The sequence below is a fragment of the Brevundimonas sp. genome (genome assembly GCF_013912005.1).
Taxonomy (GTDB): Bacteria; Pseudomonadota; Alphaproteobacteria; order Caulobacterales; family Caulobacteraceae; genus Brevundimonas.
The window spans coordinates 1-53,719 of record NZ_JACESB010000015.1 but is presented as its reverse complement, the minus strand read 5'-3'; the positions used below and the strand labels follow the sequence as shown (position 1 = coordinate 53,719).

At 73.6% G+C, this 53,719-nt stretch carries 58 protein-coding genes (1 of these 58 cut by a window edge); 27 read left to right on the top strand and 31 right to left on the bottom strand.

Features of this window, described 5'->3' with window-relative positions; all coding sequences use genetic code 11:
* The 6 genes in view from H2038_RS10805 to H2038_RS10780 are tightly spaced (at most 59 nt apart) and all read left to right on the top strand, a layout consistent with a single transcriptional unit that may run on beyond the window.
* Positions 1-415 carry the final stretch of an HlyD family secretion protein gene (locus H2038_RS10805; RefSeq protein ID WP_292112848.1) on the top strand. 689 nt of this gene lie to the left of the window's left edge, so 415 of the gene's 1,104 nt are visible here — the last part of the coding sequence; the start codon falls outside the window, past its left edge; its stop codon occupies positions 413-415.
* On the top strand, positions 412-1,989 hold the full coding sequence (locus tag H2038_RS10800) for a DHA2 family efflux MFS transporter permease subunit (protein ID WP_292112846.1): 1,578 nt from the start codon (positions 412-414) through the stop codon (positions 1,987-1,989). The genes H2038_RS10805 and H2038_RS10800 overlap by 4 nt, the downstream gene beginning before the upstream one ends.
* Complete coding sequence (locus H2038_RS10795) at positions 1,989-2,582, top strand: TetR/AcrR family transcriptional regulator (protein ID WP_292112844.1); 594 nt, start codon at positions 1,989-1,991, stop codon at positions 2,580-2,582. The genes H2038_RS10800 and H2038_RS10795 overlap by 1 nt, the downstream gene beginning before the upstream one ends.
* 59 nt (positions 2,583-2,641) lie before the next feature.
* Positions 2,642-3,391: a creatininase family protein gene (locus H2038_RS10790; protein WP_292112843.1), complete on the top strand. Its 750-nt coding sequence runs from the start codon at positions 2,642-2,644 to the stop codon at positions 3,389-3,391.
* 26 nt (positions 3,392-3,417) lie between these two features.
* Complete coding sequence (locus H2038_RS10785) at positions 3,418-3,879, top strand: hypothetical protein (protein ID WP_292112841.1); 462 nt, start codon at positions 3,418-3,420, stop codon at positions 3,877-3,879.
* Positions 3,880-3,886: 7 nt separating this feature from the next.
* Positions 3,887-4,456 (top strand): hypothetical protein, encoded by a 570-nt coding sequence (locus H2038_RS10780; protein WP_292112840.1) that lies wholly within the window; start codon positions 3,887-3,889, stop codon positions 4,454-4,456.
* Between the two features lie 7 nt (positions 4,457-4,463).
* Here the strand turns inward: H2038_RS10780 and H2038_RS10775 are convergent, their stop codons facing one another.
* The 3 genes from H2038_RS10775 to H2038_RS10765 form a co-directional block, all read right to left on the bottom strand.
* The gene (locus tag H2038_RS10775) at positions 4,464-5,909 is read right to left on the bottom strand and encodes an AMP nucleosidase (protein ID WP_292112838.1); all 1,446 of its coding nucleotides are present in this window, start codon (positions 5,907-5,909) and stop codon (positions 4,464-4,466) included.
* Between the two features lie 41 nt (positions 5,910-5,950).
* Positions 5,951-6,811 carry an alpha/beta hydrolase gene (locus H2038_RS10770; protein WP_292112836.1) on the bottom strand — a complete coding sequence of 287 codons (861 nt, stop codon included), beginning with the start codon at positions 6,809-6,811 and terminating at the stop codon, positions 5,951-5,953.
* 65 nt (positions 6,812-6,876) lie between these two features.
* A complete protein-coding gene (locus H2038_RS10765; protein ID WP_292112834.1) occupies positions 6,877-8,910 on the bottom strand; it encodes an AsmA family protein in 2,034 nt (677 codons plus the stop codon).
* 190 nt (positions 8,911-9,100) lie between these two features.
* Between H2038_RS10765 and H2038_RS10760 the strand changes: the two genes are divergently transcribed.
* Positions 9,101-9,418: a hypothetical protein gene (locus tag H2038_RS10760; protein ID WP_292112820.1), complete on the top strand. Its 318-nt coding sequence runs from the start codon at positions 9,101-9,103 to the stop codon at positions 9,416-9,418.
* Between the two features lie 69 nt (positions 9,419-9,487).
* Here H2038_RS10760 and H2038_RS10755 read toward each other — a convergent pair whose 3' ends face one another.
* Positions 9,488-11,596 (bottom strand): S9 family peptidase, encoded by a 2,109-nt coding sequence (locus tag H2038_RS10755; RefSeq protein ID WP_292112818.1) that lies wholly within the window; start codon positions 11,594-11,596, stop codon positions 9,488-9,490.
* A 125-nt stretch (positions 11,597-11,721) separates the two neighbouring features.
* Here H2038_RS10755 and H2038_RS10750 point away from each other — a divergent pair, with 125 nt between their 5' ends.
* The 8 genes from H2038_RS10750 to H2038_RS10715 all read left to right on the top strand — a co-directional run bounded on the left by H2038_RS10750 (position 11,722) and on the right by H2038_RS10715 (position 22,234).
* Positions 11,722-12,579, top strand: a complete 858-nt coding sequence (locus H2038_RS10750) for a 1-acyl-sn-glycerol-3-phosphate acyltransferase (protein ID WP_292112816.1) — start codon at positions 11,722-11,724, stop codon at positions 12,577-12,579.
* Positions 12,572-13,039: a tRNA (adenosine(37)-N6)-threonylcarbamoyltransferase complex ATPase subunit type 1 TsaE gene (gene tsaE / locus H2038_RS10745; protein WP_292112814.1), complete on the top strand. Its 468-nt coding sequence runs from the start codon at positions 12,572-12,574 to the stop codon at positions 13,037-13,039. Before H2038_RS10750 ends, tsaE begins: the two co-directional genes overlap by 8 nt.
* The gene (gene amgK / locus H2038_RS10740) at positions 13,032-14,120 is read left to right on the top strand and encodes an N-acetylmuramate/N-acetylglucosamine kinase AmgK (RefSeq protein WP_292112811.1); all 1,089 of its coding nucleotides are present in this window, start codon (positions 13,032-13,034) and stop codon (positions 14,118-14,120) included. The genes tsaE and amgK overlap by 8 nt, the downstream gene beginning before the upstream one ends.
* Positions 14,117-14,839, top strand: a complete 723-nt coding sequence (gene murU, locus H2038_RS10735) for an N-acetylmuramate alpha-1-phosphate uridylyltransferase MurU (RefSeq protein ID WP_292112810.1) — start codon at positions 14,117-14,119, stop codon at positions 14,837-14,839. The genes amgK and murU overlap by 4 nt, the downstream gene beginning before the upstream one ends.
* Positions 14,836-17,925, top strand: a complete 3,090-nt coding sequence (gene addB / locus H2038_RS10730; protein WP_292112808.1) for a double-strand break repair protein AddB — start codon at positions 14,836-14,838, stop codon at positions 17,923-17,925. The genes murU and addB overlap by 4 nt, the downstream gene beginning before the upstream one ends.
* Positions 17,922-21,404 carry a double-strand break repair helicase AddA gene (addA, locus tag H2038_RS10725; RefSeq protein ID WP_292112805.1) on the top strand — a complete coding sequence of 1,161 codons (3,483 nt, stop codon included), beginning with the start codon at positions 17,922-17,924 and terminating at the stop codon, positions 21,402-21,404. Before addB ends, addA begins: the two co-directional genes overlap by 4 nt.
* Positions 21,405-21,513: 109 nt before the next feature.
* Positions 21,514-21,870 (top strand): thioredoxin TrxA, encoded by a 357-nt coding sequence (gene trxA / locus H2038_RS10720; protein ID WP_292112802.1) that lies wholly within the window; start codon positions 21,514-21,516, stop codon positions 21,868-21,870.
* Positions 21,871-21,928: 58 nt separating this feature from the next.
* On the top strand, positions 21,929-22,234 hold the full coding sequence (locus tag H2038_RS10715; protein WP_292112800.1) for a hypothetical protein: 306 nt from the start codon (positions 21,929-21,931) through the stop codon (positions 22,232-22,234).
* 3 nt (positions 22,235-22,237) lie between these two features.
* Here the strand turns inward: H2038_RS10715 and H2038_RS10710 are convergent, their stop codons facing one another.
* From H2038_RS10710 to H2038_RS10655, 12 genes are all read right to left on the bottom strand, one after another.
* Positions 22,238-23,512 carry a folylpolyglutamate synthase/dihydrofolate synthase family protein gene (locus H2038_RS10710; protein WP_292112797.1) on the bottom strand — a complete coding sequence of 425 codons (1,275 nt, stop codon included), beginning with the start codon at positions 23,510-23,512 and terminating at the stop codon, positions 22,238-22,240.
* 9 nt (positions 23,513-23,521) lie between these two features.
* Positions 23,522-24,415 (bottom strand): acetyl-CoA carboxylase carboxyltransferase subunit beta, encoded by an 894-nt coding sequence (locus tag H2038_RS10705; RefSeq protein ID WP_292112795.1) that lies wholly within the window; start codon positions 24,413-24,415, stop codon positions 23,522-23,524.
* Between the two features lie 10 nt (positions 24,416-24,425).
* Positions 24,426-25,256: a tryptophan synthase subunit alpha gene (trpA, locus tag H2038_RS10700; RefSeq protein ID WP_292112793.1), complete on the bottom strand. Its 831-nt coding sequence runs from the start codon at positions 25,254-25,256 to the stop codon at positions 24,426-24,428.
* Positions 25,253-25,693 carry a hypothetical protein gene (locus H2038_RS10695; RefSeq protein ID WP_292112791.1) on the bottom strand — a complete coding sequence of 147 codons (441 nt, stop codon included), beginning with the start codon at positions 25,691-25,693 and terminating at the stop codon, positions 25,253-25,255. The genes trpA and H2038_RS10695 overlap by 4 nt, the downstream gene beginning before the upstream one ends.
* 5 nt (positions 25,694-25,698) lie before the next feature.
* Positions 25,699-26,913: a tryptophan synthase subunit beta gene (gene trpB / locus H2038_RS10690; RefSeq protein WP_292112788.1), complete on the bottom strand. Its 1,215-nt coding sequence runs from the start codon at positions 26,911-26,913 to the stop codon at positions 25,699-25,701.
* Positions 26,914-26,945: 32 nt separating this feature from the next.
* The gene (locus tag H2038_RS10685; protein WP_292112785.1) at positions 26,946-27,587 is read right to left on the bottom strand and encodes a phosphoribosylanthranilate isomerase; all 642 of its coding nucleotides are present in this window, start codon (positions 27,585-27,587) and stop codon (positions 26,946-26,948) included.
* Positions 27,584-28,321 carry a pseudouridine synthase gene (locus H2038_RS10680; protein WP_292112783.1) on the bottom strand — a complete coding sequence of 246 codons (738 nt, stop codon included), beginning with the start codon at positions 28,319-28,321 and terminating at the stop codon, positions 27,584-27,586. The genes H2038_RS10685 and H2038_RS10680 overlap by 4 nt, the downstream gene beginning before the upstream one ends.
* Complete coding sequence (locus H2038_RS10675; RefSeq protein WP_292112779.1) at positions 28,318-29,220, bottom strand: class I SAM-dependent methyltransferase; 903 nt, start codon at positions 29,218-29,220, stop codon at positions 28,318-28,320. Before H2038_RS10675 ends, H2038_RS10680 begins: the two co-directional genes overlap by 4 nt.
* 40 nt (positions 29,221-29,260) lie before the next feature.
* On the bottom strand, positions 29,261-29,959 hold the full coding sequence (locus H2038_RS10670) for a Crp/Fnr family transcriptional regulator (protein ID WP_292112776.1): 699 nt from the start codon (positions 29,957-29,959) through the stop codon (positions 29,261-29,263).
* 36 nt (positions 29,960-29,995) lie between these two features.
* Positions 29,996-30,694 carry a Crp/Fnr family transcriptional regulator gene (locus tag H2038_RS10665; RefSeq protein ID WP_292112773.1) on the bottom strand — a complete coding sequence of 233 codons (699 nt, stop codon included), beginning with the start codon at positions 30,692-30,694 and terminating at the stop codon, positions 29,996-29,998.
* Positions 30,695-30,742: 48 nt separating this feature from the next.
* A complete protein-coding gene (locus tag H2038_RS10660) occupies positions 30,743-31,033 on the bottom strand; it encodes a hypothetical protein (RefSeq protein ID WP_292112771.1) in 291 nt (96 codons plus the stop codon).
* 79 nt (positions 31,034-31,112) lie between these two features.
* The gene (locus H2038_RS10655) at positions 31,113-31,688 is read right to left on the bottom strand and encodes an SH3 domain-containing protein (RefSeq protein ID WP_292112768.1); all 576 of its coding nucleotides are present in this window, start codon (positions 31,686-31,688) and stop codon (positions 31,113-31,115) included.
* A gap of 30 nt (positions 31,689-31,718) precedes the next feature.
* Here H2038_RS10655 and H2038_RS10650 point away from each other — a divergent pair, with 30 nt between their 5' ends.
* Positions 31,719-32,705 carry a D-glycerate dehydrogenase gene (locus H2038_RS10650; RefSeq protein ID WP_292112766.1) on the top strand — a complete coding sequence of 329 codons (987 nt, stop codon included), beginning with the start codon at positions 31,719-31,721 and terminating at the stop codon, positions 32,703-32,705.
* A 4-nt stretch (positions 32,706-32,709) separates the two neighbouring features.
* Here the strand turns inward: H2038_RS10650 and moeB are convergent, their stop codons facing one another.
* Positions 32,710-33,447, bottom strand: coding sequence for a molybdopterin-synthase adenylyltransferase MoeB (gene moeB / locus H2038_RS10645; protein WP_292112763.1), 738 nt, complete (start codon positions 33,445-33,447; stop codon positions 32,710-32,712).
* Positions 33,448-33,486: 39 nt separating this feature from the next.
* On the bottom strand, positions 33,487-33,861 hold the full coding sequence (locus H2038_RS10640; RefSeq protein ID WP_292112760.1) for a BLUF domain-containing protein: 375 nt from the start codon (positions 33,859-33,861) through the stop codon (positions 33,487-33,489).
* A gap of 156 nt (positions 33,862-34,017) precedes the next feature.
* Here H2038_RS10640 and hslV point away from each other — a divergent pair, with 156 nt between their 5' ends.
* The 4 genes from hslV to mmcB all read left to right on the top strand — a co-directional run bounded on the left by hslV (position 34,018) and on the right by mmcB (position 37,350).
* Complete coding sequence (hslV, locus tag H2038_RS10635; RefSeq protein WP_292112757.1) at positions 34,018-34,575, top strand: ATP-dependent protease subunit HslV; 558 nt, start codon at positions 34,018-34,020, stop codon at positions 34,573-34,575.
* 80 nt (positions 34,576-34,655) lie between these two features.
* Entirely contained in the window at positions 34,656-35,528 is an 873-nt protein-coding gene (locus H2038_RS10630; protein ID WP_292112755.1) for a DUF4440 domain-containing protein, read from the top strand.
* 19 nt (positions 35,529-35,547) lie between these two features.
* Entirely contained in the window at positions 35,548-36,849 is a 1,302-nt protein-coding gene (hslU, locus tag H2038_RS10625) for an ATP-dependent protease ATPase subunit HslU (protein WP_292112752.1), read from the top strand.
* 57 nt (positions 36,850-36,906) lie between these two features.
* Positions 36,907-37,350: a DNA repair putative endonuclease MmcB gene (mmcB, locus tag H2038_RS10620; RefSeq protein WP_292112866.1), complete on the top strand. Its 444-nt coding sequence runs from the start codon at positions 36,907-36,909 to the stop codon at positions 37,348-37,350.
* Here mmcB and H2038_RS10615 read toward each other — a convergent pair.
* From H2038_RS10615 to rph, 5 genes are all read right to left on the bottom strand, one after another.
* On the bottom strand, positions 37,335-37,814 hold the full coding sequence (locus H2038_RS10615) for a hypothetical protein (RefSeq protein WP_292112749.1): 480 nt from the start codon (positions 37,812-37,814) through the stop codon (positions 37,335-37,337). The genes mmcB and H2038_RS10615 overlap by 16 nt on opposite strands.
* Positions 37,815-37,871: 57 nt before the next feature.
* A complete protein-coding gene (locus tag H2038_RS10610; RefSeq protein WP_366926496.1) occupies positions 37,872-38,294 on the bottom strand; it encodes a CHAP domain-containing protein in 423 nt (140 codons plus the stop codon).
* Between the two features lie 138 nt (positions 38,295-38,432).
* Positions 38,433-39,575, bottom strand: coding sequence for an acyltransferase (locus H2038_RS10605; RefSeq protein ID WP_292112746.1), 1,143 nt, complete (start codon positions 39,573-39,575; stop codon positions 38,433-38,435).
* Positions 39,576-39,613: 38 nt separating this feature from the next.
* Positions 39,614-39,970, bottom strand: coding sequence for a hypothetical protein (locus H2038_RS10600; protein ID WP_292112743.1), 357 nt, complete (start codon positions 39,968-39,970; stop codon positions 39,614-39,616).
* Positions 39,971-40,030: 60 nt separating this feature from the next.
* Positions 40,031-40,747: a ribonuclease PH gene (rph, locus tag H2038_RS10595; RefSeq protein WP_292112741.1), complete on the bottom strand. Its 717-nt coding sequence runs from the start codon at positions 40,745-40,747 to the stop codon at positions 40,031-40,033.
* A gap of 147 nt (positions 40,748-40,894) precedes the next feature.
* On the opposite strand from rph, the gene hrcA reads away from it, so the two are divergent.
* Entirely contained in the window at positions 40,895-41,983 is a 1,089-nt protein-coding gene (gene hrcA / locus H2038_RS10590; protein WP_292112740.1) for a heat-inducible transcriptional repressor HrcA, read from the top strand.
* On the top strand, positions 41,980-42,621 hold the full coding sequence (gene grpE / locus H2038_RS10585; RefSeq protein WP_292112737.1) for a nucleotide exchange factor GrpE: 642 nt from the start codon (positions 41,980-41,982) through the stop codon (positions 42,619-42,621). The genes hrcA and grpE overlap by 4 nt, the downstream gene beginning before the upstream one ends.
* Positions 42,622-42,625: 4 nt before the next feature.
* Here the strand turns inward: grpE and H2038_RS10580 are convergent, their stop codons facing one another.
* Together H2038_RS10580 and H2038_RS10575 are read right to left on the bottom strand one after the other, a co-directional pair.
* Positions 42,626-43,531: a dienelactone hydrolase family protein gene (locus H2038_RS10580; RefSeq protein ID WP_292112734.1), complete on the bottom strand. Its 906-nt coding sequence runs from the start codon at positions 43,529-43,531 to the stop codon at positions 42,626-42,628.
* Positions 43,532-43,588: 57 nt separating this feature from the next.
* Positions 43,589-44,224, bottom strand: coding sequence for an alpha-ketoglutarate-dependent dioxygenase AlkB (locus H2038_RS10575; protein ID WP_292112731.1), 636 nt, complete (start codon positions 44,222-44,224; stop codon positions 43,589-43,591).
* 58 nt (positions 44,225-44,282) lie between these two features.
* Here H2038_RS10575 and H2038_RS10570 point away from each other — a divergent pair, with 58 nt between their 5' ends.
* Positions 44,283-44,678, top strand: a complete 396-nt coding sequence (locus tag H2038_RS10570) for a Tat pathway signal protein (RefSeq protein WP_292112728.1) — start codon at positions 44,283-44,285, stop codon at positions 44,676-44,678.
* Positions 44,679-44,716: 38 nt separating this feature from the next.
* On the opposite strand, the gene H2038_RS10565 is transcribed toward H2038_RS10570, so the two are convergent.
* Positions 44,717-45,691, bottom strand: a complete 975-nt coding sequence (locus H2038_RS10565; protein ID WP_292112725.1) for an ABC transporter ATP-binding protein — start codon at positions 45,689-45,691, stop codon at positions 44,717-44,719.
* 101 nt (positions 45,692-45,792) lie between these two features.
* Between H2038_RS10565 and H2038_RS10560 the strand changes: the two genes are divergently transcribed.
* Entirely contained in the window at positions 45,793-46,032 is a 240-nt protein-coding gene (locus H2038_RS10560; RefSeq protein WP_292112722.1) for a zinc-finger domain-containing protein, read from the top strand.
* Positions 46,033-46,038: 6 nt separating this feature from the next.
* On the opposite strand, the gene H2038_RS10555 is transcribed toward H2038_RS10560, so the two are convergent.
* From H2038_RS10555 to H2038_RS10545, 3 genes are all read right to left on the bottom strand, one after another.
* Positions 46,039-47,910 (bottom strand): DUF885 family protein, encoded by a 1,872-nt coding sequence (locus tag H2038_RS10555; protein WP_292112720.1) that lies wholly within the window; start codon positions 47,908-47,910, stop codon positions 46,039-46,041.
* Positions 47,911-47,972: 62 nt separating this feature from the next.
* The gene (locus tag H2038_RS10550) at positions 47,973-48,584 is read right to left on the bottom strand and encodes a DUF6655 family protein (protein ID WP_292112716.1); all 612 of its coding nucleotides are present in this window, start codon (positions 48,582-48,584) and stop codon (positions 47,973-47,975) included.
* 2 nt (positions 48,585-48,586) lie between these two features.
* Positions 48,587-49,027 carry a VOC family protein gene (locus tag H2038_RS10545; RefSeq protein WP_292112713.1) on the bottom strand — a complete coding sequence of 147 codons (441 nt, stop codon included), beginning with the start codon at positions 49,025-49,027 and terminating at the stop codon, positions 48,587-48,589.
* A gap of 137 nt (positions 49,028-49,164) precedes the next feature.
* Here H2038_RS10545 and H2038_RS10540 point away from each other — a divergent pair, with 137 nt between their 5' ends.
* From H2038_RS10540 to H2038_RS10530, 3 genes are read left to right on the top strand one after another with little or no spacing between them, the layout of a single operon-like run.
* Entirely contained in the window at positions 49,165-49,806 is a 642-nt protein-coding gene (locus H2038_RS10540; protein ID WP_292112710.1) for an exopolysaccharide biosynthesis protein, read from the top strand.
* Positions 49,807-49,850: 44 nt separating this feature from the next.
* Positions 49,851-50,384: a disulfide bond formation protein B gene (locus H2038_RS10535; protein WP_292112707.1), complete on the top strand. Its 534-nt coding sequence runs from the start codon at positions 49,851-49,853 to the stop codon at positions 50,382-50,384.
* Entirely contained in the window at positions 50,362-50,952 is a 591-nt protein-coding gene (locus H2038_RS10530) for a demethoxyubiquinone hydroxylase family protein (RefSeq protein ID WP_292112704.1), read from the top strand. Before H2038_RS10535 ends, H2038_RS10530 begins: the two co-directional genes overlap by 23 nt.
* 90 nt (positions 50,953-51,042) lie before the next feature.
* Here the strand turns inward: H2038_RS10530 and H2038_RS10525 are convergent, their stop codons facing one another.
* Positions 51,043-51,525: a hypothetical protein gene (locus tag H2038_RS10525; protein WP_292112700.1), complete on the bottom strand. Its 483-nt coding sequence runs from the start codon at positions 51,523-51,525 to the stop codon at positions 51,043-51,045.
* A 73-nt stretch (positions 51,526-51,598) separates the two neighbouring features.
* Positions 51,599-53,485 carry a cobaltochelatase subunit CobT gene (gene cobT / locus H2038_RS10520; RefSeq protein ID WP_292112698.1) on the bottom strand — a complete coding sequence of 629 codons (1,887 nt, stop codon included), beginning with the start codon at positions 53,483-53,485 and terminating at the stop codon, positions 51,599-51,601.
* Positions 53,486-53,719 lie beyond the last annotated feature (234 nt).

Genomic DNA, 53,719 nt, shown 5'->3' with positions numbered 1-53,719 from the left:
CCAGTACGTGCGGCCCGGCGGGGCGGTGCTGTCGATCGTGCCGCTGGGCGACGCCTATGTGGTGGCCAACTTCAAGGAGACCCAGCTGGACCGGCTGCGCCTCGGCCAGGCGGTCGAGATCGAGGCCGACGCCTTCCCCGGACGGACCCTGTCCGGCCGGATCGACAGCTTCGCTCCGGCCACCGGTTCGGAGTTCGCCCTGATCCCGATCGAGAACGCCACCGGCAACTTCACCAAGATCACCCAGCGGGTGCCGGTGCGGATCCGCATCGAGGGCGCGGACGCCGCCGCCCTGCGGCCCGGCCTGTCGGTCGAGGTCAAGGTCGACCTGAAGAGCCGCGGCGGTCCGAGCTTCGCCGAGGCGGCGGTCGCGCCGGTGCGCACGGCGGACCTGGGCCCGGGCGCGGCCCGGTGACCGCCGCCGCTCCCGCGGTCGCCGCGGCCGGCGACCGGCCGGAGATCAACTGGACGGCCCTGCTGCTCGGCTTCGCCGGCATGGTCATCGGCCAGTTCATGGCCATCCTCGACATCCAGATCGTGGCCTCGTCCCTGCCGCAGATCCAGGCGGGGGTGGGCGCCTCGGCCGACGAGATCAGCTGGATCCAGACCGCCTACCTGATCCCCGAGGTCGTGATGATCCCGCTGTCGGGATACCTGTCGCGGCTGTGGGGGACCCGCAACGTCTTCCTCGTGTCCTGCGCCGGCTTCATGCTGATGAGCGTGGCCACCGGCCTGTCGTCGTCGATCGAGGCGATGATCGTGTTCCGCGCCCTGCAGGGCTTCGTCGGCGGGGCGATGATCCCGACCGTCTTCGCGGTGGCCTTCACCGCCTTCCCGCCCGAGAAGCGGGTCACCGCCAGCGTGGTCATGGGCCTGATCGTCACCCTGGCCCCGACCATCGGCCCCACCCTGGGCGGCCACCTGACCGAGTGGCTGGACTGGCGCTGGCTGTTCTTCATCAACGTGCCGCCCGGGCTGGCGGTGCTGTTCCTCGTCGCCCGCTACGCCAACTTCGACAAGGGCGATCCGTCGCTGGCGCGCGGCTTCGACTGGTGGGGCCTGGGCCTGATGGCGGTGTTCCTGATGAGCCTGCAGTTCGTGCTGGAGGAAGGGGCGAAGAACGACTGGTTCGCCGACGACCTGATCCTGCTGCTGGCGGTCACCGCTGCCGTGACAGGGCCCGCCTTCGTGTGGCGGGCGCTGAGCTACCGCAATCCGATCGTCGAGCTGCGCGCCTTCACCAACCGCAACTTCCTCGTCGGGGTGGTGATGACCTTCACCGTCGGGGCGGCGCTGTTCGGCGGCACCTTCCTGATGCCGCTGTTCCTGTCGCGGGTGCGCGGCTATTCGGCGGCCGAGGTGGGCACCACCATGGTCGTCTCGGGCCTGGCCATGTTCGCCACCGGCCCCTTCGCGGGGCGGCTGGTGCGCCGGCTGGACGCCCGCGTGCTGATGTTCGGCGGCTTCATGCTGTGCGCCTGGGGCATGTGGGACGCCCACGCCCTGACCTCCGAATGGGGCTTCTGGGAGCTGGCCGGGGTGCAGGCCCTGCGCGGGGCCGGGATCATGCTGGCCATGATCGCGGCCCAGCAGGTGACCATGTCGACCCTGCCGCCGCACATGGTCAAGAACGCGTCCGGCCTCGTGAATCTGAGCCGCAACGTCGGCGGCGCCTTCGGCCTGGCCCTGCTCAACACCTCGCTGACCCGCAACACGGCGCTGCACCTGAACGAGCTGACCCAGGCCATCCCGTCCTCCGACGTCGGCATGCAGGATCTGCTGACGGGCCTGCAGGCGCGGTTCGCCGGGTCGATGGATCCGGCCGGGGCGGCGATGAAGGCGGTCTACGGCATGCTGGAGCGGCAGGCGACGACGCTGGCCTTCGGCGACGCCTTCGCCATGCTGGCGATCGCCTGCGGCTTCGCGGCCTTCGTCACCCTGCTGTCGAAGCCGGTGCGCGCCGCGCCGCCGATGACGGACGCCCACTGATGCCGCGCAGCCCCGGACAGATCGACGAGAGCAAGACGGAGGCCATCCTCGACGCGGCCCTGGCGCTGTTCCAGGAGAAGGGGGCGCGCGCCTCGATGGAGGCGATCGCCCGGCGGGCCGGGGTGTCGCGCCAGACGCTGTACAACCGCTTCCCGTCGAAGGTGGACATCGGCCGCGCCCTGGCCGCGCGCCGGTCCGACGCGGTCAGCGCGCCGCTGCGCGGAGGCGGCGATCCGGAGACGGTCCTGACCGCCGTCGCCGCGACCCTGCTGGAGAAGCTGTGCGCGCCGGAGGGCGGCGGCTCGATGCGCGGCGTCGCCCTGATGTCCCCGGAGGCGCCGGAGCTGGCGCAGGCCATCTACGAGGCCGGCCCCGCCGAGGGGCTGCGCCGGCTGTCGGCCTGGCTGGCCGCGCAGGACCGCTCCGGCGCCCTGGCCATCCCGGACCCCGACGCCGCGGCCGAGATGTTCTCCGGCATGGTGCTGGGTCATGGCCACCTGCGCAGCCTGCTGGCGGTGCCGCACCCGCCGTTCGACCGCGCGGCGCGGGCCGCCGAGGCGGCGCGGCGGTTCCTGCGGGCCTTCGCCCCCTGACGGTTGGCGGGGCGCGGCAATCGGCCTAGACCGGCGCCGAAGTGTTCCGGAGTCCCCGCATGCTGATGCACCTGTCGTCCTGGCCCGAGATCGACGCGCGGCTGAAGACCACGAAGACGGTCGTCGTGCCGATCGGCTCCAACGAGCAGCACGGGCCGACGGGCCTGCTCGGCACCGACTGGCTGTGCCCCGAGATCATCGCCCACGCGGCCGAGGCGCAGGACGAGAGCCTGGTCGTGGCGCCGACCTTCAACATCGGCATGGCCCAGCACCACCTGGCCTTCGCCGGCACCATCTCGCTGCGCCCCTCGACCTTCATGGCCGCGATCACCGACTGGGTGTCGTCGCTCTCGCGGCACGGCTTCGAGCGGATCTATTTGCTCAACGGCCACGGCGGCAACGTCGCCACCATCGAGGCGACCTTCGCCGAGATCTATGCGGAGTGGTCCTTCGTCGAGGAGCGGCCGCCGTTCATCCTCAAGCTGCGCAACTGGTGGGACCTGCCCGGGGTGCACGCCTTCTGCTCGAACATGTTCCCGACCGGGCACGGCATGCACGCCACCCCGTCCGAGATCGCGGTCACCCAGGCCGCCTATCCGGAGCGGGTGAAGACGGCGGAGCTGGATCCGAAGATCGCCCCCGTCGGTCCGATCCGCGACGCCCTGGACTACCGGGCGCGGTTTCCCGACGGCCGCATCGGCTCCGACCCGCTGCAGGCCAGCCCGGAGAAGGGCCGTCAGATCATCGAGGCCGCCGTTCCGGCCCTGCTGAAGGATGTGGCGGAGTTCTCAAACGAGCGCTTGCCGTAGGGCGGGGCGGGGCGCACGGTCCGCCGATGAAACACGCCAGTCACGCCGCCCGCACCCATCGCGCCAGCCAGGAGCTGATGGAAGCCTCCGGCGACGTCATCGCCCGACGCCTCGAGATCATGGCCGAGGCGGTGCGCGACCCGCTGAAGGCCGACTATGCGGAACTGGCCCTGATGGGCTCGGAGAAGGTCGAGGCGCTGACCGCCTCGGCCGCGATCGGGGTTTCCGGCGCGCTGCGGGCGGCGGAGACCGTCCGCCGGGCCGCCGAGCGCGAGGGCGTCGCAGCCCGCAAGGCGCTGGACGCCATGGCGGCGGCACGCACCCCCGTCGAGGCGGCAGGGGCGCAGGGCCTGTGGGCGCTCAACGCCTGGAACCGGACGCTCCGCGACAGCTGGGCGCTGGGCGCGGCCATGCTCAAGCTGCAGGCGGATGCCCTGCAGCCGATCCACGCGGCCGCCACGGCCAACGCCCGGCGGCTGAGGAGATAGGCTCCCCATGGCGGGCGGAACGCGGCTGATGCGCCGGGGCCTGACGCTCTGCCTTGCAGCCCTCGTCGGCGCCTGCGCCGCCGGGTCAGGGTCGGGGAGCAGGGACGCGGCGGTCCCGGCGTCGGCTGGCCTTGAAAGCGACGCGGACCGGGTCGCGGCCTGGATCTCCGAACACGAAGCCGCTCCCGTCGACGCGCTTCGTCCGGTCGTCGCATCCTGGGGAGACGGCGAACTCCGGCTGCACTTCACCTACCTGACCGGCCGCGACTACTGCGGCTCCGGCGGCTGCACCCTGCTGATCCACCGGACAGCGGGCGGCCGGGTCGAGGCGCTGGGCAGGCTGACGGTGGTGCAGCCGCCGGTGACGGTGCTGCCCACAACCACCAATGGCCTGCCGGACCTGGCCGTGCGGATCGCCGGCGGCGGGATCGAGCCGGGGACGGCCATCCTGACCTTCGACGGCGCGAGCTACCCCTCGAACCCCACCGTACCGCCGGCGCGCCGGGCCGCACGGGCGCCGTCGGGCCATGAGGTGATCACGGAGGCGATGGTCTGGCCGGCGCCCGCCGCGCCCTGAGACTCGCCTACCGGAACGGCGGCTCGTCGAAGGCGCGCAGCTTGCGGGAGTGCAGGCGCTCGCCCTCGGCCCGCAACAGGCCGACGGCCTGGATGCCGATCTGCAGGTGCTCGGAGATCGAGCCCTCGTAGAAGCGGTGGGCCTGCCCCGGCAGCTTGATCTCGCCGTGCAGCGGCTTGTCGGAGACGCACAGCAGGGTGCCGTAGGGCACGCGGAAGCGGTAGCCCTGGGCGGCGATGGTGGCGCTTTCCATGTCGATGGCCACGGCCCGGCTCTGGTTGAAGCGCAGCGCCGACTTGGAATAGCGCAGCTCCCAGTTGCGGTCGTCGGTGGTGACCACCGTGCCGGTGCGCAGCCGGCGCTTGATCTCCTCGCCCGGCATGCCGGAGACCGACTTGGCGGCGTCGTAGAGGGCGCGCTGGACCTCGGCGATCGAGGGGATCGGGATGTCCGGCGGCAGCACGGCGTCCAGCACATGGTCGTCGCGCAGATAGGCGTGGGCCAGCACATAGTCGCCGACCGTCTGGCTGTCGCGCAGGCCGCCGCAGTGGCCGATCATCAGCCAGGCGTGGGGCCGGGTCACCGCCAGGTGGTCGCAGATGGTCTTGGCGTTGGACGGCCCGACGCCGATGTTCACCAGGCTGATCCCGTTCCAGCCCGGCGCGGTCAGGTGGTAGGCCGGCATCTGGTGCTTCTTCCAGGCCGACTCGGCGATCGCCGCCTCCGGGTCGGCGGTGTCGCGGGTGACCACGACTCCGCCGGGGGTGGACAGGCTTTCGTAGGGGCTGTCCGGGTCGCGCAGCCGGTCCAGCGCCCAGCGCACGAACTCGTCGACGTAGCGGTTGTAGTTGGTGAACAGGATGAAGGACTGGACGTCCTCGACCGGCGTGCCGGTGTAGTGGCGCAGGCGGGCGAGGGAGAAGTCGGTGCGCAGGCCGTCGAACTGGGCCAGCGGGAAGGCCTCGGCGGGGTCGAACAGGCCGTCTGGGATCTCGTCGCCGATGTGGGCCAGGTCGGTGGTCGGGAAGTGGCGCGCGATGGCGGCGGTGTTGGACGGGTCCAGCGCGACGTCCGAACCGTCGAGCACATAGGGGAAGGGGATCTCCTGCTCCGACGGCCCCACGTCGAAGCTGGCGCCGTAGTCCGCCTCGAGCAGGCGCAGCTGCTCGGTCAGATAGGGCCGGAACAGATCCGGCCGGGTGATCGTGGTCGCATAGACGCCGGGCCGCGACAGGCGGGCGTAGGCGCGGGTCGCGAGGTGGCCGGGGCGGTCGCCGAACCAGCTGACCCGCAGCTCGGGGTAGGCGAACAGGCCGGCGGCGCGGGCCTCGGCCGACGGACGTTCGCCGGTGTCGAGGAAGGTCTTCACGGCCGCGCGCAGGTTGGCCACGGACTGGGTGTAGAGGGTTTCGAGGCGGTCCAGCGCCGCCCGGGCTGTCATCGTATCTGTCATGGCCTCCCTTAACGAAGGAACGTGACCTTGGCGAGACGCTGTCAGGCGAGCGCCGCGCGCAGGAAGCCGGTGACGTCCTCCAGCACCGGCGCCCGCTTGCGGAACAGGGGCGAGAAGGTGGCGATCAGGTCCTCATGGGTGAGGTCCCGGTAGAGCTTCGCCTCGCAGCGGCCGCCGACCGCGCGCATCCGTTCGCACAGGATCACCGTGTCCTCGGCGTGGACCACCCGGTCGGCGGTCCCGTGCCCCAGCCACAGCGGCGGGGCGTCCGGGCGGACGAAGGTCACCGGCTGGGTCAGGGTGGGGTCCGGCGCCCGGCCGAAGGCGTTGATCGAGGCCGAGACGTCGAGCGGCAGGAATTCGTAGGGGCCGGCGAGGCCGGCGGCGGCGCGGATCACGTCCGGCGCGCCGGCGGCCTGCATGTAGCGTCGGTCCAGCGCGATCATCATCGCCAGATGGGCCCCGGCCGAGTGGCCGATCACGCCCAGCCGGTCCGGCGCGCCGCCGTGGGCCCGGACGGCGTCGACGGCGAAGGCCGTGGCGGCGGCCGCGTCCTCGACGAAGGCGGGGAAGCGGACCTCGGGCACCAGCCGGTAGTCGGGAGCGGCCACCACGAAGCCGCGGGCCGCCAGCGCCTGGGCGGCCCAGCCGTAGAGGTCCTTCTCGCCGCTGTCCCAGCCGCCGCCGTAGAAGAAGACCAGCACCGGCCAGCCGTCGGCGGGCCGGGGGCCGTCAGGAGCCCACAGGTCGAGGCGCTGGCGGGGGTCCGGTCCGTAGGCGAGGTCCTGGGCCACCCGGCCGGCGCCGGGGTCGCGCGGGCCGAGCCGGTTGAGCAGGGCCAGCGGCGAACAGGCGGCCGCGGCGGCGCCGAGCAGGGGAGCGAGCAGGCCTCTGCGGGTCATGGGCGTCCTTCGTCAGCGCAGCGACGGGCCACGCCTCGCATGGAAGGCGTCAGCGGCTCAAGGGTTCAGCGGGCGGAGGAGACCAGGGCGCCGCAGTTGGCGTCCTCGGCCAGGCCCGGGTCGACGAAGGGCAGCAGGGCCGCCAGCGGATTGATCAGGGCCCCGAGCGCGGCCCCGAGACCGGCCTGACCCGCCACCGAACCCCCGTCGACGCCGACCTGCGGCCCGGTCAGGGGGCCCTGGACGGTGATCGGCGACCACAGGCGGACCAGCCGCGCCTGCTTGGTCTCGCCGTCGATGCGCAGGTTCATCGTCTCCGCGCCGAGGTCGATGGTTCCCGAGCCGCGGGCCAGAACGGGGGTGGTGTCGATGACGAAGGTCTTCGCCGTGGCCGTGCCGCCGGCGACGTCGAAGCTGGCGACCGCGCAGCGGATCTCGGCGGTCGACTCGTCGCCGCCCAGCAGCCGGAACAGGCCGGCGGTGGCGTTGATGCCGAGCAGTTCGGCGAAGGCGGCCCGCATCCGGCCCTGGGGCACGACGAGGCTGAGCCGGCCCTTCGAGCGGGCGGCGAAGTCATGCACCGAGGCGCCCGGCCCCTCGAGCTGCGCCCGGCCGAGGGCGCGGCCGGTGACGGTCGGGGCGCCGCCGCGGGCGGGGATGATCGACTCCAGCGGATAGCCGCGCAGCCGCAGGTCGACGGCGCTGTAGGGCGTGTCGCGGGTGGCGTTGATCTTCGCCGTGCCGCGCAGCTCGCCGCGGGTGAAGGTGAAGGCGACCGGGTCGAGGTCCAGCACCCCCGCCTCCAGCGCGGCGCCGATATCGACCTGGCGGACCTCGAGGGCGTTCCGCTTCACCCGGGCGGCCCGGTAGCGCAGCTCGCCGTCCATCACCCGCAGGCGCCCTACGTTCAGCGGCGCGTCGGGCAGCAGCCGCCCCGGCCGGCCGGAGGCGGCCCGGGTGTCGCCGGAGCCGGCCGCCCGCGGCTCGGCCCCGAGCACGGCGGCGAGGTCGTCGAGGTCCAGCAGGTCGGAGCGGAGGTCGGCCTCGACCCGCCGCCGGTCGCCGGCCTTGTCGACCACCAGGTCCCCGGACAGGTCGGACGAGCCGACCCGGCCGGAGAAGTCGGCGAAGGTGAAGCGGGCGTCCTCGCGCACGAGCCGTCCGGAGAGCCGGTAGGGCGGCGTGTTCGGGGTGGTGATGCCGGTGAGCAGATAGACGTCGGCGAGGTCGCGCCCGCGCAGGCTCAGGTCCGCGGTGAAGCGGCCGAGGTCGAAGGGGCGGGTGATCGCCCCGTCGGCGACGATGCGGGTCCCCGCCCCGGCGATCTCGCCGTGGAAGGCGTAGGGCCGGTCGCGGCGCACGTTGATGAAGGGCCCGCCGCGCACCGCCAGAGTCAGGGGCGTGCCGTTGATCGTGCCGCGGCCCTCGAGCCGGAAGCCGGCCTCGCCGCCGGCCCCTTCCCGGGCGTTGACGGTGGCTTCCAGCCGGATGTCGCGCCCCTGCTCGTCGAGGGACAGGCGGCCGTCGCGGATGATCAGCCGCTGGATCAGCGGCAGCTTCAGCCCCTCGCCGGTGTCGGGGGCGTCCGGGTCGAGCTCCCAGCTGCGGCGGCCGTCCGCGGTGGAGATCAGCACCGCCTCGGGCCGGGCGATGGCGACCCGCGGCAGCTCGACCCGTCCGGCGAACAGCTGGCGCAGGCGGACCGAGGCCTGCAGGTCGCCGACCCGCAGGGTGTCGCGCTCGCGCGCCCAGTCGGGGCCGCCGATGCGCAGGTCGCGGACCTGCACCGAGGGGGTCCAGCTGAACAGGTGGACGTCGAGGTCGCCGTTCAGCTCGATCTGGCGATCCCAGCGGGCGGAGGCCCAGCGGCCGATCGGGCCGCGCAGCAGGTTCCAGTCGAACAGGGCGAGGAACAGCAGGACCGCGGCGACGAGCCCGAGGGTGACGCTGGCGGCCACCTTCTCCGGGCGGCCGGGCCGGCGCACGGCGGCGATCACGGGATCGTTGGCCAGCATCCAGTCGCGCCAGCGCGCCGCCCGCGCCCCCGCGGGGACCAGCGCCCGCTCGCGGAGCGCCAGCCATTTCCGATTGTCCTGCAACGGGTTTTTCAAGCGGCTGAGCTCCGGCGGCCCTCGGGAACGCGCAAGGGCGGCGAAAGGCTCAGGCGCGCCGGTGCGCCATCGCTGTAAAATTTCCGCCGTTGAACTGTCGTCAAATCTTTACAAACGGAGACAAAGGCGCATTCTCTCGTCCGGGTTCTGATCGATTTCCGCTTCTGAGGAGGGTTCCATGCGGCTGTTCCGGACTGTTCCCCTGACCCTGCTGGCGGTCGCCGCCGCCGGCGCCGCCGCGGCCCAGACCGCGCCGCAGGCCCCGGCCCGGGGCGAGCGGGAGGCCGACGCGCGCGGCGTCCTGATCTGCAAGACCGACACCGCCTCGCGGCGTGCCTTCGCCCGCGCCTACGGCGAGCGGCCGGTGTTCATCACCGCCCGCGAGGCGCTGGAGGTCCGCCGGGCCGACCCGCGCTGGGAGGCGCCGCGCTGCATGACCGAGCGGGAGCACGCCCGCTACGAGCAGGCGGCGAACACGGTCGCCCGCGCCCGCTGAACCGGCCGGCCTGAAAAGCGACGGGGCGCTCCGGCCGGAGCGCCCCGCGTTGTCGTGTCCCGCGCCGGCTCAGTCCGCCGGCTTGAGGTAGCGGTCCAGCCAGCCGAACACCTCGGTGTGCCACTGCAGGCTGTTGGCCGGCTTCAGCACCCAGTGGTTCTCGTCCGGGAAGACCACCAGCCGGCTGTCGATCCCGCGACGCTGCAGGGCGGTGAAGGTCGACAGGGCCTGGGCGGTCGGGATGCGGAAGTCGCGGTCGCCCTGGATGACCAGCATCGGGTCGCGCCAGTTCTGCACGTGGTTGGCCGGGTTGAACTGCTGGTAGCCGCGGGGATTCTCCCACGGCGTGCCGCCGTACTCCCACTCGGTGAACCACAGCTCCTCGGTCGAATAGCCCATGCCGAAGGTGTCGAAGACGCCGTCGTGGTTGACCAGGCAGTCGAACGCGCCGGACCAGTTCCCCGCGATCCAGTTGATCATGTAGCCGCCGTAGGAGGCGCCGAGGGCGCAGGCGTTCTGGCCGTCAAGGAAGGGGTAGCGCTGCTGCGCCGCCGCCCAGCCCTTCTGCAGGTCCTCCAGCGGGCGGTCGCCCCAGTGCTGGCTGATCGCGTCGGTGAAGGCCTGGCCGTAGCCGGTCGAGCCGTGGAAATCGATCATCACCACCGCATAGCCCGCGCCGGCGTAGGTCATCGGATTCCAGCGGTACGACCAGCTGTTGCCGAACGAGCCCTGCGGTCCGCCATGGATGAGGAAGGCCACCGGGTACTTCCGGCCCTCGACATAGTTGGCCGGCTTGATGACGTAGCCGTGCACCGTCTCATTGTTCCAGCCCGGGAAGCTGAACTGTTCGGCCTCGCCGAAGGCCTTGTCGTCGAGCTGCGGATTCACATTGGTGATGCGGATCGGCATCTCGCGGCCGAGGAAGGTCTTCACATACAGCTCGCTCGGACGGGTCAGGCTGTCCTGGGCGATGACGAAGCCGGAGGGGGTCTGCTGGAAGGCCGAGACGTGGCCCTCGCCGGTCACCGGGGTGACCACGCCGTTGCGGGTGTCGATGGCGAACAGACGGGTCTGACCGACGTCGCCGGCGGTGGTGTAGAGGGTGTTCCCGTCCTTCGACCATTGCAGGGTGTCGGCCGAGCGGTCCCAGTTGGCGGCGATCTGGCGAACCTGGCCGGTGTCCATGTCGCGCAGGAAGATGGCGTAGCGGTCGGCCTCGAACCCCGGCCGGGCCATCGCCCGGTAGGCCAGGGTGCGACCGTCGGGCGAGAACACCGGGCCGGTGTCCCAGGCGTCGTTGTCGTCGGTGAGGTTGGTCAGCCGGCCGGGCTCGGCCAGCGACACCTGGTAGAGGTCGAAATTGGTGCTCCACGGCTCGGAGCGGCCGGCCTCGCGGGCGGAGAAGACCACCCCCTCCCCGTCCGGGGTGAAGGTGAACTCGCTCTCGTCCCCGAAGGGCTTGGAGGGCACGTCGCCGTCGAAGCCGCGGGTCAGCCACACCGGCTCGGCGGGCCCTGCGGTGGGGACGACGAACAGGTGGTTCTGCGTGCCGTCGCTCCAGCTGTCCCAGTGGCGCACGAACATGCGGTCGTAGACCTGGCCGGTGGAGGGGCTGTCGGCCTCGGCCTTCTGGCGATCGACGGTGCAGGCGAGATCGCCGCATTCCGGGAACACCGCGAGGGAGACCGCCACCTTCGAGGCGTCGGGGCTCAGGCGGTAGGCGTTGACGTCCAGCGGCAGGCGGGTGACCTGCTCGGGCCGGGTTCCGTCGGCGTCGGCGCGCCACACCTGGCTGGAGCCCGAGCGGCCGGACAGGAAGTAGAGCTTGCCGTCGCCGCCCCAGCGGGCGGTGTTGGCGCCGCCCTCGTTGATGGCCAGGCGGCGCGGCTCGCCCGGGTTCTCCAGGTCCATCATGTAGAGGGCGCCGGAGCGGCGGTTGGCCTCCACGTCGGTGGTGGTCACCGAGTAGACCACCCGGCGGCCGTCCGGCGACACCTGCGGATCGCCCAGCCGGTTGGCCGAGATCATGTCGCGATAGTCGAAGGCCTCCGGCTGCTGCGCGGCGGGGGCGGCCGCGGCGGCGGCGGGGACGGGCGCCTCGGCGACGGCCGGCAGGGCGGCCGCGCCGAGCAGCGCCACGGCGCTCAGGCCGGTCAGAAGGCGGGACAGTCGGGACATGGATGCTTTCTCCGCGGACGAAATCGTTCGGGGCGAAGGCGTGGCGCCCTGCCGCCCGGGCGTCAATGGCGCGGCGCGGTCGCGGGCGCTTGCGGAGCATCGCGCAAGCGGCGACAACCGGCCGGATGACCGCCGTCCCGACAGCGCCGCGACCGGAGCCGCACATCTGCGACGTGCTGATCGCCGAGCGCGCGCCGCGGCTGACCGGCTCGCCCCTGTGGCCGGTGATGCGGCCGGCGCTGCACCGGCTGCTCAACTACCGCCAGGCGGTGCGGATGGCCGACGCTCTCGCCCCCCTGTCGGGCGCCGAGGCCCTGGCCTGGATGAGCGACCTGCTGGACCTGAAGGTGTCGGCGCTGAACGCCGACCGCATCCCGGCGAGCGGCCGCTGCCTGGTGGTGGCCAACCACCCGACGGGCATCGCCGACGGCATCGCCGTGTACGACGTGGTCGCCGCCCGCCGGCGCGACGCCATCTTCTTCGCCAACGCCGACGCGCTGCGGGTGTCGCCCCGGCTCGGCGAGGCGGTAATCCCGGTGGAGTGGGTGGTGGAGAAGCGCACCCGCGAGAAGACCCGCGCCACCCTGCAGGCGGCGCGCGAGGCGTTCGAGGCCGAGCGGTGCGTCGTCATGTTTCCCGCGGGGCGGCTGGCGCGGGTGGCGCGGAACGGTTCGGTGACCGACCCCGAGTGGGCGACCACGGCGGCCTCGCTGGCGCGCCGGCACCAGGCGCCGATCGTGCCGGTCCACGTCGCCGGGCCCTACTCCCGCCTGTTCCACGCCTTCGACCGGGTGTCGCAGGAACTGCGCGACATCACCCTGTTCCACGAGCTGCTCAACAAGCGCCGGAAGCCGTTCCACCTCAAGGTGGGCAAGCCGATCCCGCCCTCGCGGCTGGACATCGACGCGGCCAAGGCGACCTACGCCCTCAAGGCCTTCACCGAGCGGGTGCTGCCCGGCCAGCCGGACGCCGACTTTGCCTGACCGGATCCTCGACCTCCCCGACGCCGACGCCACGGCCCGGCTGGGCGCCGCGATCGCCCGCCGCCTCGCGGCCGGCGAGGCCGTCCTGCTGTACGGCCCGCTGGGCATGGGCAAGTCGACCCTGGCGCGCGGCCTGATCCGCGCCCTGACCCGGCCCGACGAGGACGTCCCCTCGCCCACCTTCACCCTGGTGCAGTTCTACGACAGCGCCCCGCCGGTGGCGCACTTCGACCTGTACCGGCTGGAGCGGCCCGGGGAGGCGGCGGAGATCGGACTGGACGAGGCGCTGGACGAGGGCTGCGCGGTGATCGAGTGGCCGGAGCGGCTCGGCGACGACCCGGCCGCCTGGCTCGGCCCCGACCGGCTCACCATCACCCTCGCCGAAACGCCCGACGGGCGGCGTGCGACCGTTTCTGGCGCAGGGGCGTGGGAGAGCAAGGCAAGGGACCTGCATGTCTGACCGCGAACACCTCCGCCGCGACTTCCTGACGGCCGCCGGACTGGGCGAGGCCGCGCGCGCGCCCCTGCCCGGCGACGCCTCGACCCGCCGGTACGAGCGGCTGACCACGCCGGCGGGGGCGACCCTGATGCTGATGGACCAGCCGCCGGCGGCCGAGTCCCACCCCTGCGACCCGGCGTGGACGCCGGAGCAGCGCCGGGCCGCGGGCTGGAACGCCGTGGCGCGCCTGTCGGCCGGACGGATCGAGGCCTTCGCCGCCGTCGCCGAGCACTTCCGGCACGCCGGGCTGTCGACGCCCGAGATCGTGGCCGTGGACGCCGGGGCGGGGCTGGCCGTGATCGAGGATCTCGGCGACGACCTGTTCGCGCAGGTCATCGCCGAGGGCGAGCCCCAGGCGCCGCTGTACCTCGCCGCCGTCGACGCGATCGCCCGGCTGCACATGTCCGCCCTGCTGCCCGAGATGATGCAGGGCCCGGCCGGCGACTGGCCGCTGCTGACCTATGACGCCACGGCGCTGCAGGGGGGCGTCGACCTGTTCGTCGAATGGATGCCGAAGCTGCGGCCGGAGCTGGACTTCGGTCCGGCGGCGCTGGACGAGTGGCGGGCCGCCTGGGCGCCGGTGGCGGCCATGGGCGAGGAGAAGGCCTGGACCATCGCCCACCGCGACTACCACGCGGAGAACCTGATCTGGCTGCCGGAGCGGACGCACCAGCGGCGGGTGGGGATGATCGACTTCCAGGACGCGGTGCTGGCCCATCCCGTGTGGGACCTGCACTCGCTGCTGCAGGACGCCCGCCGCGACGTGCCGCCGGAGCTGGAGAAGGTCGCCTTCGACCACTACTGCGAGGTGATGATGGTCGACCGCGAGTCCTACTGGCGGGACTATGTCGCCCTGGCGGCGCTGAACGAGGCGCGCATCCTCGGAGTCTTCGCGCGGCTGGTCGCCCGCGACGGCAAGCCCCGCTACCTCCAGTTCATGCCACGGGTGTGGGACCACCTGCGCCGGAACCTGCGCCAGCCCGGCATGGACGCCGTCGCCGACTGGTTCGCGCGCCATGTCCCGGAAGAGGGACGACAATGACCGCAGCCCTGCCGAAGACCGCCATGGTGCTGGCCGCAGGGCTCGGCACGCGCATGCGGCCGCTGACTGACGACCGGCCCAAGGCCCTGGTGGAGGTCGGGGGGAGGGCGCTGATCGACCATGTGCTGGACCGGCTGGCGGAGGGCGGGGTCGAGCGGGCGGTGGTCAACGTCCACTGGTTCGCGGACCGGCTGGAGGCGCACCTCGCCGCCCGCGACCGCGGACCGGCGATCGCCATCTCCGACGAGCGCGACGCGCTGCTCGAGACCGGCGGCGGGCTGAAGAAGGCGCGGCCGCTGCTCGGGGCGGCGCCGGTGGTGGTGGCCAACATCGACAGCGTCTGGACGGACCGGGGGAACGCCCTCGATCAACTCGCCCGGCTGTGGAATCCGTCAATCATGGACGCCGCCCTTCTTCTCGCGACGCGCGAGGGGGCGATCGGCTTCGAGGGCGACGGCGACTTCTTCCGCGCCGACGACGGGCGCCTGACCTTCCGCGGCGACGCGACGTCCGCCCCCTACGCCTACATGGGCGTGCACATCTGCCGGCCCGACTATGTCGCCGACGGCCCCGACGGCCCCTTCTCGCTGAGCGGGTTCTGGCGGCGCTCGGCGGCGGCGGGGCGGCTGTTCGGCTGCGTGCTGGACGGCGACTGGATGCACGTCGGCGATCCGGCGGCGCGCGACGCCGCCGAGGCGCGGCTGGCGGGGCCGGCGTGAGCGGAGGCTTCGACCCGTTCGCCGGCGCGGGCCCCCGCTGGTGGGCCATCGAGGCGCGCCGGCCCTTCCTCGACGACCTCGCCGCCGGGGTGCTGGCCTGGATCGGCGAGCGGCCGCCGGAGCGCCTGACCGACGCCGTCGTCCTGCTGCCGAACCGCCGCGCGGCCCGGGCCTTCACCGAGGCGCTGGCGCGGCGGGCGGAGGGGCGGCCGGTGCTGCTGCCGCAGGTGCGGCCGCTGGGGGACCTCGAGGAGGACGAGCCGCCCTTCTCGCCGGGCGCGCTGGGGCTGGACCTGCCGCCGGCGATCGCGCCGCTGACCCGCCGCTTCGAGATGGCGCGGATGATCGTCGAGCGCTTCGACGACGGCCTCAGCCCGATGCGCGCCCTCGACCTCGCCGACGCCCTGGGCGGCTTTCTCGATTCCTGCCAGCTGGAGGAGGTCGAGGCGCCGGAGCGCGTCGCCACCCTCGTCGAGGGCGAGATGGCCGAGCACTGGGAGCGTTCGGCCGAGTTCCTCGGGCTGGCGGTGCAGGCCTGGCCGGCGCGCCTGGCCGAGCTCGGCCTGGTCGATCCCGCCTGGCGCCGCGTCACCCTGCTGCGGCGGCTGGCGGAGCAGTGGGACGCGCAGCCGCCGGTCCAGCCGGTGATCGCCGCCGGCTCGACCGGGACCGTCCCGGCCGCCGCGGCCGTGCTGGGGGCGGTGGCGCGGGCGCCGCAGGGCTGCGTCGTCCTGCCGGGGCTGGACCTCGACCTCGACGAGGACGTCTGGGCCCAGATCGACGCCGACAACGAACAGCATCCGCAGCGGGCCCTGAAGCGGCTGCTGGAGCGGCACGGGACGGCGCGGGCGCAGGTGCGTCGCTGGTTCGCCCCGGCCGAGGCGCCGCAGGCGGCCCAGCGCGGCCGGGCGCGGCAGCGGCTGCTCAACGAGGCGCTGCGCCCGGCCGACGCCACCGGCGACTGGCGCGCGGCCATCCGCGAGCTGCGCCGGCGCGCGGCCGCCGCCGGCCAGGCCGCCGATCCGGTGGCCGAGGGGCTGGAGGGGCTGAGCGTGCTGGCCCTGCGGCACGAGGAGGAGGCGGCCGCGGCCATCGCCCTGATGATGCGCGAGACGCTGGAGACGCCCGGCCGCACCTGCGCCCTCGTCACCCCCGACCAGACGCTGGGCCGGCGGGTGGCGGCGCGGCTCGAGCGGTGGGGCGTGGTCCCGGACATCTCCGCCGGCCAGCCGCTGGCGCGCATGCCGGCGGGGACGCTGGTCGACCTCTGCGCCCGATGGCTGGCGGATCCGGCCGATCCGCAGGTGCTGCTCGGTCTGCTCAAGCATCCGCTGGTCCGGCTGGAGCCGGCCGGGGACGGCCGGCGATCCGCCGTCGAGGCGCTGGAGCGCTTCGGCCTGCGCGGCCCGCGGTCGGGCGGCTTCGACCGGCTGCTGCGTCGGCTGGAGCGGGCCGCGGCGCCCGACCGGGACGGGACCCCGGCCCCGGCGGCCCGGCTGGCCCGGCTGGAGGCCGCTGCGGCCCTCGCTGCGCGCCTGCGGGCCCTGGTGGAGCCGGCGTCGGCGCGCGCGGCGAGGGCGGCGCCCGACGTCGCCGCGCGGGCGCTGGCGGAGCTGATCGAGGCGCTGGCGGGACAGGAGGCCTGGGCCGGCCCCGACGGCGAGGCGGCGGCCCAGGCCCTGTCGGCCCTGATCGAGGGCGGCGCGGCGCTGGGCGAGGTCGGCCCGGCGGAACTGGTCGAACTGGTGCAGGGCCTGCTGGCCGACGCCGTGGTGCGCACCGGCGGGGCGACGCACCCGTCGCTGCGCATTCTCGGGGCGATCGAGGCGCGGCTGGTGCGGGCCGACCGGATGATTCTCGCCGGGCTGGAGGAAGGGGTCTGGCCCCAGCCGGCCCCGACCGACCCCTTCCTGTCGCGGCCGATGCGCGCGGCGCTGGGGCTGCCGCCGCCGGAGCGCCGCATCGGTCAGAGCGCCCAGGACTTCCTGCAGGCGGCCTGCGCCGACGAGGTGGTGCTGGTGCACAGCGGGCGGCGCGGCGGCCAGCCGGCGGTGCGCTCGCGCTGGCTGTGGCGGCTGGACATGCTGACCCGCGGAGCCGACGCCCCGGACTCGCCGGTGCGGCTCGCGGCCCCGGCCGGGGTGGAGGCGTGGACCCGCGCGCTGGACGCGCCGCGCCGCCCGACGCCGGACTACGCCCGCCGGCCCGGGCCGACCCCGCCGGTGGACCGCCGCCCGCGGCGGTTGCCGGTCACCTCCATCGAGCGCTGGGTGCGCGACCCCTATGCAGTCTACGCCGAACGCATCCTCGGCCTGCGCCGGCTGGACCGGCCGGGGGAGTCGGCCGAGGCGCTGGCGCGGGGCACGGCCATCCACGCGGCGGTGGAGCGGGTGGTCCACACCTGGCCGGAAGCCCTGCCGGACGACTGCGCCGCGGAGATCGAGCGCTTCCTGCACGAGGCGCTGGACGAGGCCGGCTTCGCGGAGCCGGCGCTGGCGCGCGAACGTCCGCTGGCCCGCAACTGCGCCCTCTGGCTGGAGCGGTTCGAGCGCGAGCGGCGGGCGCGCGGCGCCACCCTGCTGGTCGAGCAGGCGGGGGAGCTCGCCTTCGACGCGCCGGGCGGCCGGTTCGTCCTGACCGCCCGCGCCGACCGCATCGAGCTGGACGCCCACGGCGCGGCGGTGATGGACTTCAAGACCGGCTCCGCGCCCAGCCAGGCCCAGGTGCTGCAGGGCTTCGCGCCGCAGCTGACCCTGACCGCCGCCATCCTCGCCGCCGGCGGCTTCCCGGCCCCGCCGACCGAGGCGACCGAGCTGCTGTACGTGCGGCTGACGGGACGGCGGGATCCGGCGAAGGTCGACGACGTGGCGCGGCAGGTCCGCAGCAACAGCCTGACCGCCGCCCAGCTCGCCGAGCGGGAGCTGGAGCGGCTCAAGGCCGGCGTGGCCGCCTTCGACGACGAAAGCCGGCCCTACACCTCGTGGATGGCCCCCCAGTTCATGGGCAATTTCGGCGGCAACTACGACCACCTCGCCCGGGTCTGGGAGTGGCACGTGGTCGGCGGCGAGGACGAGGCCCCGGAATGAGCAACGTCGTGTCGATCGACCCCGCCGCCGCGGCCCGCGCCCACCAGGCCACCGCGGCCGACCCGGAGCTGTCGGTCTTCGTCACCGCCAACGCCGGGTCCGGCAAGACCACCACCCTGGTGAACCGGGTGGCGCGTCTGCTGCTGCGGCGGGTGAGGCCGGGAGACATCCTGTGCGTCACCTACACCAAGGCGGCGGCGGCGGAGATGCAGGCGCGGCTGTTCGCCAAGCTGGGCGGCTGGGCGGTGGCCGACGACCGCGAGCTGGCGCGCGAACTGGCCGGGCTGGAGGGCCGCGACCCGGAGACGCTGACGGGGGCGGAGCTGTCGGAGGCGCGCCGGCTGTTCGCCCGGGCGCTGGAGACGCCCGGCGGGCTGAAGATCCAGACCATCCACGCCTTCTGCGAAAAGCTGCTGCGGCGCTTTCCGCTCGAGGCGGGGGTCGCCCCCGGCTTCGAGGTGCTGGAGGACCAGGCGGCGCGCGACCTGTCGCACGCGGCGCGGGAGGAGCTGGCGCGGGCGGCGCTGCAGGATCCCGACGGGCCGGTGGGCGCGGCCTACGCCCATTTCGCCGTCGAGCTGGACTTCCAGGCCTTCCACGCCCTGCTCGACGCGGTTGAGGCCCGGCGCGAGGCCCTGCTCGAATATCTGGATCGCATCGAGGCCGGGACGGCCCCGGCGCCTCGGGTGCTCGCCGGCGCCGACGCGCGGTCCCTGGCCGAGGTCGAGGCCGACTTCATGCGCTGGATCGGCCGCGACGACTGGCTCGCCGCCGCCGAAGCCATGGCGACCGGCTCGGCCGCCGACCGGGAGTGCGCCGGGCGGATGCGCGCGGCGGCCCAGAGCTGGACCTTCGCGGCGCTGGAGCCGGTGTTCCTGACCGGCGGCGAGCCGCGCAAGCGGCTGGCGACGAAGTCGGCTCCGGCCGCCACGGCCGAGTGGCTGGGGCGGCTGGCGGACCGCTATGCGGCGACGCTGGAAACGGTCCGCGCCGCCCGCATCGCCGACGAGACCGAGAAGCTCCTGACCCTCGCCCGGGTGCATGCGGCGCTCTACGAGGCCGGCAAGCGGCGACGGGGGGCGCTGGACTTCACCGACCTGGTGGCGCGCACCGCCGACCTGCTGACCCGCCGCTCGGCCGCGGCCTGGGTGCTGTACAAGCTGGACGGCGGGGTCGAGCACGTGCTGGTCGACGAGGCCCAGGACACGGCCCCGGAACAGTGGAACATCCTGCGCGCCCTGACCGAGCCCTTCTTCGCCGGAGAGGGGGCCGAACGCGCCGCCGCCCTGCCGCGGACCATGTTCGCGGTCGGCGACGTCAAGCAGTCGATCTACTCCTTCCAGGGCGCGCGGCCGGAGCGGCTGCTGCAGGAGGCCCAGGCGCATGCGGCGATCGTGCCGGCGGAGCGCTTCCGTGCGGTGCCGCTCGACACCTCCTTCCGGTCGACGGAGGAGGTGCTGGCCTTCGTCGATGCGGCCTTCGAGGGGCCGGAGCGCACCCGCGCCCTCAGCGGAGAGACCGGCGACATCGCCGTGCACCGGCCGGCGCGGCGGGGACAGCACGGCTCGGTCGAACTGTGGCCGCTGTTCGAGGAGCCGGCCGCGCCGGCCCGCGAGGCGTGGAACGCCCCCGTGGACAAGGAGGACAACCGCAGCGCCCGCAAGCAGCTGGCCCGGGCGCTGGCGCGGGAGGTGCGCCGGCAGGTGGAGACCGGGACGCCGGTATGGACCACTGGCCGCGACGGCCGTCCCGCGCTCCGGCCCGCCCGCTACGGCGACTTCCTCGTGCTGGTGCGGCGGCGCGACGCCACCTTCGAGGAGATCATCCGGGCTCTGAAGACGGAGGGCGTGCCGGTGGCCGGGGCCGACCGGCTGAAGCTGAAGGCGCACATCGTCTTCGACGACCTGATGGCGCTGGCGCGGTTCGCCCTTTTTCCGGAGGACGATCTTTCGCTCGCCGAGATCCTGCGCAGCCCGTTCTGCGACCTTCCCGACTTCGGGCCGGCCGACGCCCTGTATCCGCTGGCCGACCGGGTGGCGCGCGAGGGGCGCTCGCTGTGGCGGGAGCTGCAGCGGCGGGCCGACGAGCAGCCGGCCTGGACGGCGGCGCGCGACCTGCTGCGCGACCTGCTGGAGGCGCGCGACCGGGATCCGTTCGCCTTCTTCTCGACCGCCCTCAACCGCACGGGGTCGGACGGCCGCACCGGCCGTGCGCGAATTCTCGACCGTCTGGGCCGCGAGGCCGAGGAGGCGATCGACGAGACCCTGGCGCAGGTGCTGGCCGCGGAGGCCCGCGGCGGCCACGACCTCGAGACCTGCCTCGCCTTGCTGGAGCAGGCCGACGTGGAGGTGAAGCGGGAGATGGAGGGGGCCCGCGACGAGGTGCGGGTGATGACGGTGCACGGCGCCAAGGGGCTGGAGGCGCCGGTGGTGATCCTGCCCGACACCACCTCGAAGGCGAAGCCGCAGGGCCCCACCCTGATGCCGGTGGCGCTGGAGGACGGCGGCGAGGCCTGGCTGATGTGCCCCGCCAGCAGCAAGCAGGACTGCGCCGCCTCGGCGCGGGTCCGCCAGGCGCGCGTCGACCGCACCGACGCCGAGTCGCTGCGCCTGCTCTATGTGGCGCTGACCCGGGCCCGCGACCGGCTGATCGTGATGGGCCGCCGGCTGGCCCGGCCGAAGGAGGGCTACGACCCGGGCTGCTGGTGGGAGGTGATCGCGGGCGCCTTCGGCCGGCTGCAGGCGACGCGTCCGGGGGAGATCGCGGAGCTGGAGACCGGCGTCCTGCGCTTCGGCCCCGGATCCGCGTCCGGAGACACCCGGCCGGAGACGGCCGCGGCAGGGGTCGAGGTCCCGGCGTGGGCGCGGCGGCCGCCGGCGGCCGATCGCACGGCCCGGCCGGCGGCGCCGTCGCAGATGGGCGGCGCCCTGCGCGTCCCGGCCCCCTCCCCGCTCGCCACGGCGGGCGCCCCGGGCGGGCCGCTGGGGCGGTTCCGCCGCGGCGACCTGATCCACCGGCTGCTCGAGCGCCTGCCCGACCTGCCGGCGGAAGAGCGGCCCGACGCAGCGCGCCGGATGCTGGCCCGCGAGCGCGACCTGTCGGACGCGCAGCGGGCGGAGATGATCGCCGCCGCCTTCTCGGTGCTGGAGGACGCGCGCTTCGCCGCGGTGTTCGGACCCGGGTCCCGGGCCGAGGTGGCGATCGCCGGACAGTACGAAGGCGCCCCGGTCGCCGGCCGCATCGACCGGCTGGTGGTCACGCCGGACCGGGTGCTGGTGGTCGACTACAAGACCAACCGTCCGGCGCCCGACCACGCCGCGGACGCCGACCCCGCATACATCCTGCAGCTGGCGGTCTATGCTTCCGTGCTGCGCGACCTCTATCCGGACCGGCCGGTCGAGGCCGCCCTGGTGTGGACCGACGGCCCTCGCCTCACCCCGATTCCGCCGGAGCTTCTGGACGCCGCGGCCGCGCGTTGAAAACCGCGGCGAAGCGCCCCACATGCCAGCGAACCGCCGGAATCACTGCACGATGCCCGGCCCACAGACAGCGCCGCGCTTCCCACGGCGGCGGATGGAGAGAGATTGCATGGCCACGGTCAAGGTCACCGACGACAGCTTCGAAGCCGACGTCCTGAAGGCGTCCGAGCCGGTTCTCGTCGACTTCTGGGCGGAATGGTGCGGCCCCTGCAAGCAGATCGGCCCGGCGCTGGAGCAGATCGCCGACGAGTTCGCCGGCAAGGTCACGATCGCCAAGGTCAACATCGACGACAGCCCGATGACCCCGTCGCGCCTCGGCGTGAAAGGCATCCCGACCCTGATGCTGTTCAAGGACGGCCAGATGGCCTCGATGAAGGTCGGCGCCATGCCGAAGGGCAAGATCGTCGAGTGGCTGGCCGACGCCGGCATCACCGCGGGCGACGCCGGATCCTCCGCCGCGGGTTGATGCGCCGGCCGATCGGTGTTCTCCTGCCGGGGTTGGTCTCACGGCCCCGGAGGTTTTCATGCTGAGCGTCCTCATCATCAGCGCCGCCCTGACCGTCGCCGCGCCACCCGCCGACCAGGTGGCCGTGATCGCTGCGACCCCTCCGCCCGCCGAGGCGCGGCGCGATCCGGACGAACCCGCCACCCGCCGCGTCTGTCGCTTCGAGCGGGCCACCGGCTCCAACATGCAGCAACGCGTCTGCCGGGACGTGCCGCGCGGCGGCTTCGTCCAGGACCAGCAGACCCGCGAATTCCTGCGCGCCCAGCAACGCATGCGCCTGCCGGACGGCGAAGCCATGGCCACGCCCGCCGGGCCGAACGGCTGACGTTCAGTCGGGCCAGGTCTCGCGGGCGGCGCCCAGCACCTCGCCGGCGAGGTACAGCGAACCACAGATGACGATCCGGCCCGCGCCCAGCCGCAGGGCCTGACGCAGCGCCTGGAGGGGGTCGGCCGCCGGGGTCGCGCCAAGGCCGTGGCCGCGGGCGACGGCGGCCAGCGCCTCGGGATCCGCCGCCGCGCCCGCGAACGGGACGGTGAACACCGTCGCCTCCGCCTCCCGCAGGGCCGCGAAGAAGCCGCCGGCGTCCTTGCTGGCCAGCATGCCGACGATCAGCGCCGTCGGACGGGGCGCGCGAGCGCGCCGCTCGGCGAGGGCCGCCGCCAGCGCCCGTCCGGCGTGCGGATTGTGCCCGCCGTCCAGCCAGAGTTCGGCGTCCGCCGCCTTCGCCGCCTCGCCGTAGGGACCGGAAGTCAGGCGCTGCAGCCGCGCCGGCCAGCTGGCCTCGCGGAGGCCGCGGGCGATCGCCGCCTCCGGCAGGTCGAGCTCCAGCGCCACCGCCGTCGCCAGCCCGGCGTTGGCGAACTGGTGAGGGCCCGGCAGCGCCGGAGCCGGCAGGTCGAGGAAGCGGCTCTGGTCCTGGAAGGCGAGCCCGCCCCGCTCCGCCCAGGCGTCGAAGTCCACCCCCATCACCGTCAGCGGCGCGCCGACGCGCGCGGCGGCGGCCTCGATCTCGGTCATGGCGGCCTCCGCCTGCCGGGCGATCAGGCCCCGCGCGCCCGGCTTGAGCACCCCCGCCTTCTCCCGCGCGACGCCGGCGAGGGAGTCCCCGAGGAACTCGGCGTGATCGAGATCGACCGGGGTGATCACGCTGAGCAACGGCCGCTCGATGACGTTGGTGGCGTCCAGCACCCCCCCGAGGCCGACCTCGATGACCGCCAGGTCGGCCGGGGTCTCGCTCATGGCGAGGAAGGCCGCGGCGGTGGTGCTCTCGAACACCGTGGCGTCCAGTCCCGGCGCCTCGACCCGGTCGAGGATAGCGTTCAGCCGGTCGTCCTCGATCAGCCGCCCGGCGAGGCGAATGCGCTCGTTGAAGCGGACGAGGTGGGGCGAGGTGTAGGCATGGACCTTCAGGCCGGCGGCTTCGGCGATGGCGCGGATGAAGGCCACGGTCGAGCCCTTGCCGTTGGTTCCGGCCACGTGGATGACCGGGGGCAGCCGGTGCTGAGGATCGCCCAGGGCCGCGCACAGCGCCCGCATCCGGTCGAGCGACAGGTCGATGCGCTGCGGATGGCGCGCGCGCAGGCGTTCGGAGATCGGGTCCATCGGGCGGTTCTAGGCCGCGCGGCGCGTCCCGCCCATCAGCATCGACAGGATCTGGCCGATCACGCGCGGCAGGTCGGCGCGGGTCACGACCTTGTCGACCATGCCCTTCTCCTGCAGGTATTCGGCGCGCTGGAAGCCCGGCGGCAGCTTTTCGCGGATGGTGGCCTCGATGACCCGCGGGCCGGCGAAGCCGATCAGGGCCCCCGGCTCGGCCAGATGGACGTCGCCCAGCATGGCGTAGCTGGCGGTGACGCCGCCGGTGGTCGGGTCGGTCAGCACCACCACGAAGGGCAGCTTGGCGACCTTCAGCTCCTGGATGGCGAGGGTGGTGCGGGCCATCTGCATCAGGCTGAGCGCCCCCTCCTGCATCCGCGCTCCGCCGGCGGCGGTGAAGCAGACCAGGGGAACGCCCCGCGAGATCGCCTCGCGCGCGGCGGCGATGAAGGCCTCGCCCGCGGCCATGCCGAGCGAGCCGCCCATGAAGGTGAAGTCCTGGACGATGACCACCGCCGCGGTTCCGCCGACGGCGCCGAAGCCGATGGCCATGGTGTCCTTGCGGCCGGCGGCCTTGCGCGCCGCCTCCAGCCGCTGCCGGTAGGGCTTGCCGTCGGAGAACTTCAGCGGGTCCTCGGGCACCTCCGGCGTCTCGATCGCCTCATAGACCCCGCCGTCGAAGGTGAAGCGCAGGCGGGTCGGGGCGTCGATGCGCATGTGCCGGCCCGACGGCGTCACCCAGAGGGAGCCCTCGAGGTCCGAGCGGTACAGCATCTCGCCGGTGTCCGGGTCCTTGACCCAGAGATTGTCCGGCGTGTCGCGCCGGCTGACGATCTTGCGGACGCCGGGGGCGAAGCGGCTCAGCCAGCCGCCGCGCTTCTCGGTCTGGGGCTTGTTCTTGTCGACCATGGGCGGCGCTTTAGACGGTTTCCGGCGTCCTTGCACCCCGGACGGCGTCCGCCAGGGCCCGGACCTTCGCCAGAACGCGCGGCGCGGCCGGGGCGTTCTCGGCCAGCGCCGCCGCCACCTCGTCCACCAGCACCGAGCCGGCCACGACCGCGTCGGCGACCCGGGCGATGCTCGCGGCGCGCTCGGGGGTCTTCACCCCGAAGCCGACGGCCACCGGCAGGCCGGAGGCGCGGCGCACCCGCTCCACCGCCGGAGCGACCGCGACCGCCTCCGCCTCCTTGACCCCCGTCACGCCGGCGACGGAGACGTAGTAGACGAAGCCGGAGGTCCCTTCGGCGATGGTCTTCAGTCGGGCGTCGTCGGAGGTCGGGGTCGCCAGCCGGATCAGCGAAATCCCGACGGCGTCGAGGGCGGCCGTCAGGGGGCCGGCCTCCTCGGGCGGACAGTCGACCACGATCAGCCCGTCCACGCCCGCCGCCGCCGCGTCGCGGGCGAAGGCGGACAGGCCGTAGCTTTCCAGCGGATTGAGATAGCCCATCAGGATCAGCGGCGTGTCGGCGTCGCCGGCGCGGAAGGCCGCGGCCAGATCCAGCGTCCCCCTGAGCGTCAGGCCGGACCGGAGGCCGCGCAGGGCGGCGCGCTGGATGGGCGGGCCCTCGGCCATCGGATCGGAGAAGGGGAAGCCGAGCTCGATCAGGTCGGCGCCGGCCGCAGGCAGGCCGCGCAGGATGTCGAGCGCCTCGTGGGGGGACGGATCGCCGGCCATCACATAGGCGACGAAACCGGCCCGTCCCTCCGCCTTCAGGGCGGCGAAACGGGCGTCGATGCGGGCGGTGGTCATGGTTGCGGCGCGGGCGTCTCGGCGGGGGGTTGTCCGGCGCAGACGTCGCCGGGAATAGGTCCGAACCCGAGGTAGCCGATGGCTTCGGGGCCGGCCGGGCGGGAGGTGTCGTAGAAGGCCTGCATCTGCAGGCCGTCACAGCCGCCGCCGTCGCGGCGGCGCACGAAGACCACGCGGTTGTCCTCGCCGCCGGCGGGGATCCAGCCGCGGGTCTGCAGGTCGGCCACGTAGGCGTCGGCGAGGGCGCCGATGCCCGCCAGAGGGGCGCTGACGCAGAAGGCGCGGCCGGCGAGGCCGTAAAGATTGCCGCAGTCGGGGGCCAGGGTGGCGCCCGGCAGCACGAGCTGTTCGGGCGCCGCCGGGGTCTCCTGGGCCGCCGCGAGCGCAGCAGGCGCAGCGAACAGGGCCGCCGCGGCGATCAGGCCGGAAATGTTCATGGTCGTCAGAGCTCCACGCCCAGGTGCTTCGCCACGGCGAAGATGTCCTTGTCGCCCCGCCCGCACATATTGAGCACGACGTCGCCGCCCTTGCCCACCTCTTTCGCGATCTCGCCGATCCGGGCCAGGGCGTGGCTGGGCTCCAGCGCCGGGATGATCCCCTCCAGGCGTGCGCACAGCTGGAACGCCTCCAGCGCCTCCGCGTCCGTGGCGGCGCGGTATTCGGCGCGGCCGATGTCCTTCAGCCAGGCGTGCTCGGGGCCGATGCCCGGATAGTCGAGGCCGGCGGAGATGGAGTGGCCCTCGAGGATCTGGCCGTCCGCGTCCTGCAGCAGATAGGTGCGGTTGCCGTGCAGCACGCCGGGACGGCCGCCCTGCAGGCTGGCCGCGTGTTCGGAGCCCTCCAGCCCGCGGCCGGCGGCCTCGACGCCGATCAGGCGCACGCCGGCGTCCTCGATGAACGGGTGGAACAGGCCGATGGCGTTCGAACCGCCGCCGATCGCCGCCACGCAGGCGTCGGGCAGCTTCTCGCGGCGGGCCAGCATGGCGGCGCGCACCTCGCGCCCGATCACGCTCTGGAAGTCGCGCACCATGGCCGGATAGGGGTGCGGCCCCGCCGCGGTGCCGATCAGGTAGTAGGTGTCGGCGACATTGGTGACCCAGTCGCGCATCGCCTCGTTCATGGCGTCCTTCAGCGTGCCGCGGCCCGAGGTCACCGGCACCACCTCGGCCCCGAGGAGCTTCATGCGGAACACATTGGGCGACTGCCGCTCGACGTCGGCGGCGCCCATGTAGATGACGCAGGGCAGACCGAATCGGGCGCAGACGGTGGCGGTGGCCACGCCGTGCTGGCCGGCGCCGGTCTCGGCGATGATCCGGGTCTTGCCCATGCGCATGGCCAGCAGGATCTGGCCCATGCAGTTGTTCACCTTGTGGGCGCCGGTGTGGTTCAGCTCGTCGCGCTTGAACCAGATGTCGGCGCCGCCGTGGTGTTCGGTCAGGCGTTCGGCCAGGTACAGGGGGCTGGGCCGGCCGACGTAGTCGGTCAGGAAGCCGTCCAGCTCGGCCTGGAACGAGGGATCGGCCTTCGCCGCCTCGTACGCCGCATCCAGCTCGTGGATCAGCGGCATCAGGGTCTCGGCGACGAAGCGGCCGCCGTAGGGGCCGAAGCGGCCCTCGGCGTCGGGCCAGGCGTAGGCGTTGGGGAGAATGGCGTTCACGGACGGAAACTCGCGCGGGGGAGCGGCGGAAATCAGGCCGACCTCGCCGCCTCCAGAAAGGCCGCGATCCGGCCGGGGTCCTTAACACCGGGCGCGCTTTCGACGCCAGAGGACACATCGACCGCAGGCGCGCCGGTGATGCGCACCGCCCCGGCCAGGTTGTCCGGCGACAGGCCGCCGGCGAGGAACCACGGCTTCGCGAACGACCGCCCCGCCAGCAGGCTCCAGTCGAAGCTCGCCCCCACCCCGCCGGGCAGGGTCGCCCCCTCCGGCGGCTTCGCGTCGAACATCAGCCAGTCGACCACCGGCTCGAAGGCCGCGGCGGCCTCGAGATCGGCCGCCGTCCGCACCGGCAGGGCCCGGATGATCCCCGCCCCGGTCAGCAGCCGCGCCTGCGCCGCCCGTTCCGGCGTCTCGGCGCCGTGCAGCTGGATCAGGTCCGGTCGGAGGATGAGGGCGATCTCGGTCAGCAGGGCGTCGTCGGCGTCGACGGTCACCGCCACCACCCTGGCCCGGCCGCGGGCGCGCTCGAACAGGGCGGCGGCGGCGATCAGCTCGAGGTGGCGCGGGCTCTTCGGAAAGCTGACCGCCCCGACGAAGGCCGCGCCGCCGGCGAGCGCCGCGTCGAGGGTTTCGGACGTGGTCAAGCCGCAGATCTTGGCGAGGACGCTCATCCCGCGAAGATGGCGGCGATGTCGCCGTCGTCCAGCAGGCGCCATGCGCCGGACGCCAGGTCGTCCGGCAGGGCCAGGCCGCCCAGACGCTCCCGGTGCAGCGCCTCGACGTGATTGCCGACGGCCGCGAACATGCGGCGGACCATGTGGTAGCGGCCCTCGGTCACCGTGACGCGGGCCTCGGTCGGCGAGAGAACCTCCAGCCCGGCCGGCTTCAGAGGCCGGTCGTCGCCCTCGAGCATCAGCTCGCCCGAGGCGAACAGCGCCGCCTCGGTCCCGGCCAGGGGCCGCGCCAGCGTCGCGCGGTAGACCTTGGCGACGTTCTTCTTCGGGCTGATCACCCGGTGCAGCAGGCCGCCGTCGTCCGTCATCAGCAGCAGGCCGGAGGTGTCCTTGTCGAGCCGCCCGATGGTCGAGATGGCGGGATCGCGGCGTCGCCAGCGGTCGGGCAGGACGTCGTAGACCAGCGACCCGTCCTCCTTGTGCGAGCAGGTCATGCCGACCGGCTTGTGCAGCATCAGCACCAGCCCCTGCGGCGGGTCCAGCGGCTCGCCGTCGACCTGCATCCGCGCCGGCAGGTCGGGCGTCACGAGGAGGCGTTTCGACACGTCCGCCACCTCGGCCCCGTCGAGGCTCACGCCGCCGGCCCGGGCGAGCCGCGCCATCTCGGCCCGCGAACCATAGCCCAGCGAGGAGAGCAGCTTGTCGATGCGGGCGCTCGGGACCTTGTTCACTTCACCGCCTCGAAGACCTTGTAGCCGCCGGCGTCGGCGACCATGCGCCAGCGCTTGAAGGCCGCATCCAGTTCGGCCTCGTAGGGCAGGTGACGGTTGGCGACCAGCCACAGGACGCCGCCCTTCCGCAGCAGGCCCGCCGCCTTGCGGATGAAGGCCTGACCCAGCCGCCGGTCCTCGGCGCCGCCGTCGTGGAAGGGCGGATTGCTGACGACGAAGTCGGCCGCCCCGTCCTCGGGGAGGGTGCGGGCGTCGGCCCAGTCGAAGGTCGCCCGCGGGTCCGCGACGTTGCGGCGCGCGGCCTCGACCGCGCGACGGTCGATATCCACCAGCCGCAGGCCGGTGACGGCGGCGGAGCGCAGGACGACGGTCGCCAGGGCGCCGTATCCGCAGCCGAGGTCGACGCCGGCTCCGGCCAGGGGCGGCAGCCGGGCGGCGAGCAGGGCCGAGCCAGGATCGATCCGGTCCCAGGCGAAGATCCCGGGCCAGGTCCAGGCGTCCAGCCCGGGCTCCAGCCGCAGCCCGCCCGCCCGGATCGCATCCTCGATGCTCTCCGGGAGATCTGCGGGCCGGACCGCCAGACAACGGCGGTGGTGGGCCTTGGCGGTCTCGGCCACCTCGAGCCCGAACGCCTCCAGCTCCTTGCGCAGCCGGGAGCCGCCGCGGTCCTTCGGGGCCATCGCGTCCAGCCGGCCGCCCGGCTTCAGCGCCCGCAGCGCGCGGGCGAGGGTGTAGCGCCGCTCCAGCACGCCGGGAGGCGCGTAGACGACGGCGGCGTCGGCCGAGGCTGCGGCCACGTCCTCGAGCGCGGCGGAGCCCGGGATCAGGGGGGAGGTCTGGACCGCATCGGACGGCGGGTCGAACACCGCCGGCGGACGGCCGTAGATCAGGGTGGTCATGGGGCGCCTATAGCCGCAAGCCGCGGCCGCGCGAAGCCGGTCAGGTGCGGTCGTCGGGCAGGTCGGAGCCGACGCCGGCGCGGTAGCACTCGCAGGCGGCCGCCTCCAGCGCCGCCCGATCGACGACGGTGATGCGGCCGCGGGCGTAGCGGATGGCCCCGCGATCGACCAGCGCCTGGGCGCCTTCGTTGACGGTGGTGCGCTGCGAGCCGAGCATGCTGGCGAGGTATTCCTGGGTGAGGGGCAGGACGTCGCGCGCGACCCGGTCGTGACAGCGCAGCAGCCACTTGGCCAGTTTCTGGTCCGCCCGGTGGAGGCCGTGGCAGGCGGCGCTGCGTTCGAGTTCGTGCTGGAGGCCGGCCTGGAAGTGCAGCAGGGCGTTGCGCAGCGCAGGCCGCTCCGCGGTCAGTTCGCGCAGTCGCGCGGCGTCGACGCTGAGGCAGGAGCCCCCGACCTGACAGGCGACGCGAGTGGCCGCCGACGCGGGGATCAGGGCGGCCTCGACGCCGGCGACCCCTTCCGACCCGATCATGAACACCTCGACCGAGCGCCCGTCGCTCATTTCCCCGACCGCGGAGATGACGCCGTCGAGGACGAAGTGGACCTGACGGATGGCCTCGCCGGGCGCGACGAACTCCTCGCCCACGGCCATGTTGCGCCGCGTGCAGTAGCCGAGCAGGGCGGCGCGGTCATCCTGGGGAAGGGCGTCGATGATGCGGTTGGAGGAAGCTTCGCCCATCCTCCCTGAACCGCTCGCAGCGGCCGGGGTTCCGGCTCAGCTTCGCCGGTCGTCCCGCACGGAGGCGGTCGCGCGGTAGCATTCGCAGGCCACGCGCTCGAGGGCGGCGCGGTCGAGCACCCGGATGCGGCCGCGGGAATAGGTGATCGCCCCCGCCTTCTGCAGGCCCTGCGCAGCCTCGTTCACCGTGGTCCGCTGCGAGCCGAGCATGGAGGCGAGGTATTCTTGGGTGAGGTTGAGGGTGTCGGCCTGGACCCGGTCGTGGGAGCGCAGCAGCCACTTGGCGAACCGCTGCTCGGCGCGGTGCAGGGCGTTGCACGCGCCGGACTGCTCCAGCTCGCCCTGCAGGTCGGCGGCGAAGCCGGCGATCGCCTCGCGAACGCCGGGGCGGGCGGCGCACAGCTGCCTGAGCCGCGGGGCCTCGATCCGACGCGAGGCGCCGGCCACCTGGGCGGTGTTCCGGGTGAAGGCCCGGTGGGGCACGATGGCGGCGGCCGAGCCGGTCAGGCCCTCGGCGCCGATCATCACCGTCTCGACCGTGCGGCCGTCCTCGAGCACCACCACCGAGGAGGCGATGCCGCTGTCGATGAAGTGGATGTGCTCGATTTCGTCGCCGGGCTCGAAGAATACGAAACCCTGCGGGAAGTCGGTGCGCGCGCAGTGCGACAGCAGCGCCGCCCGATCGTCCGGCTCAAGACTGGCTATGAGGCGATTGCCCGGCGAGAATCCGTTCATATTCCGCGCATAGGGCGTTCCGCGGCGACGCGTCCGCCGGAACTCGACTTAACGCTGCAGGCGCAGAACCGGCGGGACTGAGGGGGTCGCCAGGCGCGGCTCGCGCCGGTCGCGAAGCCGCGGCGCGGACGCGCCGGCCCCGCGGACCTCGTCGGCCGCCCGCTCCATGCGGACGACCATCCGCTCCCCCTCCCAGATCTCCACGGCGAGGGCGCTGCCGTGCTCGCCGAGGTGTCTCACGCCCTCCCGGACAGCCTCACCGTCGTCGGCGCAGTGGGAGAAATCCAGCGCCGGCCTGCCGCCGTCGGCCCCGATAAAGTGGAACTGGTACAAGGACATGACGACTTCCCGCTGCGGGAGCAGGGTTATCCCGACCGGGTCCTGTCCGTCTGTCCAATGGTCGACGCGGCGGTTCGCCTCAGGCAGGGCGTCTGGGACCAGCCGGACGGGCGGCGTCGCACAGGGGCTGTTCCTGGCCGCCGAACAGGCCGCGCGCCGGCACCCAGCCCCGCTGCCGATGAAACCGCACCTCGCACCAGCCGTCCTCGCAGCCCTCCAGCGACACCAGGGAGCGCGGCGCGAGGCGGGCGCGGACGGCGGCGTCGGGCGAGCGCCCGGCGCGGATCGGCGCCTCCGCGTTCGTCGGGTTCAGCAGGCTGCGCCGGCTGGAGACCACGCTGCGGTGCACCCAGGCCACGGCCCCGTCGGGGTCGCAGATCTTGCGCCATTCCCGGGTCTCGGCGATCACCTGCACCGGCAGGCCCGCGGCGTGGTATTCCCACAGGATGCGGTAGTCGAGGCCGGGCCCCTGGCGGGCGCGGACCTCGCTCGACTTCAGCGACAGCCAGCGCGGCACCGGCTGACCGCTGGGCGTCGGCCGGCCGTCGGGCATGCGGTCGCCGGCGCCGGCGAACACGGCGGTGACGAGCGCGGCCGCGACGAGGGCCGTCCGGGCGAGGCCCTTCGGTGCTTGGCGGGGGGCGAGGTTGGTCATTAGACGGAAGCGGAAAGCGAAGGCCCTTGAATGTCGACCTCCAGGCTTAAGGTGGTGTTAACCAGACGGCTGCCGGACGCCGTCGAGACCCGCATGCGGGAGCTGTTCGACGCCGAGCTGAACCTGACCGACCAGCCGATGGACCGCGCCGCCCTCGAGGCCGCCGTGGCGCGGGCCGACGTGCTGGCGCCGACCATCACCGACCTCATCGACGCCGACCTGATCGCGCGGGCCGGCGAGCGCCTGAAGATGATCGCCAACTTCGGGGCGGGGGTGGATCACATCGACGTGGAGGCGGCGGTCGCCCGCGGCATCGTGGTGACCAACACGCCCGGCGTGCTGACCGAGGACACCGCCGACCTGGCCATGGCCCTGATCCTGACCGTCAGCCGCCGGATCGTGGAGGGGGCGCGGGTCGTCGAGGAGGGTCGCTACGAGGGCTGGGCCCCGACCTGGATGTGCGGCCGCAAGCTGTGGGGCAAGCGGCTGGGCATCGTCGGCATGGGCCGCATCGGCCAGGCGCTGGCCCGGCGGGCGAAGGCCTTCGGCATGCAGGTGCACTACCACAACCGCAAGCCGGTCCCGGACCTCGTCGCCGAGGAGCTGGGCGCGACGTACTGGGACGATCTGGACCAGATGCTGCCGCGCATGGACGTCGTGTCGCTGAACTGTCCGGCGACGCGGGAGACCCACCACCTGATGTCGGCCGCCCGACTGGCGGCGCTCAAGCCGGGCGCCCTGCTGGTCAACACAGCGCGCGGGGAACTGGTGGACGAGGCGGCCCTGGCCCGCGCCGTGGCCGACGGCGGGATCGCCGGGGTCGGGCTCGACGTGTTCGAGCACGAGCCGGCCGTGCATCCGGACCTGGTCGGCCGCCCGAACGTCGTGCTTTTGCCCCACCTCGGCTCCGCCACCCTGGAAGCGCGGCAGGACATGGGCGACCGGGTGATCGCCAACATCCTGACCTTCGCCAACGGCCACCGGCCGCCGGACCGGGTGATCCCGGCGATGTTCTAGCGCCTCAGCCCCCGCAGGCGGGGCAGGTCGGGTCGGGGGCGACGCGGACCGTGCGCGCGGCGCCGGCGAGACCGTCGTAGACCAGAAGCCGACCCGTCAGCGGCTGGCCCGCGCCGGCGAGGATCTTGATCGCCTCCAGCGCCGCCATCGATCCGACCACCCCCGCCAGGGCCCCGACCACGCCGACCCGGGCGCAGGTCTCGGCGTCGGGCGGCGGCGCGGGCACCAGGCAGCGGTAGCAGGGCCGGCCGGAGAAGACCCCGACCTGACCGCTCCAGCGGCCGAGCGCGCCGGACACCAGCGGCCGGCCGGCGGCCAGACAGGCGTCGTTGACCGCAAAGCGGGCGGCGAAGTCGTCGGTCCCGTCGATGACGAGGTCGCAGTCGGCCAGCAGGGCCTGCGCCGTCTCCGGCGTCAGCCGCGCCGGACGCGGCTCCAGCGCGACCCGGTCGTTCAGGGCCGACAGGCGGGCGGCCCCGGCCTCGACCTTGGGCCGGCCGAGGTCGGCGGCGTCGAACAGGATCTGGCGCTGCAGGTTCGACAGGGCGACCGCGTCGTCGTCGATCAGCCGCAGGGCGCCCACCCCGGCGGCGGCGAGATACAGGGCGGCCGGCGCGCCGACGCCGCCGAGGCCGACAAGGGCCACGCGGGCGGCCTTCAGCCGTTGCTGGCCCGGTCCGCCCAGCTCGGCCAGCACCAGATGGCGGGCGTAGCGCTCGATCTCGTCGTCGGAAAAGGTCACGGCCGACTGTTAGGCCGCTGCGGCCGCGAGGTCACGCCGTCAGGCGGCGCACAGGTTGAGGATGGCCTCGGCGTCGTTGGCGGAGACCCCGGACAGGCAGGGCACCCCGACCCGCGCCAGCCGGTCCCCGACGTTGCCGCAGAGGGCCATCGGCTGCTCGAGGCTGCGGTCGGCGACCGGCCGGTCGCTGACGATGCGCAGGTTGCGGTGGCGCCGGTCGGCGCGCACCCGGCGCAGCAGACGATCGATGTCGACTCGCCGGCCTTCCACCGCCTGCAGGATGTGGCCGCCGTGGAACATCATGCAGCCGGTGATCTCGTCGCGACGGTTGTTGGCCACCGAGACTCCGAGGATGTGGGCGATCGAGACCGCGGTGGCCCCGGTGTCACCGACAGCTTCACTGGCGAAAATCACGCGATACAGCAATGGACTGTCCGAACTCGAACTGAAAGGGGACTGGTTTTCCGTGTAACAGGTTACATCGGCATCATTATGGCTCCTCGGGCCTGCCGGCCTGATCCGCTGTCCTGTCGACTTGCCGGGGTCGCGGCCGCACGCCATCTGGGGGGCATGACGCACTCCGACTCCAGCTTCCCCGCCTGGCACGGCACCACCATCCTGGCCGTGCGCAAGAACGGCCGCACCGTCATCGCCGGCGACGGCCAGGTCTCGATGGGCCCGACCATCGTCAAGGGCGCGGCGCGCAAGGTCCGCACCCTCGCCGGCGGCCGGGTGCTGGCCGGCTTCGCCGGCGCCACGGCGGACGCCTTCACCCTGATCGAGCGTCTCGAAGCCAAGCTGGAGCAATACCCGGACCAGCTGGCGCGCGCCTGCGTCGACCTGGCCAAGGACTGGCGCACCGACCGTTACCTGCGGCGGCTGGAGGCGATGCTGCTCGTCGCCGACCGCAGCTCGATCTTCACCGTCACCGGCGTCGGCGACGTGCTGGAGCCCGAGCACGGGGTGGCGGCGGTGGGCTCGGGCGGCAATTTCGCCCTCGCCGCCGCGCGCGCCCTGCTCGACCATTCCGACATGGGGGCGGAGGAGATCGCCCGGAAAGCCATGGCGATCGCGGCCGACATCTGCGTCTACACCAACGGCAACCTGACGGTGGAAACCCTGGACTGAGGTCCGCCCCGCCGGCCTTTCGCCGAATTAACGGGACAGCGGCGCGCTGCTGCGCTCCCTTGGCGGCGGGAGGATATCGCATGCGCACCCTCGTGTTCGCCGCCGCGCTGGCCGCCGCCGCGCCCGCGGCCGCCCAGCAGCCGGAGGCCGCCCCCATCGTCGCGGCCGAGCGGGCCTTCGACGCCGACTTCCCCGCGCTGGGCCTGGCCGGCAGCTTCTCGAAGTGGAGCGTGCCGGACGCCGTCATCATCGCCGAGGGTCAGGCGCGCACCGTCGAAGCGCTGTTCCGGGATGCGCCGCGCACCCGCCAGCCGGGGGAGCCTCTGCTCGAATGGTGGCCGGTGTTCGCCGGCGTGGCGCGGTCGGGAGAGATGGGCTTCACCACCGGCCCGGCGGCGCGCGACCAGGAGCCCTACGGCCACTACTTCACCATCTGGCGGCGCCAGCCCGACGGCTCCTGGAAATGGGTCTACGACGGCGGCGCGAACGCCAGTCCGGCCGGGCAGCCCGGCCCCGACAGCGAGCCGCGGCTCCTGCCCACGGCGACGGTCGGCTCGGCCTCGCCCGAGATCGCCTTCGCCGAGGTGCGGGCGGCGGAGCGCGCCCTCGCCGAGGCCGCCCGGGTCGACCAGAAGGCGGCGCACCTCGCCGCCCTCGCGGGCGACGGCCGGCTGTACGTCTCGTCCCTGCCCCCGGCGGACGGCCCGGACGCCTTCCCGGCGGCGCTGGACGGCTGGCCCGCCCGCTTCGAGTTCGGCGAGACCGAAGGCGGCGGCGCCTCCGACGCCGGGGACATGGTCTGGACCTGGGGTCCGGCGGCGTGGATGCGGGACCAAACCCGCCGGCGCGGCCATTACATGCGCCTGTGGCAGAAGCGGCCGGAAGGCTGGCGTATCGTCATGGCCCAGCTGCTGCCGGCCCCGATCGCCGCGCCCCCTCCCGCCGGCGGCTGAGCCGTCCTATCTGCGGTTCATGACCGACCTCTCCCCTCGCGAAATCGTCTCCGAACTCGACCGCTTCATCGTCGGCCAGCACGACGCCAAGCGCGCCGTCGCCGTGGCCCTGCGCAACCGCTGGCGTCGCAAGCGCGTGCCCGAGGACCTGCGCGACGAGGTGACGCCGAAGAACATCCTGATGATCGGGCCGACGGGCGTGGGCAAGACCGAGATCGCCCGGCGGCTGGCGAAGCTGGCGGGCGCGCCGTTCATCAAGATCGAGGCGACCAAGTTCACGGAGGTCGGCTACGTCGGGCGCGACGTCGACCAGATCATGCGCGACCTCGTCGAGGCGGCGCTGGTCATGGTGCGCGACAAGCGGCGTTCGGGGGTCAAGGCGCGCGCCGAGGGACAGGCCGAGGAACGCATTCTCGACGCCCTCGTCGGCCCCGGCTCGCAGCCGGCGACCCGCGAGGCCTTCCGCAAGCGCCTGCGCGCCGGCGAGCTGGACGACAAGGAGATCGAGATCCAGCTGGCCGACACGAGCTCGCCGATCCAGGGGCTGGACCTGCCCGGCGGCGGCAACGTCGGGATGATCAACCTGTCCGAGATGCTGGGAAAGCTGGGCGGCGGCCGGACGAAGAGCGTCAAGCTGCCGGTGCGGGACGCGCTGGGGCCGCTGGTCACCGAGGAGTCGGACAAGCTGCTGGACCAGGAGAGCCTGACCAAGGAGGCCCTGCTGCTGGCCGAGAACGAGGGCATCGTCTTCCTCGACGAGATCGACAAGGTGGCGGCGCGGTCCGAGGCGCGCGGGGCCGACGTGTCGCGCGAAGGCGTGCAGCGCGACCTGCTGCCGCTGATCGAGGGCACCACGGTGTCGACGAAATACGGGCCGGTGAAATCCGACCACGTGCTGTTCATCGCCTCGGGCGCCTTCCATGTGGCCAAGCCGTCCGACCTGCTGCCCGAGCTGCAGGGCCGCCTGCCGATCCGCGTCGAGCTGAAGGCCCTGACCCGTGACGACTTCAAGCGCATCCTGACCGAGCCCGAGGCCAATCTGATCCGTCAGAACCAGGCCCTGCTGGCCACCGAGGAGGTGACGCTGGAGTTCACCGAGGATGCGGTCGAGGCGCTGGCGGACGCCGCGGTGGCGGCCAACACGGCGGTCGAGAACATCGGCGCCCGGCGTCTGCAGACGGTGCTGGAGCGGGTGCTGGAGGAGACCAGCTTCAGGGCCTCTGACCTGACCGGCCAGACCATTGTCTTCGACGGCGACAAGGTGCGCGAGCGGGTGGCCGACCTGGCGAAGAACGCCGACCTGAGCCGGTTCATCCTCTAGGGGCCGGTTGAATCCGGAACGGATGCGGAACATAAGGTCCGCATGCCCGCGGCCGCCATGCACATCGAGCTGGTCTTCAGCCGGCCTGAGACCACCCTGTCGGTGACGCGGGGGGCGGCGCGACTGCTGGTCGACCTGGGCTATGCGCCGCTGCTGGAGGTGGGCCTGCCGAACGGACGGCGCGCCGACGTGATGGCGCTGGGTCCGAAGGGCGACATCGTCATCTGCGAGGTGAAGTCGGGCGTCGACGACTACCGCGTCGACCGCAAATGGGGCGAGTACGGGCCGTACTGCGACGCCTTCTACTTCGCCGTGGCGCCGGAGTTTCCGGAGGGCGTGCTGCCGGAAGAACCCGGACTGATCGTCGCCGACGGCTTCGGCGGGGCGGTGGTGCGCGAGGCGCCGCTGACGCCGCTGGCGCCGGCCCGGCGCAAGGCGCTGACCCTGGCCTTCGCCCGGCTGGGCGCCCTGCGCAGCCTGCGCGATCAGCCCGCCGGCTGAGGCGCGGGCCGTTCCGTCACCGGACCGCTTTCGCCGGCGGACGCCAGCGCCGCGGTCGCGGCCCCGCAGCCCATCAGCGTCTCGCCGCCGACCTCCACCAGCGCCGTCAGCGGATAGGTCCGGTCGCTCATGCCGTCGGAGCACTCGGTCTCCGTCAGGGTGATGGCGATGGGCGTGCCCGAGGCGGTGGTGGTCTCCAGCGTCGCGACCGTGCCCTGGATGACCGGCTTCGGCTGGGGCCCGCGCTGCTCGGGCCGGTCGACGCCGGCGTAGACGATCTCCGAACCGGTCAGGTCGAGGCTCCAGAACGGCTCCGTGCCGAGCAGGCGGACCGGCCGGCCGAGGTCGACGCCGCCGAGCCTCGGCGCGGGCGCGGGCTCGAGCGCCGGCCCCTCCTCCGTCGCTGGCGAGTCCGAACAGGCGGCGGCGGCGAGGACGAGGCAGGCGACGGCGAGAAGGCGCATGGGGAGCTCCGCGGCGGGAGCCGCAGAAAGCGCCGCCGGCGCGGCCGGGTCAAGCGGTCAGGGCTGGCCGACGCTGGGGGAGACCGAGGCCAGCAGCAGGCCGTCGGAGGGGCTGGAGGGCCGGTTGTAGATGAAGCCGCTGGTCGGATAGACGGTCGTGCCCAGGTCGTTGATCGGGTTGTACCAGACCTTGACCGCCGACCAGTCGTTGGCGTCGGAGACGTCGACCACGGTGACGTTCTCCTCGACCTTGCCGCGGCTGCCGCCCCAGTTGGCGTGGGTGACGCGGATCACCCGGTCGGTGAGAACCTCCGAAACCACCGCCACGTGCCCGAGCCGCATCCGGCCGCTGGACTGGAAGGCGAGCACGGCGCCGGTGCGGGGCCGCGAGCCGGTGTCGAACTTGCCCTGGGCCTGGCTCCACCAGGTGTGGGCGTCGCCGAAGATCTCGATGCCCGAGAACATCCGGGCGAAGGTCACGCACTGCCAGTAAGGCTCCGCCTTGACGGAAGGGGCGCTGAAGCCCAGCGCGAAAAATCCGAAAAGCGCCGCAACCGCGGCGGCCTGGAGCCGTTTCATCATGCTGGCGTGTTCCCGACCTGCCTTGGGAATTCGTCCTTAGACGATAGTTTTCGAGGGTTGAAGCACCCTGTCGGGCGAATCCGCCTGCGGCTGCGCCACCTCCTGACCGGCGCCGTTGCGCGCCGCCAGCCCCCGGAGGGCCTTGCGGGCCGGGCGTTCGACGAGGTGGTAGGTGGCCATGGCGGCCACCGGAATGGCCGCGACGATCCCCAGCCACACAAAAACGTGAAACCGCTTGTCGTCGGCGCCGAGCGCCCGCGCCGCGAGGTTGGTCATGACCAGCAGCACCGGGGCGCAGACCATGTAGACCGAGTAGCTGATCTCACCGAGGTAGACCCCCGCCGGAGAGGCCAGGGCGCCGGCGCGGTCGTTGGCGAGCGAGCCGAGGGCGAGGATCAGGCCGCCGGCGAAAAGGACCGTGACCGGGTCCCACAGCGCCAGGGAGGCGCTGGCCAGCAGCCCTGCGCTGCAGACCAGGGCCGCCGCCCCGGCGTGGCGCAGCGGGGCGCGGCGGTAGACCAGGTAAAGGGCGCAGCCGAGGGCGAAGCACGGCACGATCCGCAGCGCGCCCCAGCGGAAGGTGGCCTCGGTGAGCGGAAAGCCGGCGAGACGCTCGAAGCCGGCGTAGAGGGCGATCGCGCCGGTGGCGGCCAGCGCGACGGCGACCCAGGGCCGGGCGCGCAGACGCCAGGCCGCGGCGGCGAAGACCGGGAAGGTCAGATAGGCGAACCATTCGGCCGAGATGGACCACGACGGATGGTTGAAGGCCGCCGACGGGGCCAGGCCCCAGGCGTGGATCAGGCCGAGGTGGGCCGGGAGGGCGCGCCAGTCGGTCAGGCTGGCGTCGACGGCGATCCCCCCCGCCGTGGCGGCCAGGCCCAGTCCCGCCATGGCCGCGAGGGTCACGAGGTGCAACGGATAGACCCGCGCGATCCGCGCCCAGAGGAAGCCGCCGTAGGAGAACCGGCGGGAGCCGGCCTGCTCGAGGTAGACGTGGCTGAGGATGAAGCCGGAGAGGACGAAGAACACCTCGACGCCGAGGTAGCCCTTGGTCACCGCCGTCGGGACGACCCCGACGTCCAGATAGGCCCAGGCGGTGTAAAGCACGACCCAGGCCGCCGCGAGGAAGCGGAGGGTGGTCAGGGCGCGGAGGTCGGGCGGCGTGGCGACGGGGGTCATGAGCCCGGCAGCCTAGGCGCCACAGGCTGCAGGATTCGTTAAGCCGCGCACTCGGCCGGCTTCGTCTCCCCGGGCCCGTACATGTCGCAGGCGCGGTCGATCTCGCCCTGGATCATCGTGCAGGGGTTGGCGACGTTGCACGGCGGATGGGTGGCCGGGCTGACCATCACGCAGCGCTCCACCAGCCGCGCGGCGGCGGCCTCGCCGATCTCGTCGCGGCAGGCGACCCGCTCCGGCGGCGGCGCGGCCGGGGCGATCTCCTCCTGCGGCGGCGCGTCGGCGGGCATCTCCGGCGCAGCGGCGGCTTCGGGCGGCGCCGCGGCGGGCTCGGGCGACGGCGCCTGGCAGCCGGCGAGGACGGCGGCGACGGCGAGAGCGAGAACGGCGCGACGCATGGGGGAGCCTCCGGTCGGTCGGGACTCCAGCCTAGACCGGCTTCGGCCCGGCTGGAAAGGTCAGCGGCCCAGCGCCGCCCGCTGCAGGGCGAACAGTTCGGCGCAGCCGCCTTCGGCCAGCTGGAACAGCCGCTCGAACTCGGGGCGGCTGAAGCCGCGCTTCTCGCCGGTGGCCTGGATCTCGACGATGGTCCCGGCGCCGGTGAGCACGAAGTTGCTGTCGGCCTCGGCGGTGGAGTCCTCCTCGTAGTCGAGGTCGAGCACCGGCTCGTCGGCGCAGACGCCGCAGGAGACGGCGGCGACCTGGTCGAGGATGGGGTCCGTCTTCAGCACGCCCTCGGCGCGCAGGTAGTCGAGCGCCGAGGCCATGGCCACCCAGGCCCCGGTGACGGCGGCGGTGCGTGTGCCGCCGTCGGCCTGGATGACGTCGCAGTCCAGCACCACCTGCCGCTCGCCCAGCGCCTTCAGATCGACGACGGCGCGCAGCGAGCGCCCGATCAGGCGCTGGATCTCCTGGGTCCGGCCGGACTGCTTGCCGGCCGCGGCCTCGCGCCGGCCGCGGGTGTGGGTCGCGCGGGGCAGCATGCCGTACTCGGCCGTGACCCAGCCCGAGCCCTTGTTGCGCATCCAGCCCGGCACGTTCTCCTCGACCGTGGCGGTGACCAGCACCTTCGTGTGGCCGAAGGAGACAAGGCAGGAGCCCTCGGCGTAGCGGTTTACGCCGGTCTCGAGCGTCACCGGACGGAGCTGGTCGGGGCGGCGTTCGGACGGGCGCATGGGAACTCCTTGAAGCGATGGCGGGGGTGCTTATCCTGAAACCGTGAGCCTGTATGCCCCTGCATCGAACAACGGGATCCCCCGCCCTCGCCGGGCGCGGCGATCCCGCGTGGCGGGGGCGCCCCGGCCTGTGCAGGAGGCGCGCTCATGATCACCTTCTCCGGCTCGTCGCTCGGGGGCCCCGGCGCCAGCCTGCCGGCCCTGGACGAGCGCGCCCGCGACATCTTCCGGCGCATCGTCGAGACCTATCTGCAGACCGGGGACCCGGTCGGCTCCCGCACCCTGTCGCTGACCGGGGTGTCGCTGTCGCCCGCCTCGATCCGCAACACCATGCAGGACCTGACCCTGGCCGGCCTGCTGGCCTCGCCGCACACCTCGGCGGGGCGGATCCCGACCCACGCCGGCCTGCGCCTGTTCGTCGACGGCCTGCTGGAGATCGGCGACATCAGCCGCGAGGAACGGCGGGAGATCGACGCCCGCCTGGTCGGGCGCGGCCGCAGTTTCGAGGAGGCGCTGGACGAGGCCTCCACCCTGCTGTCGGGCCTCGCGGGCGGGGCCAGCATCGTGGCCAGTCCGGTGCGCGACGCCGGGGTCAAGCATGTGGAATTCGTCGCCCTCGGCCACGACCAGGCGCTGGCGGTGCTGGTCGCCGACGACGGCACGGTCGAGAACCGGCTGATGCCGCTCAAGGCCGGGGTGACGCCGGCGACGCTGCAGGAGGCGTCCAACTTCCTGAACGCCCGGCTGAAGGGGCGGCCGCTGCACGAGGCGCGCAGCGAGATGCGCGTGGAGCTGGACGCCGCCCGGCGCGAGCTGGACGCCACCGCCGCGCGGCTGGTCGAGGACGGGCTGGCGGCCTGGTCCGGCGGGGCCGAGCGCGAGCGGGCGCTGATCGTGCGCGGCCGGGCCAATCTCCTGCAGGACCGGGAGGCGGTCGAGGATCTCGAGCGGGTGCGCGTGCTGTTCGACGACCTCGAGCAGAAGGAGCAGCTGATCGGCCTGCTGGACGGCGTCTCCAGCGCCCAGGGCGTGCGCATCTTCATCGGCGCCGAGACGCGACTGTTTTCGCTTTCGGGTTCCGCCGTGATCGCGGCGCCCTATATGACGGGCCGGCAGCGGGTGCTGGGCGCCATCGGCGTGATCGGCCCCGCGCGACTGAACTATGCCCGAGTGATCCCGTTGGTGGACTACACCGCCCGGGTGCTGGGCCGGATGCTGGACGGACAAGACACGTGAACGACACCCCTGAGACTACGGACGCGACCGAGCTGGACGCCGACATCGGCGAGGCCGAGACCAACGCCGAGGCCGGGCTGGACGCCACCCCGGGCGACGACCTCGGCCCGATCGACGCCTTGGTCGCCGAACGCGACCAGTGGAAGGACCGCGCCCTGCGCGCGATCGCCGACGCCGAGAACACCAAACGGCGCGCGGAGCAGCAGAACAACGACGCCCGTGCCTACGCCATCCAGAAGTTCGCCCGCGACCTGCTGGGCGTGGCCGACAACCTCGAGCGCGCCCTGCAGGCGGCGCCGAAGGACGCCGGCGACGCCGCGGCCGGGCTGGTGACCGGGCTGGAGCTGACCCAGAAGGCCCTGCTGCAGGCGTTCGAGGCGAACAATCTGAAGCGGGTGGCGCCGGAGCCGGGCGAGGCCTTCGACCCGCACCTGCACCAGGCCATGATGGAGCAGCCCTCGGATACGGTGGAGGGCGGCAAGGTGATCCAGACGCTGCAGCCCGGCTACGCCCTGTTCGGGCGGACGGTGCGCGCCGCCATGGTGGTGGTGGCGGCGAAGGGGTCCGGCGCGCGGCCGAACCCTGCCGACCAGGCCGCCGGGGCCGCCGCCTACGCCGCGGCCGCCGACAAGGGCTGACGGCTCAGCCCTTCAGCCGGGCGTCGAGGAAGGCCACGAGCCGGCGCCAGCCGTCGGCCGCCGCGTCGGGCGTGTAGCTGGCCCGGTAGTCGGCGTGGAAGCCGTGCGGGGCGTCCGGATAGACGACGATCTCGCTGGCCGTCTGCCCGGCCCGGGCCAGGGCGCTGCGCATGACTTCGACGCTGTCCAGCGGGATGCCGCGGTCGGCCTCCCCGTAGAGGCCGAGCACCGGGCATTTGAGATCGTCCGCCAGGTCGACCGGCCAGGGTTGGCCGGCGGCCGCCTGTTCCGCCGTGGCCTCCGCGGCGGGGGCGAGGCGGCCGTACCAGGCCACGCCGGCGTCGAGCGTCGCGAAGCGGGCGCAGGCCTGCCAAACCACCTTCCCGCCCCAGCAGAAGCCGGTGATGGCCGCGCGTTCGCTGTCCGCCCACAGCTGCTGGCTGGCCCAGTCGAGGGTGGCGGCGACGTCGCCCATGACCTGCTCGTAGCCGGCGGCGGCGACGATCTGCTGGATGCGCTGCATGTCGGACAGGGGCGCCGGATCCTCGACGCGGACGAAGAAGGCCGGCGCGATGGCCGCATAGCCCGCCCTGGCCAGCCGCCGGCAGACGTCGCGGATGTATTCGTGGACGCCGAAGATCTCCGAGGCGACGACGACCACAGGGAACGGGCCGTCGCCCTCGGGCCGGGCCACGAAGGCCGGGAGCTGGAAGCCGTCGGGCGCGGGGAAGGTCACGTCCGCCGTGACGAGGCCGGCGGCGGCGGTGGTCACCGGCGCGGCCTGGGCGGCGAGGGCGGCCGGCGCATAGCCGGCGAAGAACAGGCCGCCCAGCGTCCCTGTCGCAAGCGCGCGGCGGCTGAGGCGGATGTCGTCGGGGTGCGGGCCTTCGGGGCGGATCAGGGAGGTCATCGGCGGCTCCGTGGCGGCGAAAGCGGGACAGTGGCCGCGGCGTCCGCAGCCGTCGAGTCACGATTGGCGTGAGGTTCCGGCGGCCCGGCGCAGGGTCAGGTTGATGCGGCCGCCGCCGGGCACGAGGCTCGAGGAGCCGGGCAGAAGACGATCGATCCCGTGCCGCGCCAGCCGCGCGGGTCCGGTGAGGGCGCAGACGTCGCCGGAGGCGAGGCGCAGGCTGCGGGTCGGCCCGCCCGCCGCCCCGCCGATGCGGAAGACCGCGCTGTCGCCGAGGGAGACCGACAGCACCGGCGCGTCGAGGTCGGCCTCGTCCCGGTCCTGGTGCAGGCCCATGCGGGCCGCGCCGCGGTAGAGGTTGACGAGGCAGGCGTCGGGCGGCTCCGGCGCGTCCAGCAGAACATCCCACAGCTCGAGCAGCGGACGCGGGATCGGCGGCCAGGCCGCGCCGGTGACCGGATGGACGGGCTGGTAGCGGTAGCCGGCCCGGTCCGAGACCCAGCCGAGCGGGCCGAGGTTGGTCATCTCAACGGAGAAGGGACGGCCGCCGGGCGTGACCGGCCGGTAGAAGGGCGCCTGCGCCGCGGCCGCCAGCACCGCCTCCAGCAGGGCGGCCTGCGCGTCCGGGGACAGCGCTTGCGGCCACCAGCGGAAGCCCGGCAGGCCGGTGTCGATCTCGCGGGGCGGCGGCATGAAACGCAGTTAGGCGCCGGGCAGGAGAATTTTAAGCGGCCGGCGCCAGTCTGGGGGCATGGATCGTCGCGCCCTTCTCGGACTCGCCGCCGTCGCCGCCGCGACCGCCTCCCCCGCCATGGCCGGCGGCGGGGGCGGGGGAAGCGCCCAGCCCAGCTACATGCGGCTGCCGACGGTCACCGCCAATGCGCCGCGGCCGGGCGGACGGCGCGGCGTGATGACCGTGGAGACCGGCATCGACGCGCCCGACGCCGCCCTGCGCACCCGGGTCGCCCAGTCGGCGCCGCGCCTGCGCGCCGCCTATGCGGCGGTGGTCCAGCAGGCCGCCTCGGGCCTGCTGCCCGGCCATCCGCCGGACATCGAGCGGCTGGTCGCCGACCTGCAGGCGGCCACCGACCGGACTCTCGGCCGCCGCGGCGCCCGACTGCTGATCGGCACCGTGATGGTGGTCTGAGGCGGTCAGCGCCTGCCGGGCTGCCGCCTGGCTCTTCCCTAGTCCTTCGTCGGATCGGCCTGGGCGGCGTCGCCATAGGTCAGGGCGAGGAAGACGTCCTCGAGGTCGGGATCCTCGGTGGCGATGTCGGCGATGGTCACGCCCGCCGCCCGCACCGCCGCCAGCACCTGCTCCACCGAGGAGCGGCCCTTCCGGTACGAGACGGCGAAGGCCCCGTTCGGCCGCGGCGTCACCTCGAAGCCCGGCAGCGCGGGCGGGGCCGGCAGCTCGCCCTCCGGCGTCACCACCACGTGGCGGGTGTCGAGCCGGCGCAGCAGCTGCGGCGTGGGTTCGCACGCCACCACCTCGCCCCGGTTCATGATGGCGATGGTGTCGCAGAGCTCCTGCGCCTCCTCGAGGTAGTGGGTGGTCAGGAGGATGGTGACGCCCTCGGCGTTCAGCCGGCGGACATAGTCCCACAGCTGGCGGCGCAGCTCGACGTCGACCCCGGCGGTGGGCTCGTCGAGGATCAGGATCGGCGGGTTGTGGACCAGCGCCTTGGCCACCATCAGCCGCCGCTTCATGCCGCCCGAGAGCGCCCGGACATAGGCGTTGGCCTTGTCGGACAGGCCGAGGGCGGCCAGCAGTTCGTCGGAGCGCCGCTCCTTCGCCGGCACGCCGTAGTAGCCGGCCTGGACCTCCAGCGACTCGCGCGGGGTGAAGAAGACGTCGGCGACGATCTCCTGGGCGACCACGCCGAGGGCCGCCCGGGCGTCGCGCGGCTCGCGGTCGATGTCGCGACCCCAGATCGCGGCCGTGCCGCCGGTCTTGTTGACCACGCCGGCGAGGATGTTGATCAGCGTCGACTTGCCGGCCCCGTTCGGCCCCAGCAGGCCGAACATCGAGCCGCGCGGAATGACCAGGTCGACGCCGCGGAGGGCCGTCTTGGGCGGCGCCTTCTTCGAGCCGGCGTAGGTCTTCTCCAGCCCGCGAACCTCGATGGCGTTGTCAGGCAGGGCTTGGGTCTCGGTCATTCGTGCGCTTTCGGGTGTTCCGGGCCGCCCGGTTTGACGGTATGGAGCGGCGGCGCATACCTATGTGCCCCCGCCCCGATAGCCAAGTCAGAGCCCGCCGAATGCCCCCGCGCCCGACCACCGAGATCGTCCCGCCGCCGGAAGAGATCGTGGTGACGTCCAAGCGGGTCGCCTGCGACGGCGGCGGCGGCGTGCTCGGCCACCCGCTGGTCTACATGGACATGGGCGACGACGACTTCGTCGAGTGCGGCTACTGCGACCGGCGCTTCGTGCTGGGCAAGAAGCGCAAGGCCGAGAGCGAGTACCACAGCCCCGCCGCCCGGGACGCGTCCTCGCACTGACGCCGGTCAGGCGGCGGGAGCCCCGCCGCCCGCCGCGATCCAGGCGTCGACCTGGCCCTCCAGCACGTCCAGCGGCACCGAGCCCGAGCCCAGCACCACCGCGTGGAAGTCGCGGATGTCGAAGCGGTCGCCCAGCGCCGCCTGCGCCCGCTGGCGCAGCTCCATGATCTTCAGCTCGCCGATCTTGTAGCTGGTCGCCTGGCCCGGGTTGGTCAGGTAGCGCTCGACCTCCTTGACGATGTCGCGCTCGCTCAGCAGCGAGTTCTGCCGGAAGTAGTCGATCGCCTGCTCGCGGCTCCAGCGCTTCGCGTGCAGCCCGGTGTCGGTGACGAGGCGCACCGCCCGCCACAGCTCGGTCGAGAGCCGGCCGAAGTCCGAATAGGGATCCTGGTAGAAGCCCATCTCCTTGCCGAGCCGCTCGGCGTAGAGGCCCCAGCCCTCGGCGTAGGCCCCGTAGCCGCCGAAGCGGCGGAACGACGGCAGCCCCTCCATCTCCTGGGCCCAGGCGATCTGGAAGTGATGGCCCGGCGCCCCCTCATGGTAGCTGATGCCCTCGATCTGGGGCTTCAGCACCTGGGTCATGTCGGACAGGTTGACGTAGTAGATGCCCGGCCGCGAGCCGTCCGGCGCGGGCTGGTTGTAGAAGGCGATCGAAGCCGTCGCCTCCCGCCACGGCTCCACCGCCCGCACCTCCAGCGCCGCCTCGGGCAGGTCCGAGAACCAGCGCGGCGCCGCCTCCATCACCTGGGCGATGAAGGCGCGGCTGTCCGACAGGTACTGCTCCTTGCCCTCGGGCGTGTTCGGGTACTGGAAGCGGGGATCGGTCTTCAGGAAGGCGAAGAACTCCTGCAGCGACCCCTCGAAGCCGACCTGGTTCATGATCGCCTGCATCTCGCCGTGGAGGCGCTCGACCTCGGCGAGGCCGATCTCGTGGATCCGGTCGGCCGTGAGGTCGGTGGTCGTGGAGAGCTGGAGCCGGGCGTTGTAGTAGGCCTCGCCGTCCGGCAGCCGCCACACGCCGGCGTCGCGGTCGGGCATGGCCGCGGCCTGCTGCTGCACCTCGGCGAGGGCCGCCAGCACCTGCTCGTAGCCGCGCCGCCACTCGCCGGTCAGCGCCGCCCGGCCCTCGTCCAGCAGCCGGGCCCTGGTCGCCTCGTCGGCCTCCAGCGCCGCGACCTTCCTCTGGAAGTCGGCCCACACCGGATTGTCGGCGCCGTCGTCGAAGGGCGCGCCGGCGATGATGTTGCGGGTGTTGGCGATCGAGGGCTCGAACACGAAATTCGGCGAGATCACCCCGGCCGCGGCGCGCTGGCGCAGTTCGGCGGCGATCTCCTGCATGACCCGCTCGGCGTCGCGCAGGCGCGAAACGTAGGCCTCGGCGTCCTCCACGCTGTCGACGCGGTGGTTGTTGATCATGAAGACCGGCAGGCCGGTGGTCGGATTGCCGTTGGCGGCGAACTGGTAGCCCCAGTCGCGCCAGCGGTTGGACAGCCGGGCCTGTTCGACGCCGTATTCGAACAGCCGCATCGACATGCGGCTGTCGGCGCTGACCCGGGCCGGGTCGAACTCCGCCTTCATCCGCGCCAGCTGGGCCTCGGCCAGGGCCAGCGACCGCTCCGCCGCCGCGTCGGTGCCGTCGTCGAGGCGGCCGTAGTCGCGCTTGATGCCGAGCGAGGTCATGGTCTGCGGCGACAGGGCGATCCGCTCCTGGAAGGCCTGCTCGAAGAAGGCCGCCAGCCGCGCGTCCTCCGCCTCGGTCGCGGCCGCGGCCGGAGCGGCGTGGGCGCCGTGGCCCGCGGGGACGTCCTGCGCCAGGGCGGCCGGGGCCAAGGCCAGCACCGCGGCGGCGGCGACGGTGGAGACGAGCAGACGACGCATGGAACCCTCCGGAACACTGAAGGGGCGACCTTCGCCGCCCCGCCCGGCCGGCGCAAGGCTCGTCAGAACTCCCGCCAGCTGTCGCCCGGGTCGCGTTCGCCGGGGTCGACGCTCTGCTGGCCCCAGGCGACGATCATCAGCAGCTTGTGGCTGCGGATGCGGAATTCGCCGGTCATCGGGATGATGGCGCCGAGCGGGGCGCCGGTGCGGGGCTCGTAGAGGAAGCCCGAGAACTCGGCGACGCCGACCCGGTCGCGGCGGCTGTAGACGGACAGCTCCGGGATCGAGACGACGTTGAAGCTGTCGTTGATCGGCACCCGCATGTCGGGCAGGCCGAAGACCCGGCGCATCTGCTCCAGCGACAGGGTCCCGGCCCGCACCTCCAGGACCGCGTCGGCCTCGTTCTTCGACGGCGCCAGGGCGTAGCCGGCCTCGGACAGGGCGGCGCGGATGGCGCTGATGGCGTAGGGCGCGGACTCGGCCCGGAAGTAGGCGTCGTCGACGAAGACGCGCGAGCCGCCGGGGATGGGCAGGGTCAGCCCCTCGACCGCCCGGTCGGCGGCGCGGGCCACCAGCAGCTGTTCGGTGGCGGTGCGGGACGGATAGGTCTCGGAGGTGGAGGCGCAGGCGGACAGCCCCAGCAGGGCCAGCGGCAGGACGGCGAGACGCTTCACGATCACCAGCTCCCGGTGTTGGGCATCGAGGCCCAGGGCTCCGCCGGCGGCAGGGGCTCGCCCTCCTGCAGCAGCTCGATCGAGATGCCGTCGGGCGAGCGGACGAAGGCCATGCGGCCGTCGCGCGGCGGACGGTTGATGGTCACCCCGCCGTCCATGAGCCGTCGGCAGGCGGCGTAGATGTCGTCGACCTTGTAGGCCAGGTGCCCGAAGTTGCGGCCGCCCGTGTAGGTCTCGGGGTCCCAGTTGTAGGTCAGCTCCACCTCGGGCGAGCGTTCGGCGGCCGACCGGTCCAGGTCATTCGGCGCGGCGAGGAAGACGAGGGTGTAGCGGCCCGCCTCGTTGTCCATGCGCCGGACCTCCTCGAGCCCCAGCAGGTCGCACCAGAAGCGCAGGGAGGCGTCGAGGTCCGTCACGCGGACCATGGTGTGCAGATAGCGCATGGGTCGTCGGCTCCGGGGAGGGAGGCGGCCTTATAGCGGGGGACGGCCGCGGCCGCGACTCACAGGCGGTTTCCGGCCCCTCGTCAGGCCGCGGCTTTCCGGCTAACGACGCGGCTCGAGCTTTCACGGACCCGCCGATGACCGATCTCCGCAACCAGCACGCCGACGACCCGCGGCAGGGGTTCATCGCCCTCGTGGCGAGCCTGGCGGCGGCGAGCGGTCCGGACGGCCTGACCCTGCACGAGATCCGCGACCGGCTGGACGAACGGGCCTTCGGCCTGATGATCCTGATCCTCGCCATCCCCTGCCTGGTGCCGGCCCTGTACGGCGTGCCCCAGATCGTCGGCGTGCCGATCCTGATCCTCGCGGTGCAGATGCTGGCCGGCCGGGTCGAGCCCTGGCTGCCCGAGGCGGTGCTCCGGCGCCGGGTGTCCAAGGCCTGGCTGGAGCGGATGGCCGACTTCGCCACCAAGCGGATGGGCTGGTTCGAACGCCTGTCGCGGCCGCGGCTGACCGTCTTCGCCGAGGGCTGGGCCGAGCGGGCGGCGGCCTTCTTCATGATCCTCGCCACCCTGACCATCGTCCTGCCGATGACCAACACCGTGCCCTCGGTGGCGCTGACCCTGCTGTCGGTGGGCCTGATCCAGCGCGACGGCCTGTTCGTGGCGGCCGGGGCGGCGGTCGCCACGGCCTGGGCGGGGGCGCTGGCGACGGTCGGGATCGGCCTGGTGGTCGGGGCCGGCTGGGCCGTCGGCCTGCTGGCCCGGTTCGGCGGCTGAGCCGCATCGACGGCGGGCCCCGGCGCGGCTATGAACGGGGTCCGATGAGAGGCCTGTACCGACTCCTGACGCGGTGGTGGACCGCCTTCGCCCTCGCGGCCTCGCTGGCCATGCTGGGGGCGGCGCATGCGTTCGAGCGCTTCGCCGGCCTGGCGCCGTGCAACCTGTGCCTCAAGCAGCGGGAGGTCTACTGGGGCGCGGTCCTGATCGCCCTGCTCGCCACCGTCTGGCACCTGGTCAGCCGCGGCAGCCGCGGCACGCCGCGCATCGCCGCCTTCCTGCTGGCGGTGACCTTCGCCACCGGGGCCGTCACCGCGGTCTTCCACATGGGCGGGGAGCTGGACTGGTGGTCCCTGCCCGCCGCCTGCGCCGGGGGCGGCGAAGTCGACCTCGAGAGCCTCACCGCCCTGGCGCTCGGCACCGGTCCGGTGGCCCGGCCGGCCATGTGCGACGCCGTGGTGTGGAGCTTCCTCGGCCTGTCCATGGCAGGGTGGAACGCCCTGATCTCGACCGCATTGGCCGTGTTCAGCCTGCTCGCCGCCAAGAGGCCCAAGGATGCCCGCGCCCCCCGCAACTGATCCGGCCGAACGCCGCACGCCCCTCGCCCGCCCCGGACGGGGCGCCAGCAAGCGGCGACGGGACGAGATCCTGCGCGTCGACCACGCCGGGGAGTACGCCGCGGTGCAGATCTACCGCGCCCAGCGGGCCGTCTTCGCCGGCCGGTCGGGCAAGACGCAGATCGCCGCCGACATGGCCGAGATGCGGGCCCAGGAGCAGGTGCATCTGGACCGCTTCAACGCCCTGCTCAACGCCGAACAGGTGCGGCCGACGGTCATGACGCCGGTGTGGCGGCTGGCGGCCCTCGGCCTGGGCGCCGGCACGGCGCTGCTGGGCGAGAAGGCGGCCCACGCCTGCACCGAGGCGGTCGAGAGCGTCATCGGGGACCACTACGCCGACCAGATCGCCGAGGTGCAGGAGCGGGATCCGGCGCTGGCGGCGGAGCTGACCCGCTTCCGCGACGAGGAGCTGGCGCACCACGACCACGCCGTGGCCCACGGCAGCCGCGAGGCCCCCGGCTACCGCCTGCTCAGCGCGGTGATCAAGGCCGGCTGCCGGGCGGCGATCAAGGTGTCCGAGCGGGTCTAGGAGGCGGCCGGCGCGGCCGGGATGAGGTCGGCCCTGCGGCAGGAGCCCGACGGCCAGGACTGATTCCGGCGCAGCCGGCGGCGTCGGTGGTCAGCCGCACAGCATCAGGACGCGGACGGCGCCGCCGGGCTCGGCGAGGCGCAGTTCCGCGGGGGCGATGGCCAGCACCCGGTGGACGATCTCCGTCGGGGCCGCGTCCGGAGCCGCATCGTCGGCGCGGTAGCTGATGCGGACGAGGTCGCCCTCGGCGCGCCAGGTCCCGCCGCCGGCGGCGTCCCGGAAGGTCGACCCCTCGAACGCCAGGCTTCGGCCGGCGGCGCAGTCGGCGGCGCTCGCGGCCCAGGTTCCGTTGAGCATGTCGACGCCGCGGGCGTCTTCGGACAGGAGGGCGTTGAGGTCCAGCGCCGGGGTTCCCGCCGCGTCGGCCACGGCCCGGGGCGCGCCCGCGTCGGCCGCTGCGGGCCCCGGGGTGCTCGAGGCGGCCTCCGGCGCGGCCCCGGCTCCGGGGTCCCCGCACCCGCCGAGCGCCAGGGCGGCGGCGGACAGGACGAGGACGGACGACAGGGCGTTCATGGGCGACTCCCGGAGCTGGCGACGGGGGTCATACTGATCGCGCCCGGCCGCGGCGGGCAAGGCCGCCCGCGCCTCACGCCGCCCGCCGGCCCCGGCCGCGGCCCCGGCCGGCGGCGGCGCCGGGGTCCTGCTCGAACAGCTCGGCCAGCTTCTCGATCATGGCCCCGCCCAGCTGCTCGACGTCCACGATGGTCAGGGCCTTGCGGTACCAGCGGGTCACGTCGTGGCCGATGCCGATGGCGATCAGCTCCACCGGCGAGCGGGTCTCGATCTGCTCGATGACCTGGCGCAGGTGCTTGTCCAGATAGAGGGCGGCGTTGGCCGACTGGGTCGAGTCGTCGACCGGCGAGCCGTCGGAGATGACCATCAGGATCTGGCGCGCCTCGGGCCGGGCCAGCAGGCGGTCGTGGGCCCAGAGCAGGGCCTCGCCGTCGATGTTCTCCTTGAGCAGCCCCTCGCGCATCATCAGGCCGAGGTTGCGCCGGGCCCGCCGCCACGGAGCGTCGGCGGCCTTGTAGATGATGTGGCGCAGGTCGTTGAGCCGGCCCGGGCTGGCGGGCTTGCCGGCGCTGATCCACGCCTCGCGGCTCTGGCCGCCCTTCCACGCGCGGGTGGTGAAGCCGAGGATCTCCACCTTGACGCCGCAGCGCTCGAGGGTGCGGGCGAGGATGTCGGCGCAGACGGCGGCGACCATGATCGGACGCCCGCGCATCGAGCCGGAGTTGTCGAGCAGCAGGGTGACGACGGTGTCGCGGAACGGGCTCTCGCTCTCGGCCTTGAAGCTGAGCGGCGAGGTCGGGTCGGTGATGATCCGGGTCAGGCGGGCAGTGTCCAGCACCCCTTCCTCGAGGTCGAAATGCCAGCTCCGGTTCTGCTGCGCCAGCAGCCGGCGCTGCAGCCTGTTGGCCAGGCGGGCGACCACCGAGCTGAGGGCGGTCAGCTGCTGGTCGAGCAGGGCCCGCAGCCGCTCCAGCTCCTGCGGATCGCACAGGTCGGCGGCGTCGACGGTCTCGTCGTAGGCGGTGGTGAAGACGCGGTAGGCGTCGACGGCGCGGCCGTCGTCGGCGGTCTGCCGCCGGTTGGGCAGGGCCCCCTCGTCGAGGTCGGGGCCCTCCTCGGTCGCGTCCCCCTGGGGTTCGGCCGGCGCGCCGTCGGGACGGCTCTCGCGCTCCTCGCCCGGCGCCTGGTCGTCGGTCGCGCCGTCCATCGACTGGCCCTCGCCGCCGCCGGCCTCGTCCTCCTCCTCGTCCTGGTCGTCGGCCGCGTCAGGCTGCTGTTCCTCGGGCCGGTCCTCGCCCTCGTCCTCGGAGGGATCGTCGGACTGGCCGTCGCCGGGGTCGAGGTCGAGCGCGCGCAGCACCGCCTTCAGCCGGCCGGCGAAGGCGGTCTGGTCGTCGGCGGCCTCCACGAGGGCGTCGAACTGCGGCCCGGCCCTGCGCTCCAGTTCCGGGCGGACGAGGTCGAGCAGGGCCCCGGCGCCGTCGGGGGCGCGCCGGCCGGTCAGCCGTTCGCGCGCCAGCAGGGCCGCCGCCTCGGCCAGCGGGACCCGGTCGGCCTCGGCGACGCGCAGGGCGCCGGAGCGCTCCAGCCGGGTCAGCAGGGCGGCGTCCATATTGGCGCGGACCCCGGCGAGGGCGCGGGAGCCGACCGCCTCGACGCGCGCCTGCTCGACCGCCTCGAACACCTCGGCCGCCTGGCGGTCGGTGGGGCGCAGGCGGGCGTGGGCGGCCTCGTCGTGGTTGGCGAGGCGGAGCGCCAGCCGGTCGGCCTGGCCGCGCAGGGCGGCGCTCTCCGGGCCGGCCGGATCGCGCGGCGGATGCGGCAGGGTGAGCACGCCGTTGACCAGCTTCGGCCCGTCGGAGCCGAAGGCGACCTCCAGCTCCGACTGCTCGGCGAGGGCCCGCGCCGCGTGGGCGAGGGCGCGCTTGAACAGCTCTGCGGGGGTTTCGGCGGCGGCCATGGGATGCAGTTAGCGCGTCGGGGGCGGCGGTTGAAGGGCGGGCGCGTCGGTTCGCCGCTTCCGGGAGGGAAGCGGTGGCGGGAAGGGTGCGGGGCGCCGGGCCTCGCCCGGTCTGTGGGATGAGTTACCGTTTCGACGAGACAGACGCCCCGCGCAGCCGTTGGACGCGCGCTCTCCGGCTGGCGGCCCTGACATTCGAGCCTTGCCGGATCTCCGCCGGGACCGTTGCCGGGC

Excerpts from the sequence above, each read along its gene's own strand:
- H2038_RS10525 (WP_292112700.1), bottom strand. The coding sequence starts at position 51,525 with ATGAACGCCCTGTCGTCCGTCCTCGTCCTGTCCGCCGCCGCCCTGGCG.
- H2038_RS10775 (WP_292112838.1), bottom strand. The coding sequence starts at position 5,909 with ATGACAGATACGATGACAGCCCGGGCGGCGCTGGACCGCCTCGAAACC.
- rph (WP_292112741.1), bottom strand. The coding sequence starts at position 40,747 with ATGCGCCCGTCCGAACGCCGCCCCGACCAGCTCCGTCCGGTGACGCTC.
- H2038_RS10530 (WP_292112704.1), top strand. The coding sequence starts at position 50,362 with ATGCCCGCGCCCCCCGCAACTGATCCGGCCGAACGCCGCACGCCCCTC.
- H2038_RS10555 (WP_292112720.1), bottom strand. The coding sequence starts at position 47,910 with ATGCGTCGTCTGCTCGTCTCCACCGTCGCCGCCGCCGCGGTGCTGGCC.
- addA (WP_292112805.1), top strand. The coding sequence starts at position 17,922 with ATGAGCAACGTCGTGTCGATCGACCCCGCCGCCGCGGCCCGCGCCCAC.
- H2038_RS10630 (WP_292112755.1), top strand. The coding sequence starts at position 34,656 with ATGCGCACCCTCGTGTTCGCCGCCGCGCTGGCCGCCGCCGCGCCCGCG.
- H2038_RS10750 (WP_292112816.1), top strand. The coding sequence starts at position 11,722 with ATGACCGCCGTCCCGACAGCGCCGCGACCGGAGCCGCACATCTGCGAC.
- H2038_RS10545 (WP_292112713.1), bottom strand. The coding sequence starts at position 49,027 with ATGCGCTATCTGCACACCATGGTCCGCGTGACGGACCTCGACGCCTCC.
- mmcB (WP_292112866.1), top strand. The coding sequence starts at position 36,907 with ATGCACATCGAGCTGGTCTTCAGCCGGCCTGAGACCACCCTGTCGGTG.
- H2038_RS10565 (WP_292112725.1), bottom strand. The coding sequence starts at position 45,691 with ATGACCGAGACCCAAGCCCTGCCTGACAACGCCATCGAGGTTCGCGGG.
- cobT (WP_292112698.1), bottom strand. The coding sequence starts at position 53,485 with ATGGCCGCCGCCGAAACCCCCGCAGAGCTGTTCAAGCGCGCCCTCGCC.
- murU (WP_292112810.1), top strand. The coding sequence starts at position 14,117 with ATGACCGCAGCCCTGCCGAAGACCGCCATGGTGCTGGCCGCAGGGCTC.
- H2038_RS10795 (WP_292112844.1), top strand. The coding sequence starts at position 1,989 with ATGCCGCGCAGCCCCGGACAGATCGACGAGAGCAAGACGGAGGCCATC.
- H2038_RS10615 (WP_292112749.1), bottom strand. The coding sequence starts at position 37,814 with ATGCGCCTTCTCGCCGTCGCCTGCCTCGTCCTCGCCGCCGCCGCCTGT.
- hslV (WP_292112757.1), top strand. The coding sequence starts at position 34,018 with ATGACGCACTCCGACTCCAGCTTCCCCGCCTGGCACGGCACCACCATC.
- H2038_RS10715 (WP_292112800.1), top strand. The coding sequence starts at position 21,929 with ATGCTGAGCGTCCTCATCATCAGCGCCGCCCTGACCGTCGCCGCGCCA.
- trxA (WP_292112802.1), top strand. The coding sequence starts at position 21,514 with ATGGCCACGGTCAAGGTCACCGACGACAGCTTCGAAGCCGACGTCCTG.
- H2038_RS10770 (WP_292112836.1), bottom strand. The coding sequence starts at position 6,811 with ATGACCCGCAGAGGCCTGCTCGCTCCCCTGCTCGGCGCCGCCGCGGCC.
- H2038_RS10670 (WP_292112776.1), bottom strand. The coding sequence starts at position 29,959 with ATGGGCGAAGCTTCCTCCAACCGCATCATCGACGCCCTTCCCCAGGAT.
- hrcA (WP_292112740.1), top strand. The coding sequence starts at position 40,895 with ATGATCACCTTCTCCGGCTCGTCGCTCGGGGGCCCCGGCGCCAGCCTG.
- H2038_RS10685 (WP_292112785.1), bottom strand. The coding sequence starts at position 27,587 with ATGAGCGTCCTCGCCAAGATCTGCGGCTTGACCACGTCCGAAACCCTC.
- H2038_RS10580 (WP_292112734.1), bottom strand. The coding sequence starts at position 43,531 with ATGACCTCCCTGATCCGCCCCGAAGGCCCGCACCCCGACGACATCCGC.
- H2038_RS10560 (WP_292112722.1), top strand. The coding sequence starts at position 45,793 with ATGCCCCCGCGCCCGACCACCGAGATCGTCCCGCCGCCGGAAGAGATC.
- H2038_RS10660 (WP_292112771.1), bottom strand. The coding sequence starts at position 31,033 with ATGTCCTTGTACCAGTTCCACTTTATCGGGGCCGACGGCGGCAGGCCG.
- H2038_RS10710 (WP_292112797.1), bottom strand. The coding sequence starts at position 23,512 with ATGGACCCGATCTCCGAACGCCTGCGCGCGCGCCATCCGCAGCGCATC.
- H2038_RS10570 (WP_292112728.1), top strand. The coding sequence starts at position 44,283 with ATGGATCGTCGCGCCCTTCTCGGACTCGCCGCCGTCGCCGCCGCGACC.
- H2038_RS10600 (WP_292112743.1), bottom strand. The coding sequence starts at position 39,970 with ATGCGTCGCGCCGTTCTCGCTCTCGCCGTCGCCGCCGTCCTCGCCGGC.
- amgK (WP_292112811.1), top strand. The coding sequence starts at position 13,032 with ATGTCTGACCGCGAACACCTCCGCCGCGACTTCCTGACGGCCGCCGGA.
- H2038_RS10675 (WP_292112779.1), bottom strand. The coding sequence starts at position 29,220 with ATGACCACCCTGATCTACGGCCGTCCGCCGGCGGTGTTCGACCCGCCG.
- H2038_RS10650 (WP_292112766.1), top strand. The coding sequence starts at position 31,719 with ATGTCGACCTCCAGGCTTAAGGTGGTGTTAACCAGACGGCTGCCGGAC.
- H2038_RS10780 (WP_292112840.1), top strand. The coding sequence starts at position 3,887 with ATGGCGGGCGGAACGCGGCTGATGCGCCGGGGCCTGACGCTCTGCCTT.
- H2038_RS10755 (WP_292112818.1), bottom strand. The coding sequence starts at position 11,596 with ATGTCCCGACTGTCCCGCCTTCTGACCGGCCTGAGCGCCGTGGCGCTG.
- H2038_RS10785 (WP_292112841.1), top strand. The coding sequence starts at position 3,418 with ATGAAACACGCCAGTCACGCCGCCCGCACCCATCGCGCCAGCCAGGAG.
- H2038_RS10535 (WP_292112707.1), top strand. The coding sequence starts at position 49,851 with ATGAGAGGCCTGTACCGACTCCTGACGCGGTGGTGGACCGCCTTCGCC.
- H2038_RS10705 (WP_292112795.1), bottom strand. The coding sequence starts at position 24,415 with ATGGTCGACAAGAACAAGCCCCAGACCGAGAAGCGCGGCGGCTGGCTG.
- H2038_RS10655 (WP_292112768.1), bottom strand. The coding sequence starts at position 31,688 with ATGACCAACCTCGCCCCCCGCCAAGCACCGAAGGGCCTCGCCCGGACG.
- H2038_RS10665 (WP_292112773.1), bottom strand. The coding sequence starts at position 30,694 with ATGAACGGATTCTCGCCGGGCAATCGCCTCATAGCCAGTCTTGAGCCG.
- H2038_RS10605 (WP_292112746.1), bottom strand. The coding sequence starts at position 39,575 with ATGACCCCCGTCGCCACGCCGCCCGACCTCCGCGCCCTGACCACCCTC.
- H2038_RS10760 (WP_292112820.1), top strand. The coding sequence starts at position 9,101 with ATGCGGCTGTTCCGGACTGTTCCCCTGACCCTGCTGGCGGTCGCCGCC.
- H2038_RS10695 (WP_292112791.1), bottom strand. The coding sequence starts at position 25,693 with ATGAACATTTCCGGCCTGATCGCCGCGGCGGCCCTGTTCGCTGCGCCT.
- H2038_RS10540 (WP_292112710.1), top strand. The coding sequence starts at position 49,165 with ATGACCGATCTCCGCAACCAGCACGCCGACGACCCGCGGCAGGGGTTC.
- H2038_RS10575 (WP_292112731.1), bottom strand. The coding sequence starts at position 44,224 with ATGCCGCCGCCCCGCGAGATCGACACCGGCCTGCCGGGCTTCCGCTGG.
- H2038_RS10790 (WP_292112843.1), top strand. The coding sequence starts at position 2,642 with ATGCTGATGCACCTGTCGTCCTGGCCCGAGATCGACGCGCGGCTGAAG.
- hslU (WP_292112752.1), top strand. The coding sequence starts at position 35,548 with ATGACCGACCTCTCCCCTCGCGAAATCGTCTCCGAACTCGACCGCTTC.
- trpA (WP_292112793.1), bottom strand. The coding sequence starts at position 25,256 with ATGACCACCGCCCGCATCGACGCCCGTTTCGCCGCCCTGAAGGCGGAG.